The sequence below is a fragment of the Bartonella sp. TT119HLJHH genome, from assembly GCF_042193385.1.
GTDB lineage: Bacteria > Pseudomonadota > Alphaproteobacteria > Rhizobiales > Rhizobiaceae > Bartonella.
This window is the reverse complement of sequence record NZ_JBHILS010000001.1, coordinates 288,357-333,925: the sequence shown is the minus strand read 5'-3', so window position 1 is coordinate 333,925 and position 45,569 is coordinate 288,357. Positions and strand designations below refer to the sequence as shown.

Sequence of the window (45,569 nt, the reverse complement as noted above, 5' to 3'; positions counted from 1 at the left end):
GGAGCTCTCATCTTGTCCATTATATCCATCATGCTGTTACTCAAACTATCAAGCATTGCCAATTCTCTCGCAAAAGGCATTACATTCGGACATCTATGGAGACAGAGAAACTAGAGGATATAAAAAGCAATGATTCCCGTAACAGGCATCCTTAATACCCATATGACAAAATAACGAGGATATCCAATCCTAAAGTAAAAAATATTCGTACTGAAATTGAGTTATTTTCATAAATTAAAATGGAATAAAAAAGTAAAATAATTACACACAACGTACTTTACTTTATGTTCAAAATAATAATAATGACAATAAATATTAGGATGCATATAACTGTAAAAAGAGTCATATTAAAATGAAGTCGATCATTCTTGTAACTTTGATTGTAAACCTTTTATCAGCTTGTGCATTAGCACCAAAGCTAAAACAGCCAAATGATAGGAACCGGGTGCCTATTAATAAAACAATCCCTGCCGAAATTAAGCGAGGAGACAGATGAAAACAAAACAAGCAAAACCAGTGAAAGCCGAACAACTTAAAAGTTATTATGAAGAAAGCCGTGGCTTAGAACGGGATCTTATCAATGAATTTATAAGGTCGCGCAGAACGGCGTGGCGTGTAGCGAGTACTGTGGGTCTTTTTGGCTTATTCGGTATGATATGTGGAGTTGTTGGATTTTCTCAACCAGCTCCAACTCCCTTAGTATTGCGCGTTGATAATACGACGGGTGCAGTTGATGTTATCTCAATCATGCGTGAACACGAAGAAAGCTATGGTGAAGTTGTAGATAGATATTGGCTAAACCAATATGTGCTTAACCGCGAAACTTACGACTACGATACCATTCAACTGAACTATGACACAACAGCACTTTTAAGTGCAGCATCTGTTCAACAAGAATATTATAAAATCTATGATGGAGAAAATGCACGGGACAAAGTGCTTTCCAACAAAGCACGTATCACAGTTAAAGTACGATCAATCCAGCCTAATGGAATCGGTCAAGCAACTGTACGTTTTACGACTCAGCAACTTGACAGCAACGGTGCTGCTACTGGACCAAAACAGCACCAGATTGCAACAATTGGTTACACCTATGTCGGTGCACCCATGAAATCATCTGATCGATTGCTTAACCCCCTTGGTTTTCAAATAACAAGTTACCGTTCTGACCCAGAAATACTGTTGAATGATTAAGGAATTGATTGTTATGAAAAAACTTGCGTTCGTTGTTCTATTGTCTTCGTTTTCTTCTCTTTATACGGTACCTGTGCAGGCGCTCAAAAGTCCATCAAATTCACAATATGATCACCGCATTCGCTATATAACATATAACGAAGCTGATGTGGTTCAAATTGAAACAGTTCTTGGTGTGGCAACACATATTATTCTTGAAGAAGGTGAACAGTATATCACTCATGCCTTTGGCGATTCTGAAGCCTATGCCTTTGCTCATAAAGGGCGGCATATTTTTATTAAACCAAAAGCAGAACTTGCCAATACCAATCTCATCGTTGTAACTGACAAACGGAGTTATAAATTCCGACTACAATTTCGGAATGACCGTGCGGGATCAACTTATGAATTGGCTTTCCATTATCCCGATTCAAACGATGAAAAGTCAGAAGAAAACAATCGACGCCTTGCGATTGAACGTGGTTTTCACCAAAGCATCAACGGCTACAATCTCAGTTACACCATGAGCGGTCACCAAGATATTGCTCCGATAAATGCTTGGGACAATGGGCGTATTACTTACTTCAAGTTTCCCGCTAACATGGATATGCCATCGATTTATGTCGTAGATGCTGAAGGAAATGAAAGCTTAATACCACGCACCGTTATCGGCAGTTCTAATGATATTATCGCCGTTCATAAGGTCAATCCTAAATGGCTCATACGGCTTGGTAAACGCGCTTTAGCTGTTTTTAATGAAGCCTATGACCCCAATGGCGTACCAAACACAACAGGGACAGTATCTTCGGTGGTTTATCGTATCAATAAAGGAGGAAAATGATGTTTGACAATAAGGAAGGAGAGGGAAAAGGTACAAAACTGGACAACGTCGAGCAAAAACATATTGAAGGTGCCTATGGAGGGTCGGAACTAGGTTCTGAACGTCGTCCGATAATTCCAGGTACCCGTGCATTGTTAGTGGTAGGGCTTATTGTCATAGTAGCGATACCGATTGCCTTGACTTGGAAAGCTTTTAAAATGCGTAATACCGTGGAAGTTGAGGAAGAAAAACCACAACAAATAGTACAGCAAATTATACCAAACTATGTCCCTCGGACTATAGAAGAGCCAAAGATTGTAGAAGAAGCAGAAAAATCAACACAAATAGAAGATTCAAACTTGGATATTCCACCGGCCTTGAGTAAACTTCTTCAAACAGCCATTCCTCCACATATGCTCCAAGATTCTGAAGAATTAGCACGCAAACGTATGCTAAGTTCTAGTCTTAACAACGGTGGTAGCGAAGGATCTACAGATACAAGTCATAAAGCATCGAATAATGATAGAGGTAATGGCGCATTATTTGATAACCTTCAGCCCGTGCGTTTAGGTCAATCACATGCGATGCAACTTCGTAACCGTGACTTTTTGATTACACAAGGAACGCAAATAGATTGTACGTTAGAAACAAAGATCATTACATCGCAACCCGGAATGACGACGTGTCATTTAACACGCGATATTTATTCCACAAGTGGACGTGTTGTTTTGCTTGACCGTGGTTCTAAAGTCGTTGGTTTTTACCAAAGTGGCATACAACAAGGACAAACGCGCGTGTTTGTGCAATGGTTACGCATCGAAACGCCTTCTGGTGTTGTTGTCAATCTTGATTCACCAGGCACAGGTCCTCTGGGTGAAGCAGGTATTGGTGGCTGGGTTGACAGACATTTTTGGGAAAGATTTGGTAGTGCAATTATGGTAAGCATTATCGGTGATTTAGGAGAATGGGTAAGAGGAAAAGTTAATAAAAGCAACAAAGAAGATAAAGAGAATTCACAAAATAAAGGTGCTCCAAATGCTGAATCTATAGCAATCGATGTTCTTCAAAATTCCATCAATATCACACCAACACTTTACAAAAACCAAGGCGAACGAGTAAATATTTTTGTTGCTCGTGATCTGGATTTCAGCAATGTCTACAGTCTCGTCACACGTTAACCCGGTACAGAAAGATCAAGCAGTTTTTCAGCTTCTGCAACCGCTTGATTGTTTTTTAGAAGATCCCACGATCACTGAATTATCGATTTGCCGCCCCTGTGAAGTATGGACAAAAAGCTTTAAGGGTTGGCAAGTACATAGCGTACCAGAGTTAACAACCACTTTTTTGCAAACGCTTATTACAGCTATTATCGTTTATAACGGTATGGCTCCCAGAAGTATTAATTATGTACTCTTGCCTGGTGGACAACGTGGTACAATTATACAAACACCAGCTGTTGTTGATGGTGCTCTTTCCTTTGTAATTCGTAAACATTCTCTTATAGTTAAGACGTTAGAAGAACTCAAAGAAGAAGGGGCATTTGATGATTTTTCTGATGTAAGTTTTAATAAGCCTTCAGCAAAAGAAGCCAATAACTTGTTATCGAGGCAAGACTTCACACGGTTGGAACCATTTGAAGTTCAACTCTTACAAAGTAAACGTGAGGGAAAAATTCTTGAATTTTTGGAAGAATGCGTCCTTCACAAACGCAACATTATCATTGCAGGCAAGACAGGATCTGGTAAAACAACATTTGCCCGCTCTTTAATTGAAAAGGTCCCTGTAGAGGAGCGTATTATCACAATTGAAGATGTTCACGAGCTTTTTCTACCCAATCATCCCAATCATGTACATATGATTTATGGTAACAATGTAGGCCGTGTTTCAGCTGAAGAATGCCTAGATGCGTGTATGCGTCAGTCGCCCGACCGAATTTTTCTCGCTGAATTGCGAGGCAATGAAGCATGGGAATATCTCAATTCGCTCAACACAGGTCATCCCGGATCGATTACAACAACGCATGCCAACAGCGCTTTGCAGACATTTGAACGATGTGCCACCTTGATTAAAAGATCAGAAGTTGGCCGGCAACTCGAGTTAGAAATGATAAAAATTGTTCTCTATACAACAGTTGACGTAGTGTTGTTCTTTAAAGATAGAAAACTCTCTGAAGTCTTTTACGACCCGATTTTTGCTAAATCAAAAATCGCTTAAAGGGAGCTTCCTCTCTCGGTAATATGAAGCAAACAAAAATAGCCGTAACTAATTGTTACGGCTATTTATTTTACTTTTCCTATTCTCTTTGCTTCTCCAATGGATTTTCTACACTCTTCATGAAGAAAAAAAGAAAAATTTGATTCGCCTATCAATGAAAGCTTCGTAAAATAGGTAGTTTCGATCACCACAAATAATTATCGTCATCAAGACCAAAACTTATCGTTTAAAAATTCTAAGCGCTATTTTCAAATGATTAATAAAGATGTTTTTTAACCAAACAATCTCCAAATACGGAAAACCTCATACGAAATAAATTATCATTTCGATTTAGCATCCATAAACCACATTCTATTTGGTAATAACAAAGTATAGTGGCATATCGACGTCTTCTTCGGACGAAGAAAGATTCTTAACCTCCGGTTGTTCGTAAACAATCAAATTTCCCTTAAGCAAGCCTTGCTAACCATAAACGTGGTGCATATCCCCACCCTAAAGAACGATGCCCATAAAATATACAAATAAGCGCTACTCTGAATATTCCTGCTCTCTTTTCTGCACCTCAAAAAGCAAAAATTCCTAAAAGCACAGATCTACAATCAGTCTTCTTAAGCCACGTCACATTGATTTATAAAGAGTGTTCATTATTTTACATGTTGGATAAAAGATCTTAGTACCGTAGGATTCTCTCATTTCAAAGCTGTTTATTAACCAAAACCATATCTCTTGCACATTACAAGTAAATAAAGCCGTATAGATGAAACTGTACTAAAAAGCACTAACAATGCCTCTTATAAACCATCCCAAATGCCAAAAATTGTCACAACATTGGGAGCAAGCAAAGTATCTAATAGCGCCCAACTTGCTCTTTTATGAAGTGTAAAAATAGGGATACTCTATAAATTTTATATTATTCATCGGAACTTTACCATTATACCATCCACAAACACTGTTGCAAAATGAACTTAGGTACATTAAAGAAATGCTTCTTTAAAACAAGCGCATAAATTGACAAGCCAAGTTGTATTTGGTTCGGGACGTTCTGTTTTACATAAAGGTTTTGATCTCATTAAAGAACGAGAGAAACAAAAGCGTGAAGCAATGCGTAATCTCTATTATTTAAAAGACATTACTCTAGATGCTCTTGAACGTCATAAAACTGAACAAAAAATGACGGCAAAAATGAAAACTGGTTTGCATCTTTACAGCTTCATATTCTCCTCAAATTAGGAGGCTGTATACCGATTTCAAATATTACGCCAAAAGAGATACCTAATACTCTTAACTCCCATCTGATAAGTAAAAGCTGCAACAGCAAAAGCTCTTTTAGAAAAACAACGCCATAAAGTCATTAATAAACCGACAATGAATTGGAGAAATGTTCCAGATTTTTATCAAACACTCTGCAAAGCAACAATAATGATACAACTGGCTTTGCATCTGCTTATTCTTACAAAGGTTTGTACCATTCCTTGCATCAATTCGTGACAATCAGATTGAAGGGGATATATGGACAATTCTTGGCTTGAAAATATGAAAGGAAGGTGTGATTCTACAACAGAATTTCGTGTCCCTTTAGTCAATAGAGATATTAGAAATTTTGAAACACGCGCATCTCAAGCGCATCTACTGTCTCACAATGATTTCTTTTTTTCTGCAACCCGTCGTGATACGCTCGCTGCAAATTGTATGGCTCAATATATTGCAACAGGCTGGGCTTAATACCTACCCGCATGGATTTCGCTCTAATTTACTTAATTGGCTAACAGGATTTCTACCTCTCACCACCTCAAAGGACGAAGCTTCTTACCCCGCACCAATCTGTAAACAATCTGCCTCCTTGCCTAAACATGCTCCACCTTTTAACCACTTTAATCACTACTCTTCAAATAAGGGTATTTTACAGCACAATAGAACACCTCCCCAAACAATAACTGATTACACCATTAATATTTGTAAACCTCTCTTTCATGTTAAGAAATATCTCTATACTGAAAAATAAAAAAGCACTTTTACTGCCTAAACAAATTGCTTCAGCAATACATGCAAACAAAAATGAAATTCAGTAATATAAAAAAAGGAATTAAACCTAAAAATCTCTATTTTCATAGATAAGAACATATAAAATCAGCATCTACGAAGTTCATCAAAATAAAACACATTTTCTTTGATAATTGAATTCATTCAACTCAAACCAACCTATAAACAGTGCTTATTCCATATTCACAATACATTAAAATCCCTACTACCGATTTCTAAATTTCTAGAAAAACCTATAAATTTGATATTTTAAGCCTTTTATGGCTCTTAAATGAATTTAAACTGATGATGTTATAACAATTTTAAATTTTTGTATTCTTAATTGTATAATCTATCGCTATAATCCATAAAGATTTTACACTCTTCTTTAAGAATTATAAATTTTGTTTTTTATGCGATTAACAAACCAATTCTTAAAATAAAATATGATCTTTAGATATATATAATGATATTATTAAAAACTCCCAATCCCTGAATATCAACAATATTTCTGATATTGTAATATTATAATAAATGTATTGTAAAATTACGAACTGTCATAATGGTCACTACTTTGTATTTTATTTGAATACTTACATGCGTTATTAATATTTGCATCAGAATTTATTTTTTGTGCTCTATTTAAAGCAGGGTAATCATTTTTATAAAAAATGCTTAATTAAATTATGCATTAAAATTCGAATTTTGATACTAATTTAATGAAAATAAAAACACATGGCATATTGGTTTTATTATTTTTATAGAGAATGTTATTTTTCTTGAAGTCTTTATTTTATCTGAAAGACTACTGTATTTTTAAAGGCAATAACAACGATGTTGACCACCTCATGGAAGCCAATAGACTTTTAAAGATTAAACCTCAAGAGGCACAAAAAACACGCGCAATTTTCTGTTTTTCACTTTACTGTTCATCAATTGGTCAATTTTCGAAGACAACACTCAGCCATCAATTTCCTTAATCTCAGCCATTGCAAGGATTTCTTCTATAAGGGGTACTTCATTTTTTAGACTATTATAGCTACTGATCCCTCATAAGCAACCACTGTGCTTTTAGAGTTTTAATTTCTAAAAGCACGCACAATTCTCTCCCTTGCACTTTATTTTCCTCAATCAGTCAATTTTCAAAGGCGGCGTTCAACCATGAGTTTTTTAATTTCAGCAATTGCCTTGGCCGGATTTAATCCCTTTGGACAAGTTTGCGCACAATTCATAATCGTATGGCAACGATAAAGGCGGAAAGGATCTTCTAAATTATCAAGACGTTCACCACACATTTCATCACGTGAATCCGCAATCCAGCGATAAGCTTGAAGCAAAACAGCAGGACCCAAATAACGATCACCGTTCCACCAATAACTTGGACATGAAGTCTGACAACACGCACACAAAATACACTCATAAAGGCCATCGATTTTTTGGCGATCGGAGTGACTTTGTAACCATTCTTTTGCAGGTTCAGGAGAAACTGTTTGTAACCAAGGCTCAATAACTCGGTGTTGCGCATAAAAGCGATTCAAGTCAGGAACCAAATCTTTAACAACTGGCATGGACGGCAAAGGGTAGACTTTAATGGGGTGTTTTACATCATCCATACCTTTGGTACAAGCCAATGTATTGGTTCCATCAATATTCATCGCACATGAACCACAGATGCCTTCACGGCATGATCGACGAAGTGTCAAAGTTGGATCAATATGGTTTTTAATAAACAAAAGCCCATCAAGAATCATAGGACCACAAGCAGAACGATCCACATAATAAGTATCTAGATGAGGATTTTCCTCATCATCAGGCGACCAACGATACACGTGAAATTCCGTCAGCTTTGTAGCACCTTCAGGTTTAGGCCAAACCTTTCCCGGTTTTACTTGAGAATTTTTGGGAAGCTTAATTTGTACCATATTTCATTCTCCCCTTAATAAACCCGTTTTTTAGGTGCAATGCGCTTTAAATCGATCCCACCATCAGCTTCAGATGTTAATGGGTCCACATGGACAGGTCGATATGATAATGTCACCTTACCCTCTTTTGACAAATGTGAAAGCGTATGTTTACGCCAGTTTTTATCATCACGCTCTGGATAATCTTCACGAGCATGAGCGCCACGGCTTTCTAAACGGGCTTCAGCAGAATGAACAGTCATGATTGCATTCGCCATGAGATTTTCAAGCTCTAATGTTTCAACCAAATCAGAATTCCATATCAGAGAACGATCTGTGACTTTGAGGTCTGACAATTCCCCCCAGATTTTATTCATCCGCTGACATCCTTGTTTCAAAGAATCTTCTGTACGAAATACAGCCGCATCTTCTTGCATCGTGCGTTGCATTTTTTCACGCAATAGAGCTGTTGGTATCGCTCCTTGTGCAAAACGTAAACGATCAAAACGCGCTATAATTTCGTCAACAGCTTCTTCATTAAGGGGTGGAATTTCTGCATTCCGATCAATAACTTCCCCCGCGCGAATGGCAGCAGCACGACCAAACACCACAAGATCAATTAATGAATTTGACCCCAAGCGATTAGCCCCATGAACAGAAGCACATCCTGCTTCTCCTACCGCCATCAGCCCTGGTTGAATACGATCAGGCGAATCAGCCGTTGGATTGAGAACTTCCCCGTAGTAATTGGTAGGAATCCCACCCATATTATAATGAACCGTTGGCAAGATGGGGATAGGCTCTTTTGTTACATCCACACCTGCAAAAATCCGTGCTGATTCCGAAATTCCTGGTAAACGTTCGTGCAAGATTGCAGGATCAATATGGTTGAGAACCAAATGAATATGGTCCTTCTTAGGTCCAACACCACGCCCTTCACGAATTTCAAGTGTGATACAACGCGAAACCAAGTCACGTGAAGCCAAATCCTTAAAAGAAGGTGCATAGCGCTCCATAAAGCGTTCACCTTCAGAATTGATTAAATAGCCTCCTTCACCACGGGCTCCTTCTGTAATTAAGCAGCCAGAACCGTAAATCCCTGTAGGATGGAATTGCACAAACTCCATATCCTGAAGAGGCAATCCAGCACGTGCGATCATTCCACCACCATCACCCGTACAGGTATGCGCCGATGTCGCGGAAAAATAAGCGCGTCCATAACCACCGGTTGCAAGAACAACCATTTTAGCAGAAAAACGATGTATTGTACCATCATCGAGATTCCATGCCACAACCCCCGTACAAACCCCATCCGTCATGATGAGATCGAGTGCAAAATATTCAATAAAAAATTGCGCATTATGCTTTAAGCTTTGTCCATAAAGCGTATGCAAAATAGCATGTCCTGTACGATCAGCTGCTGCGCAAGTACGCTGAACAGGTGGACCTTCACCAAATTGTGTCGTATGTCCACCAAAAGGACGCTGATAAATTTTGCCTTCTTGCGTCCGCGAAAAAGGAACGCCATAATGTTCTAATTCATACACAGCAGCAGGAGCATTACGCACCAAATATTCCATTGCATCGGTATCACCCAACCAATCAGAACCTTTCACGGTATCATATAAATGCCACTGCCAATTATCAGGTCCCATATTTGAAAGCGATGCAGCAATTCCCCCTTGTGCTGCAACCGTGTGTGAGCGCGTTGGAAAAACCTTCGTAATACAAGCTGTCTTTAATCCTTGTTCCGCCATACCCAATGTTGCACGTAATCCTGCACCACCTGCCCCAACAACAACAACATCAAATTTATGATCTACAGTGCGATAAGGGGCGTTACCTGCTTTAGCGCCCAGAGATGATCCTGTACCCGCCATATTTGTTTAACCCCCTAATGCAATTTTCAAAAGAGAAAAAATAATGATACCACCTATGAGAAAACAAAATAAAATATTTAACGTCAAAAAGAATATCCGGAAACCTTCACGTGGAATATAATCTTCAATCACCACCTGCATACCAAGTTTCATATAATAAAGGACCGAAAAAGTCATCAATCCCATCAAAATAGCAACAATAGGATGTGCAAGCCGTGCACGCACAATGCTATAGTCCTTTCCCACAAGCGAAAGAATAAGAACAATAAAAAATATCAAAAGTGGTAGATTGATAAACCCTGTCAAACGTTCTAACCAAAAATGCTCTGTTCCTTCATGAGCACTGCCACGCCCCCGTACTTTTCCAAGTTCCGTTCGAAAATCTTTTTTCATATCTCTTTTCACCCCCAGCTAAACAACGGTATATCCAATAATCCAAATCGCAAAAGTAACAATAAGAGAAATAAACACTGTCGCCCAAGCAGTGACTGTTGCCTTTTCTTTTGCCAAAAGGCAAGGTTTCAGATCCCAAACAATGTGGCGAACACCACCAACCATGTGATGAACCCCTGCCAAAGTATAAAGAAACAAAATACACAATCCAAACCAAGAACTATAAATCTCGTGAACCGTTCTGAATGCCTCCTCCCCACACGCAATAGCAATTAACCAAACAGCAAGAAAAACCGTTCCAACATAAAGTGCCATACCCGTAATGCGGTGTGCAATGGACATAGCCATAGTAATTGTCCAACGATAAATACTTATATGAGGGGAACGAGGGCGCTCTTTTATCCTAGTTGTCTCTGTCATAAAATATCCTGACCTGGTTTTTACTGCAACCGCAATGAACGAGAAAGTTCGCGCAAAACGACTAAATATATTCTCTCGTTTTCACTTGTTTGGCATCTCAAGATACCGATACTACAGGTCGGTTGTCTCAAATAACGGATTAAAGGTCACGCATAAAAAAAACCGATTACTCCACGGATATGATCCGCAAAACTTGCTTTAATCTAATACAATTTTATCTTCACGTCAAAGGCCTAACATCTTTTCTCAAATATAAACAGGCATTTTTTCAGATTAAACTTATCCTTTTGAGTATCCACGATATATACAATGGTCTCTTAAATTGCACCCATGATTAAGAATAATAAAGAGGAAAAAATTGATAGATTAAACATTTTTATATCCCCTCCAAGCCTTTTAAAAGACAAAACGAATCACGAAAGACACAAATAAGCGGCATAAAAGCCGCTTTTGCATAAAGTTTAGCCGATATAATCTTTACTCAGCAACTTGCGCTTCAACATCTGTGCTCACGGCTACTGCTTCTACTTTCTCAACAACCTTTTCAGCTTTTTTCCGATAATCTCTCTTTTCAGCGATACGCGCAGCTTTACCTCTCAAACCACGAAGATAATAGAGTTTTGCACGGCGCACTTTACCACGGCGCACCAGCTCAACACCTTCAATCAAAGGAGAATAAACAGGAAACACCCGTTCCACCCCTTCACCATAAGAAATCTTGCGTACAGTAAAGGTCTCATTCAACCCACCGCCTGAACGTGCAATACAAACACCTTCATAAGCCTGAACACGCGTCCGCGTACCCTCCGTCACACGCACCATGACCCGGACTGTATCTCCTGGCTTAAAGGCTGGAAATTGGCGCTTTTCTTCAATTTTTGCACATTGTTCAGCTTCAAGTTGTGCGATAATATTCATTTCTTTTATCCTTCATGTTCTTTATCGAACAGTCAGAGCGCTCAACTCTTACCAAAAAAGCCTTTATTAAGAATAAGAAGCTCTTTAGGCTATGTCTTACACAGGAGCGAATACACCATTCCTTCATTTTAATTTTGGAACTACCAGAAAACCTTTTATAAAAAACTCTCTAAAAAGAGAGCCATGCAATACACCACCTTATCATATGAATCAAGTTTTCTGATGATTTTTATCATAACGCGCATAAAGATCAGGGCGACGTTGACGTGTTAACAATTCGGCTTGGCTTTGACGCCAATCTGCGATCGCTTTGTGATGACCTGAGAGCAATACAGGCGGAATACCCCGCCCTTCGAAAAGAGAAGGGCGTGTATATTGCGGATGTTCCAGCAAGCCATTTTCAAAACTTTCACACTTTGCAGAAGCGGCATTCCCCATCACTCCAGGCAGAAGACGTATAATAGCATCTAAGATAACCAATGCGGCTGTTTCACCCCCTGAAAGAATATAATCACCAATAGAAACTTCTTCTAATTCTCGTGCTTCTATGACTCGCTCATCAACCCCTTCAAAACGTCCACAAACCAACGTTACACCCGTATCACGAGCCAAGCTATGCGCATAAGCTTGGTCAAAAGGGCGCCCACGTGGACTCATCAACAATCTTGGCGAATCCTCTGGATAACTATCAAGTGCAGCCGCCAATACATCCGCCCGCATCACCATACCAGCCCCCCCACCAGCTGGTGTATCATCAACGCTATGGTGTTTATCCAACGCAAAATCCCTAATCTGCACTGTCTCTAGTGACCAAATTCCGCGCTCTAAAGCTTGCCCAGCTAAAGAATACCCTAAAAAACCAGGAAACATTTCAGGATAAAGAGTTAAAACGCGCGCCTGAAACTTCATTTTTATTTTTTCATCCTCATTTTCTTATTATTAAACAGACTCTTATAGTAAAAATAGCACAAAGCAGACATTATAACGCTATAGCGTTAATCTAAATCTCCTCCATCTGCTATCTTATGCCATATTCAATACTATCCCTCTCTTCAATACTCGCGCTTTAAAATAAAGATCTTTACTCTCCCCCTCTAAAAATCCAAGCAATATTTAGAATATCAAAACACCAGTATTCCATTTTGGATCACTTGCATTCTTAACATTTTCCACTTTTTATTTTTTTAGATTCAAGCTATTTCCTTTTTATCACTGTCTCCCCCATCAATTAAACCAGCTGCCATGGGATCAACAACAAGAAAACCAGAATCCATACAAATTTCTGGTACCGCCGCCTTACTAAAGGGAATGAGCGCTCTTTTGCCCGTATTCAAACGTATTTCAAGCAAATCACCAGCCCCGAAATTAAAAAAACCACACACTTCACCTAAGGTTTTTCCACCACAATCTTGAACACACAAGCCTATTAAATCGACCTGATAAAACTCATCCTCCATCAAATCGTCAATTAATTGATCACGCGTCACATAAAGGCGAATACCTTTTAAAGACTCAGCCGCATTACGATTTTCTACCCCTTTAAAACGTACAATCGCCTTATTTTTTTGTATGCGAAGAGTTACAATTTCATAAGAACGCCCCATATCATCATAAAGAGTGCTGTAAGACTTGAAACGCTGTGGCTCAGCACTTAGAATTTTAACAAAAACACCACCCTTTATACCATGAGGCATACCAATAATGGCAAGATAGACTTTATTTTTAAGCTTTTCTTTATTATACTTCATGCAAAAATATTATCTCTCAAAAATGAACCCTTCAATCTTATAGTTTTCTATTCAATCTTGTTGCCATATGAGACAATCTTCTAAAAGACCTTTCTTGGTAACAAAAACAAATTAATAAAGGAGAAAGTCTTATGGCAAATATTATGCTATTTTACAAAGATATCACACCAATCAACAAAATTTCCCATAAAAATCTAAAATTTGCCCCTCCAAGTGATATGTCTTTTGCCAAAGATACGCACTGGGTTCCTTTAGCAAGTACTGAATATTTTCAAGCAGCACTAGACTATCCTATTTTATTTATGTGCGCCGAAGATGAACAAAAAAAACGGCACTACACATCCGCAGCTCTTGTCGGTCTTTCTAATGACGAAAATGACTATATCACTTCTGATAAAAGTTGGAAAAACAATACTTATGTTCCCGCTTTTGTCCGTCGCTATCCTTTTGTTTTGGCACAAATTAGCAATGAAAAAGAACTTTCTGTTTGCTTTGATCAACAGTCAGGTATGTTTAATGAAGTTGCAGGAACAGAACTTTTTAATTCTGACGGCTCTATTTCTCCTTTTATGGAAGAACGTATTCGCTTTCTTGAAAGTTTTAAAATTGCTATGGAGAAAACCTCTGAGTTTATTGATGCTCTTGTAGAAATGGATCTTCTAAGCCAAAAATCCATCAATGTGAAAAACGATAAAGGTCTCTCAGCGCAATTGGAACATTTTTGGGTTGTTGATGAAGAAAAATTGAATAAATTATCAGCAAGCCAACTTGCCAAACTTCATAAAAATGGCTTTTTAGGATTAATTTTTGCGCATTTGATGTCAACGCACAATCTTTTAAAAATACTCTCTCTCAAAGGTGAAAAGCAACTTATCAATCGTGAAGAGCAACCCCAAAACAAGAATGATCATTCTAACGATGAAAAATCTAAAAAGAAAGAAACCCTCAACTAGATAATGCCTATCAAAAACGACAAGAGAAAAGATGAAAATATTCCTCTCATTCCAGCAGATCATGCAGTTTTAAACGCAAGGAAAAATTGGTTAGAGTGTCTTACCCAAACACGTCGTATGTCAGCACAAACAGTGCAAGCCTATGAACGTGATACGCGGCAATTTTTGTCTTTTCTCTGTCAACACTTAAGCCATACACCAACCCTTACAGATCTTTCTCATTTACGCATCAGTGACTTGCGTGCTTATCTTGCTTATCGGCGTACAAACAATGTAAGTGCGCGCTCTTTAAGCCGAGGGGTGGCAGGCATCCGTTCTTTTTTCAAATACTTATCACGTGAAGGAATCGTCAATGTTCCCGCGGCTCAACTTATCCGAAGCCCCAAACACCCCAAATTGCTCCCAAAACCTTTAGCGATAAAATCAGCACTTCACATAGTCAAACAAGAAAACCAGCTAGAAAATGAACCTTGGATTAGCGCTCGTAATGCTGCTGTCCTCATGCTTCTTTATGGCTGTGGAATGCGAATATCAGAAGCCTTAAGCCTCACACCAGAACAATTTTCTGATCCTGAAAAAACAAGTTTATTTATAACAGGAAAAGGGGGAAAAACACGCCTTGTTCCCCTCATCAAAATTGTTTACGAAGCTGTACAAAATTATCTCAATTGTTGCCCATATCCTTTAGTGGATAACCAACCCATATTTCGCGGGGCACGAGGCGGTCCCCTACAACCCGCCATTATTCAGAAAGCTGTCCGTAATTTACGTGCAAGCCTTGGTTTACCAGAAACTGCAACGCCTCATACACTGCGCCATTCTTTTGCCACCCATCTTTTATCACGGGGGGGAGATTTGCGCACGATTCAAGAACTTCTTGGGCACGCTAGTCTTTCCACCACACAAATCTATACCCATGTCGATACAGACCATTTGTTAAAAATTTATCAAAAGGCCCATCCCCGTTCCTAAAAGTGTCTCATCAAAAAATTAGAGTGTTTCAACCTCAAGTGCCAAAGCATGGACACAAGTAGCTAACTCTTCTTGTAAAACTTTATAAATCGCTCGATGTATTTCTACGCGTGTCATATTGGAAAAAGAAGAAGATAAAATTTTCACTCGAAAATGTGTTTCTCCTTTACCATCAAAAGCATGTTCATTATGAGAATGCCCCTCATGAAGATGACTTTCGTTAATCACTTCAAGCTTTTGCGGATGAAAAGCATCCTGAAGCTTTCTCTGGATTATTGTTTCTATAAACATTTTTCATTCCTCAAACAAAATGAACGTGCAAAAATACACCTTTTTCATAATAGAATAAGTGTGAAAACAAATTTTTCAAAAGTCAATTCTTGTAAAATTAATCAATTTTGCATAAACCAATAATATGACAATAACATCTAAATTATTCGATTCAATTCGCATAAGCTCAAATAAAAAACAAAAAGCTGAGCCAGAAGCACAACAGTGTCAGTGGGAAGGTTGTGAAAAAACAGGGTCCCATAAAGCACCAGCAGGTCGAAATCACGAAGGACAATATTTATATTTTTGTATTGAACACGTACGCGCCTATAATAAAAATTTTAATTACTTCTCTGGTCTTAGCAATAAAGATATCGCAAAATTTCAAAAGGATGCTCTCACAGGACATCGTCCGACATGGCCTACAGATCTGAGCAATGGTACATCGAAAAAAACAGCCGCGAATTATGCAAAGATTCGCTCTGGAACAGCTGCCTATCAAAATCGCATGCGCGATCCCTTCACGCTTTTTACTGGGCAGCATTCAAGCAATAAGTTCTCACGAAAATTAAAGCCCTTAGAAGCAAAAGCTTTTGATACACTGGGACTACAGGCAAACGCTTCAGCAGAAGACATCAAAATGAAATATAAAGAATTGGTAAAAAAGCACCATCCTGATTCCAATGGTGGTAATCGTGCTTCAGAAGAGCGCTTTCGTGATGTTTTACATGCTTACAATTTGCTAAAAAAGTCTGGTTTGTGCTGAAAACATGCGCTTATATGAGTCTATTTTCATTTAGACCATCATTATTTGCGCAAAATGTTACTTTTTTTGCAAAACATTATAGAATACGTAAAAAAATCTTTCTTCAATATCTAAGGCTCTCATTATAGAGCATTGCATAAATACTTTAACTCTTGTATCGTTTCTAATGAATAAATAGCGTCCTCTCCCTTCCAGAAACATAATGACAAATCTTACCGTTGAAAATTTGCCCGATATTACACTTTGTGCTCGCGATCTATTTCATATTGAAACAGATCTGAAAGTCCCTGCTTTTAGCACAAAAAGTCCCCATGTCCCTGATATCGATCCTGATTATCTTTTTGATCAGCAAACAACTTTAGCGATTCTCGCAGGTTTTACCTTTAACCGCCGTGTAATGGTTTCTGGCTATCACGGTACAGGGAAATCAACACATATTGAACAAGTTGCTGCACGTCTTAACTGGCCTTGTCTTCGCATTAATCTCGATAGTCATGTAAGTCGTATCGATCTTGTAGGAAAAGATGCTATCGTTTTAAAAGATGGTTTACAAATCACTGAATTTAAAGAGGGCATTTTGCCATGGGCTTATCAAAATAATATTGCTCTTGTTTTCGACGAATATGATGCGGGGCGTCCCGATGTTATGTTTGTTATCCAACGCGTTCTTGAAACCTCTGGAAAACTAAGCTTACTTGATCAAAGCCGTGTCATTTCTCCCCATCCAGCGTTTCGTCTTTTTGCAACGGCAAACACCATTGGTCTTGGTGATACAACTGGTCTCTATCATGGTACCCAACAAATTAATCAAGCTCAAATGGACCGCTGGTCTATTGTTACAATACTCAATTATTTACCCCATGATAAAGAGGTTAATATCATTTGTTCAAAGGTCAAATCCTTTCAAACGACTGAAGGAAAAAAGATAATTTCACAAATGGTTCATGTTGCTGATATGGTACGCCAATCTTTTATCAATGGAGATCTTTCAACTGTCATGAGTCCACGTACCGTCATTACTTGGGCAGAAAATACAACAATTTTTCAAGATGTCGGCTTTGCCTTCCGATTAACCTTTCTCAATAAATGTGATGAACTCGAACGTGCCACTGTTGCAGAATTTTATCAACGCGCCTTTGGACAAGAGCTTCCCGAATCACTCATTCATGGTGTTTCGCCTTAAGGAATCTGTCACTCATGGCTACCGATATTGGCGACAACAAAAATCCGGCAAAAGATTCTTCCAACAACACTCTTAATACTGAAGCTTTTAAAAAAGCACTTTCCACCTGTATGCGTGCGATTGCAGGCACAAACGACCTTGAAGTTTCCTTTAGTCATAACCGACCATCTTTAAGCGAAAGTTGCGCGCGTTTACCAGAATTACCTCAATACGCAACGAATAAAGACATCACCATTACCCGCGGATTAGGTGATTCCATGGCTCTGCGCAAAGCATGGCATGACAACCGCATTCACATGCAATTTTCTCCACTAGAATCAGAAGCACGTGCTGTCTTTGATGCCCTAGAACAAACACGTGTTGAAGCAATTGGTACTTTATCCATGGAGGGGCTTGCAAAAAATCTTGATATCATGCTCGCCGATAAATACAAAAGAGCCCATTATCATAAGATTAGCAACCAAAGTGAAGCCCCCATCCAAGAAGCGATTGCACTTTTATTGCGCGAAAAAATAACAAAGCGCACTGCTCCAAGAGAAGCGGGTCCTGTTTTAGAATTGTGGCGTCAAGAACTCGAACAAAAAGCAGCATCACAACTCAATGAACTCCCACATCATATTTACAACCAACAAGCTTTTGCACAGATTGTTCGCCAAATGCTTGTTACACTCAAAATGACAGTGCAACAAGCTGAAGCTTCTAACAGTGAAAACAATAAAAAATTAAAAAATGCGTGTGAACCTCAAGACCAAGCAGAAGAAGAGAGTAAAAACAAAAAACACGCTCAAAGTGAAGAACAAACCAGCACTGAACAAGAAAGTGATGTGCAAGATGACGGAAAAACACAAGCGACACACTCAAACAACAATGATCAAGCTGACGGCGAGCAAAAAAATGGACCTTGGCAAGAAAAGCCGAGCAAACCCAAACACCTTTTTTCTGATTCGGAACAAATGGAAAGACTTGGCAATTATAAAATCTTCACCCGTCAATTTGATGAAATTTTGGAAGCAACAGATTTTTGTTCTGAAAACGAGTTAGATCACTTACGCCGTTATCTTGATAAGCAAATCAATCATCTCCAAAACATTGTTGGACGTTTAGCAAACCGTCTCCAGCGCCGCTTGATGGCGCAACAAAATCGCAACTGGAACTTTGACCTTGAAGAAGGATATCTTGATACAGCACGGCTTCCACGTCTAATTATTGATCCAACACAACCCCTTTCTTTTAAAATGGAAAGCAACACCCAATTTCGGGACACAGTTGTTTCACTTCTCATTGATAATTCTGGCTCAATGCGCGGACGCCCCATTAGCGTTGCAGCAAGTTGCACGGACATTTTGGCACAAACTCTTGAGCGTTGTGGTGTCAAAGTTGAAATTTTAGGTTTTACCACTAAAACTTGGAAAGGGGGAAAGTCACGCGAAAAATGGCTCGCACAACATAAAACTCATCATCCTGGACGCCTCAATGATTTATGCCATATCATCTATAAAAGTGCTGATACCCCATGGCGTCGCGCACGACGCAATTTAGGCTTGATGATGCAAGAAGGATTATTAAAAGAAAATATCGACGGAGAAGCTCTGATTTGGGCTCATCAACGCCTTTTATCACGGCGTGAACAACGTCGCATTCTTATGGTCATTTCTGATGGTGCCCCTGTTGACGATTCGACACTATCGGTCAATTCCAGCAATTATCTAGAAAAACATTTACGCGCAGTGATTCAAGAAATCCAAACACATTCTCCTATCGAACTTATTGCCATTGGAATTGGTCATGACGTCACACGTTATTATCAACGTGCTGTAACAATTATGAATGCTGAAGAACTTGCCGATGCCATAACAAAACAATTAGAAATACTTTTTAGTGATAAAAGGACTTATATTCATAAGAAATAAACTTACCTTGAATCAGCAACGATTACATTTTAAAAAATTATTTCTATCATTAAACCATCGGAATTTGATGGCTAACAACCTGAGAAGATAATCCCACAAATTGAATATCGAACTTTAAGGAAGCTTCTACTTTACTGGATGCATTATGAATTCTAAAAGAAATGCTCCAACCATCTTCAAAAATTATAATGAATTTGTTTTTACTTTCCGGTTTTATTGCAACGGATAAAATTTTGCTTAGAACTTTCCATTTACAACCATATCCCAGAGTACCCTTCAAATTAAAAGACTGAATAATCACCCGTTTTTGTATCGATCTTGTGTTATTTCATTATATTTAAATATACGTATATAGAAAAATATCTCCACTAGACATAGCTCTAAAATGCTGCTCTCACAGAAAATATAATGCCTAGACTTTCACCTTCAGTAAAACAAAAAGATAAAAATCATTATTTATTACAAACAAAAGAAGAATTATCCTTTGAATGACTTTGATAAAGAGGAAGCTTTACGATGTTAAGAATTGTTCCATAAGGAATCAACATCAACAGACTCATAATAATTTTTACCGAAAAATCACCAAAAGCAAGTGAGAGCCAAACTGGCATGCCTATCCCTCCCAAAACAGTACTCTCCACCAGTGAACTATCAGCATAGCCTGTTATCTTATCAAGAACGGCAAAAAAGCTAGAAAAAGCAAGAGAAAAAAACAACACTGTATCCAAAGCCGAACCAACCAACGCTGCTGCTAAAGGTGCTTTCCACCATGTTTTACGTCGCAAAGGAGTAAAAACAACAATATCAAGGAGTTGCCCAAATAAAAATGCAAAACTAGAAGCAAGAGCAAGTCGTGGTGTCGCCAATATCCAAGAAACAAAGACACCCGCAAAAAAACCAGCATAAACCACACGCCGCGCCGCAGATGGCCCATAAAAGCGATTGGTCAAATCATTGATTAGAAAAGCAAATGGATAAGTAAAAGCCCCATAAGTCAACAGCTCATTCAAATCAAACCAATAGACAGGATATTGAACTAAAATATTAGAAGCTGTGACAGCAAAGCACATTGCAAAAATAGAAAAAACAACATACCTTTTCTTTTGCTGTTCTAATAAAGGACCGCTTGAAGACATTTTTTTAACCTGGGATATGGAACCAATAAAACAGCGCGATCAAAAAGAAAAAAGCCAAAAACAATAACGCTGAAAATTACGCTGCCTGCTCAGCCTTCTGCTCACCTTCTTGCTCAGCTTTTTTCTTAACGATTTGGCGTTTTAACAAACGCGCACGTTGTGACAACTCTTTATCGTCTGCTTTAATCAAAAAACCATCAAGACCACCGCGGTGCTCAACAGAACGCAATGCACTTGCTGAAATGCGCAAGCGATAACTTTGCTGTAACACCTCTGAAATCAATGTCACATTGCAAAGATTTGGTAAAAAACGACGCCGAGTCTTATTATTTGCATGGCTAACATTATTACCATACAAAACCGTCTTCCCTGTCAATTCACATGCACGAGACATAAACCTCACCCTTAAACTCTAAGAAACTTTCAAATCCCCATACCCAAAGGACACAATGAACGCAAAACACGCGCAATGCAACCTTGAACGGGCATCATTGGGAAGTTTCTTTCTAATAGGGGGTCGACAACAAAAGGTCAAGTCTTTTATAAAACCTTTTTCATCTCTTGTTGGCTCATTTTTCATCTTTTTCCTCAATAAGACGTGCAAATTCCGCCAAAAAGCGTACAAAATGTTTTTTTTAAATATATACCATGTTAGAATAAAAGCCTATTGTCCCGAAAGGAAGCATAAATCATGAGAAAAAAAGAGCCCCCCATGACAAAGCTTCAGGGAAATTCTTGCCGTTTTTCTTCTTTTTTATTTGGAACTTTATGTATTTGTTTTTTTCTTCTCTTCAGTGCATTAGGTATATGGCAAGTGCAACGGTTAAACTGGAAAACAAATCTTATCACCAATGCTAATCAGCGTGTTCACTTGCCCCCCATAAAAGCCCCTCCAAAAAATCAATGGTCAGATGTTACTTTTGAAAAATATGAATATCAACCTGTTGTTATCACAGGAAAATTTTTAACAGATAAAAATATTTTAGTCACTGCTGCCGCTCAAAATACTACGGGCTATTGGGTTTTGACTCCTTTACAAACTGCTGATAATACACTGATCTTTATCAACCGTGGCTTTATCCCTATGGATGAGCGTAACAATTTTCAAAACTCAGAGAAATCGCATACAAATGCCTCATCTCAGCAAAATTCTACCACGAACACAGAACAAACAACGATTATAGGTTTATTACGCATGAGTGAAAAAAATGGATTTTTCCCGCGTAAAAATAATCCTGACAAAAATTTATGGTATACGCGCGATCTCCCCGCTATGGCACAAAAACTTGGTTTGTCCACTGTTGCTCCTTATTTCATTGATGCCAGAAAAACAACCCCACAAGCAAACCTTCCCATTCCTGGTCTTACGATTATTCATTTTCGAAATAATCATCTCGTTTATGCAATCACGTGGTTTATTTTAGCTGCTGGTGTGTTAGGAGGTTTTCTTTTTCTGCTACGGCAAAAAAACTAAAAAAATACCTTTTCCATCTCAAGTAACAAAAATTTTTAGAATCTTGAAAACTGATAAAGAGAACAAAAGCTACCAACTTGCGCCTTTGTTAAATTAAAGATCGTAGGCATACAATGAGCTTTATACCATTCACAAAAGATTTACGCGACACTCTTAAAAAAATTGTCATAAACGCTTTTGAAAAACATAAAGTTAAATTTAAAAATGATAGGAAAGATAGGCACTCATTTTTGTCTTTATAATTTTATATTCTTGCTTCATTAGATTATTTCCCATTTCAGAAATTACTCCAATCGATACACGCAATACTTTCGCCTTCATCTAGTATAAAGGCTAATATAGCAGAGAACATACGGAAGCATTTTTTGTTTCACAACTGCTATAAAAATGAGATGTTGAGTTATAAGCAACAAAAAAACATTTAATGTCTCAATGAGACTTTTATACCTATCATCACACCTCAAATGAGAGTTTTTTACAGGATAATAGAAAAAGGTGAGTATTCTATATTCTAAAAAGACAGTTTATCCTTTCAGTGTATTTTGCTAAAGGCTTATGCTATAAATGTATAAGCTTGTTTTACTAGAATTTTAACTCTTTCATTTTTAAGGCTTCTATTATGGGTGTTGTTGGAAAAAATTTTCCCATACCTGATCTTCATCAGGTTCGTCGTGTTCTTCTTTCTGTGTCTGATAAAACGGGTGTGGTTGCTTTTGCACAAGCTCTTCATGCTACCTACAATGTTGAATTGATTTCAACAGGAGGAACAGCCAAAACCCTCATAGCGGCTGGTTTACCCGTAAAAGATGTTGCTGAAGTTACTGGATTTCCTGAGATAATGGATGGACGTGTAAAAACACTCCATCCTTTGATTCATGGTGCTTTGTTAGGAGTAAGAGAAGATCCTAGCCATAGGGAAGCTATGGAAAAGAACAGCATTTATGGAATTGATCTTTTGGTGGTGAATCTTTACCCTTTTGAAGAGACGATCCTATCGGGAGCTGATGGACAAACGATTCTTGAAAATATTGATATCGGTGGACCGGCGATGATTCGCGCCGCGGCAAAAAATTATGCTTATACCGGTGTTGTAACAGCAATAAAAGATTATGATTCGATTCTAGCTGAATTAAAGCAGCATAATGGATGTTTAAGCTTATCCATGCGTCATCAGCTAGCAATGCGCGCTTATGCACACACCGCTGCTTATGATACGGCAATAGCATCGTGGTTTGCACGGGATTTAAAAATTGAAATGCCATCATGGCAGAGTTTTTCCGGTCATCTTGAAAGTGTTATGCGCTATGGGGAAAATCCACATCAACAGGCAGCATTTTATCGCAATAATGAAAAACGTTTTGGTATTGCAACAGCAAAACTTTTACAAGGCAAAGCGCTTTCTTATAACAATCTGAATGATACAGATGCAGCCTTTGAGCTTGTGGCAGAATTTGATCCGCAAAAAACCGCTGCTGTCGCTCTTATTAAACATGCCAATCCTTGTGGTGTTGCGGAAGGAGAAAATTTGAAAGAAGCTTATTTGAAAGCTCTTATGTGTGATAATGTATCGGCATTTGGTGGAATTGTTGCTTTAAATCAAACCCTTGATGAAGAATGTGCAGAAGAGATTGTTAAAATTTTCACGGAAGTGATTATTGCGCCTGACGCAACAATGGCAGCACGTGAAATCATTGCCAAGAAAAAAAATCTTCGTTTGCTTATTACAGGTGGTGTCCCTGATCCACGTTGTGGAGGACTTCTTGCGAAAACACTTGCAGGAGGCATTTTAGTGCAATCGCGTGATAATGTGGTGGTTGATGATCTTAAATTGCAAGTAGTGACAAAGCGGGCACCAACTCAAGATGAAATGCGTGATCTTCAATTTGCTTTTCGTGTAGCAAAACACGTTAAATCAAATGCTATTGTTTACGCGAAAAATAGCGCAACAGTTGGAATTGGAGCTGGACAAATGAGCCGCATCGATTCAGCAAAAATTGCTGCAAGTAAAGCAGCAGAAAGTGCGCAAAGAGCAGGCTTAACAGAAACTCTCACAAAAGGGTCTGTTGTTGCATCAGATGCATTTTTTCCTTTTGCAGATGGTTTATTAGCAGCAGCTGAAGCAGGGGCAACAGCAATTATTCAACCAGGAGGCTCCATGCGTGATGAAGAAGTTATCGCCGCAGCTGATGCACAGGGATTAGCGATGGTTTTTACAGGAACACGACACTTCCGACATTAATAATTTTGCTGATTCCCTCTTCGTATGAGACAAATGTTTCAAGGAATTTTTCATAATTATCGTATAACTATTGATAACTGTTGAAATGGAAACAGTTATTCAATCCAAAGAATCTACACGTGAAAAAGTTTATCACCGCAGAAAATGCACATAATTTAGCCATTGTTTAGGGATAAGATGTTTTTATTAACATTTTAATGGTTGCTCTTTCACATGAGGAAAATGTTAAAGGGATATTACTTTTTATGTAATTGCATACCTGTTATGATATTATAACACAACTCTTTTTAGTAATATGCTCTATTCTTAAACTAGAGAGTGTAATGAAAAGTTTGAGTAGAGGATATGAATATTCTACGTTTTTATAGTAATTGGCGCCGTTATCGTCGAACCGTTAATGCGTTAAGTCGTCTTTCAACATATGAACTCAGCGATCTTGGCATTTGTCGAGGTGATATTGATTCGATTGCACGACGTTATTCGCGTAAATCTTTATGAAAATTGTTTGAGATATTTGAGAGAATGCTTTGCTATAAAAAAGCGCGCATTTTGTGGTTTGTTATTATGACTTTATTTTTAGTATAATAACAAAGAGCAGAAGAGTTATTTTTCTCGGCCATTGTTATGTATTGTTTCTCGAATTTTCAGTGCTTCTATGATGTACAACTTTTGATTTGTAATAATAATTTAGCGTTATTCATATTAAATTAGAACCCTGAATACCGTAAAATCCCCCTCGTTTCAAATCTCCCCCTCGTTTCAAATCTATGTATGTTGAATTAACCAAAACCATTCGCCTGCACGTTACAAGCGGGGAGAGCCGTATGGATAAAAAACTATTAAGAAAAAGCTAAAAATACCGCTTATGAACCCTCTCTAGTGCCAAAAGCTGTTACAAACATTGGGCACTGATCAATAGTGTGATAGTGCCGAACTGCTCTTTCATAAGCATAAAGATGGGGGGTGCTTAATGGATTTACAGTTATACCCATCACGGGCATCGTCGCAAAATAGGCTTGGAAGCGTTAAGGGATTTTTCTTTAAAATAAGTCCGTGAATATACAATACAATAGCGCTCTGTTTTTCGTGAGGAGTGTAACCCTATGTAATGCAACTCTCTCAGAGAGAAATGTTGATCCCAACATCACAACTTAAGAACTTATCGAAGATAAGCAACAGCTTAATTTTCTCTCCATATTTTTAAAGGATCAAAATCCTTAACTGGTACCCATCTGTCAACAATGATCTTTCAAAAACCTTTTTTTCTGAAGCCAATCCCTTTTAGCATCACCTCATGAGATCCTATGAGCAAACCTTGCCTAAAAACATTCAACCCATACTCCAACAAAATGCTTCATGTATAAAATTGATATAATCTTCAAATTTTGAGAATATGACCACAATAAACGATAATGTTTTGCAACACGCAAGATAAAACCCAATATACTATGGGTTGGAACAATGTTCTAATTTTTATCAAACGCTTTACGGATAAAACGCCAACGAACTTTTTCCTGAAATGCAGGACGAAAATATAAAACAATCTGTTGTGTCCGTTGTGGACCTGTTAATTCTGCAAAATCAATTGAATCTTCAAGACAAATATCTGCGTCAGGCGATATAAAATACCATACTTGTTCGCTCTTCTCGTTCTTTACGGCTAAACACACACGTTTGCCATCATAGTTAACTTCAACTTGTGGATGAAGATGAAAGCGAACAGCAACATGATCTTGTTCATTTTGCACACTCTTGTGTCTCTTTCCCCCTTTATTGGGCATAAAAAAGCGATCAAAACCTTCGATCGTATCTCCATTTGTCGCCAAAATAAGACCACGCTCATGAATAAGATTAAAGGGTCGCACATAACCATTATGACTCGCAATAAAACCCGTTTTTTCTGAATCCTCTATACGGCGCACTTGAACATCTGTTGGTCCATCAAACAAAAATGGCGCGCTATTTTTCTTTTTATGATAAAAAGCACCCACTGAACAATCATTAAGCGTAGCTGTTGAATGTGCTGCAGTAACACGCCCTAAATGTCGATAATCCTCCCGCCCATCAGGATTAACACCGGTATTGATAATAAAACGGTGCCCTTGAGAGGACATTTCAAAAGACAAACACCCCGAACAAGCCTGCTGTGCTACAGAGCGGGGTGGAAACTTTCCTGTATCTGCAAGCACTGTTGTTTGATTGGCTTTTAAGCGCTGAAATCCTGAATAACGGGCATAACTAAAAGGATGCCCTCCTGTTTCATCAAGCTCCAAAAGCGATGATAACCGTTCCGACACAAGGGGACCAACCCCATTAAAATGAGCCAACGTTTGATCCTCATGGATAAAGAATCGTAAAGCTGGCAACATACGCTCAACAGAATCAATCAAAATACGGGGTGCTGTTTCATTGCTACGCATAAAAAGATGCCGTAACGACAATAAATCCGATAACAAATTCAGCAAAATAACAGGACTACGGGAAATATGCCCACCATCAACTAGGATTTGACGGGAAAGCTCCTCTATAAGTGTGGTTTGTACCTTTTTTTTCACTGCCGCAGAAACAGGCAAAGCAAGAGATGCGAATGTCAAAGCTACTGCTGCTTGTAAACGTTGATCATTGTGCTCCATACTACAAATTGTTACGCGCAAATAACGAAATTGCAAACCAAGTGCACGCAAAAAGCGTTTTTCAAACCGCTCACTTGCCCCTTCTAACAACATTTTCGAATGACAAATCCATGAAATCAAGCGCCGCGCCACAACAGGACCACTCCAAGCAAGTCCTTTTACCTTCTTGCCAGCATGGTCAAACCAATCTTCTAAAAGAGAGCGTGCATGTGCAGAAGCTAAATCACTTCCTGCTGCCTCCATATGGCGCAACCAATGAAAATCATGTAGAGCCGCTTCCCATTCAAGCGTTGGCGGGACCAATGAAAACGGCGAAACAGCACCAGAATGAACAATGTGACCAGCAAAAGCAAAACGACCATGATAAAATTCATGCGCCATCATCGGATCAGCTACATGCAAATCCATGGGATGCGCTAAAATTTTATGAGGACGAAACCCTGAAAACCGCCAACGAAACAATGGTCCAACCCATAAACGCCGCATAACATTCTGTATCGTATCGATACAGGCTGCCACTTTTACCTGAGGAGCTTTTACCGCAACCGCCAAAATTTCATCTCCATTTATGCTGAATCAAATACAATTTCGACCATTTTTGTAAATGAAGCGTTAATTAAGCAATTTTTCGTAAGCGCGCAGCAAAAAAACCATCCATTCCTAAAAATACGGTTTTCTCAGCATCAAAATTTTTATGACAAAAATCCGCAGGCGTTGTCCGTAACATCCCCCCACAAAGCAAATGTTCCAGTGCTCCCATTTCCTCTGGATAAATAGGATCTAAAACAATGTCATTTCGTGTCGACAAAATTTTCTCAATAAGATCTTCACCTTCTTCTCTTGCCAATGAACAATTGGAAAAAACAATCCGTCCCCCCTCCTTTACCAAAGAAATTGCTGCGACAAGCAAATCATATTGCAACGCCGCTAACTTGACGATATCATCTCTCGATTTCGTCCATAAAATATCTGGATGACGACGGATTGTTCCTGTAGAAGAACAAGGAGCATCAAGAAGAACCGCATCAAAAAGCTGTGTGGGATAGAAATTTCTCACATCGCCCTGCCAAATGTGAACTGAAAAATGAAGCCGTTCCATATTTTCTTTTAAACGCTTTATGCGGTTAGCAGAAAGCTCAATTGCAGTCACCTCAGCCCCTTGCAAAGCCAATTGTGCTGTTTTTCCTCCAGGGCTCGCACAAAGATCAGCAACGCGTTTACCCTCAATACTCCCAAGTAAACAAGCAGGCAAAGCTGCTGAAAAATCTTGAACCCACCAAGACCCTTCACGATAGCCTAGTAAATCAGAAACAGAACACTCCAGACGCTTCAATCGAACAGAACCATTGGGCAATACCACACCACCAAGCCTTTCAGCCCATCCACCACTATCAGATTTCACTGTCAAATCGAGAGGAGGTTCCACACTTTGAATTGCGATAATCTGATGTGCCTTTTCTGTTCCGTAAGCTGACACTAAAAGCTGTCCAAACCACACTGGAACACCTTCAATGGTAGGAACTTGTTGGCGTAAAGGCTCTGCCTCACGTGCAACATTGCGCAAAAGAGCATTCACCACCCCTGAAAAACGGCGCATACGAGGATCAAGTTTCGCCACACGCACAGCTAAATCAATAGCCGCATGATCGGGAATATCAAGATAAAGAATTTGTGCGACACTGATATGCAAAAGATGCTGAAGTGAAAGTGCTTGTGAAGGCAAAGGACGCGCTAAAAAGCGTGAGAGAGCCACTATAATCTGCCCTCGATGACGCAATGAAGCTGTCAAAATAGCCCGACACAACAAACGATCTCGTTGTGAAAGTTTTAAATAGTGTGGATGTCCGTGTTCATTATCTGTCAAACCAGAAAGAGGCGTGTACTTATCAATTACCGCCCCTAAAAGACGCACACACACCTGTCGAACAGCTAATCCTGGAACATTTTTTTCAGACACATGCCCCGCTTTTTTGTGTTTCAAAACACCACCTTTATATCACAGTTTTCTCAAAATCTCCCTCAATAACTCTATGAACGAGATCTTTTTGAATTTTCATAACGAAGCCAAGAAGGACGTTTTGTAACACGCTGAAAAGAACTGTTTTCTTGTTCACCTAATACATGAGCCTGACCACTATGAAAATCTCCATAATTCATCCCGCTGCTTTTTTCATGTATAGCGTCTTCTTTATTCCATCCCACACTTTTGGTAAGAGCCCCTTTCATCTCTTCTGCTTGCCGATAAAGAGCAGCAATACGATTTGCAGTTGCTGGATGTGTCGAAAAGAGACTATCCGCTCCCTCACCGCTCAAAGGATTAATAATAAACAGATGCGCGGTTGCTGGATTATGCTCTGCTTCTTCATTGTATACCCCATGCGCCCCATCAGCAATTTTACGCAATGCCGAAGCCAACCATAAAGGATTACCACATATTTCAGCCCCTCTCCGATCCGCAGCATATTCACGTGTACGGCTAATCGCCATTTGCACCAGCATCGCAGCAAAAGGTGCCACGAGCAAAGCAATAAATCCTCCAATTGCCCCTGCCCCATGAGAATCTTCTGAAGAGTTGCGCTGTCCTCCCATAAAAAAAGCAAAATTACCAAGCATTGAAATTGCCCCTGCAATCGTTGCGGTTAGAGTCATTGTTAACGTATCACGATGCTCAATATGTGCGAGCTCATGCGCCATAACGCCGGCAATTTCCTCTGAACTCAACCGCTCTAACAACCCCGTACTTGCAGCAACAGCTGCATTTTGCGGATTACGTCCCGTTGCAAAAGCATTTGGTTGTGCATTTTCAATAACATAAACCTTTGGTTGAGGAAGAGAAGCTCTTTGTGCTAAATCGCTTACAATCTTATAATAAACTGGTGCTGAATGCTGATCAACTTCACGTGCCCCGTACATGCGTAAAACGATTTTATCTGAATTCCAATAAGAAAAAAAGTTTAAACCACTTGCCATCAAAAGAGCAATGACCATGCCACCACCCCCTCCAACAAGATAACCAACTCCCATAAAGAGAGCAGTTAAAAAAGCCAAAAGCATAGCTGTACGCATTATATTCATTACTCAAAAAACTCCATGATAAAAGTCAATCAATACTATATGATGGTGTTTTCTTTCTGCTTCTTCAATGGAATAGGTGTAAAATGAATAAAAAAGATGAGAAAACAAGCAAAAAAAATGCAACTGACGTTAAACAGCAATCTCTTTCTCCCGCAGCACAACGCGCTCTCCAAGAAGCTGAAGAAAGACGAAAACACGCAGCAAAAAAAGAACAACCTTTAGAAAATGGTGGACGCGGCGGCAAAGACCCTTCCCGCTATGGAGATTGGGAAATTAAAGGCCGCGCCATTGATTTTTAAAACCATTGATTTAAAAAAACCAAGCGATTTAAACAAGCAGCTTTTTAAAGAAGATCCGTTTTTGATAGACAAAAACGGATAATATTTATTTTTCTAAAGCTTTTAAAAACACGTTGATTAAACAACCATGCTTCTTATGCTGTAGCAGATTCTGCTTCAGCCGCTGCCGCTGCTTCTTCTGCCGCTTGCTTTGCTGCTGCTATACGTTCTTGTGCTTTTTTACCCGGTTCACCTTTATGTGGATTATTACGAGTTGGACGCTTTTTCAAGCCAGCTGCATCTAAAAACCGTAAAACGCGATCTGTTGGTTGAGCCCCTTGCCCAAGCCAATATTGGATACGTTCTTCATTAAGTTTCACCCTCGGTCCATCTTTAGGCAACATTGGATCCCATGCACCAACACGTTCAAGAAACCGCCCATCGCGCGGACTACGAACATCTGCAACGACGATATGATAGTAAGGACGTTTTTTTGAACCTCCACGGGACAAACGAATTTTCAATGCCATATTTTATCTCCTATTGTCAGCTCTGGCTTTCGTTTAAATTGACTTTTTTTGTTTTTTGCTCTTCAGCAATAACTTCATGATGACGCACAACTTCTTTAATAATAAATTTTAAAAATCTTTCAGCAAAATCAGGATCAAGATGACTATCTATAGCCAATTGCCGCAAACGCGCTACCTGATATTGCTCACGCATAGGATCTACTTTAGGCAAATCATAACGCGCTTTTAAGCGCCCAACAGCTTTCGTACAACGAAACCGCTCTGCTAAGATATGAATCAAGGTTGCATCAAAATTATCAATGGATGCTCGTAAATGTGCCAATTCATTTAATACTGTTTCCTGCATCATATTCCTTTCCCTCTTTACATCTTATTTTTTCTTAGGATGCTGAGGAAATTTTCCCCTATCGGCAATGCCATTGGAAAGACCAGGAAATGTAGGTCCACGCTTGGGAAGTCCGGGCAAGAGATTCCCTCCATTACCATTTTCAATTTGCTTTTGAAGCGTTGAGAATTGCTTTGGATCCAATCCCGACAAATCCGGCATAGCTGGAGAATCCCCCCCCAAGTTTCCCATACCACCAAAACCCATTTTGGAACCAAGACCTCCCAACATTTTTCCCATAAAACCACTTTTTCCTTTACCACCCATGGCTTTCATCATATCAGCCATTTGGCGATACATCTTCAAAAGTTTATTAATATCAGCTGCTGTCGTACCAGACCCCTTAGCAATTCGTTGTTTGCGGCTATGTTTTAAAAGCTCTGGATTCGCCCGCTCTTTCGGTGTCATAGATGAAATAATGGCCAATTGACGATCAAACAAACGATCATCAAACCCCGCAGCCGCAATCTGCTCTTTGACCTTCCCCATTCCTGGCAACATGCCCATAATACCGCCCATTCCACCCAGTTTTTTCATTTTCTGCAACTGTTCTGCAAGATCATTCAGATCAAATTTTCCGGCTTGCATTTTTTTTGCAAAAGCAGCAGCTTTCTCATGATCCATTGTTTCAGCAGCTTTTTCAACCAAAGAAACAATATCCCCCATTCCGAGAATACGATCAGCAATACGACTGGGATGAAATTCTTCTAAAGCATCTATTTTTTCACCAGTTCCAATTGCTTTAATTGGTTTACCTGTAACAGCTCGCATAGAAAGAGCAGCGCCACCACGCCCATCACTATCCATCCGTGTTAAAATAATCCCTGTAATCCCGACACGCTCATCAAAAGAACGAGCAAGATGAACGGCATCTTGCCCCGTCAAACTATCAGCCACCAACATAATCTCATGAGGAAGGGAACATGCTTTAATTTCAGCCAATTCGAGCATTAAAGCTTCATCAATATGATTACGTCCTGCTGTGTCAAGAAGAAGCACGTCATAACCACCCAATTTAGCAGCCTGCACGGCACGTGATGCAATATCAACGGGCAGCTGACCCGCAATAATAGGCAAGCTTGCAAGTTTCGCCTGTTCTCCCAATTGGCGCAATTGCTCCTGTGCAGCGGGACGGCGTGTATCTAATGACGCCATGAGAACTTTTTTATTGTGCTTATCAGTAAAACGTTTTGCAAGCTTTGCTGTTGTAGTTGTTTTTCCGGAACCTTGCAAACCAGTCATCATGATAACAACTGGAGCTGGTGCATTTAAATCACTCAGAACGCTTTCATTTCCAAGAATATGAACCAATTCATCATGAACAATTTTAACCACCATTTGGCCTGGTTTAATTGATTTAACGATTTCGGCCCCAACAGCTTTTTGACGAACTCTATCGGTAAAAGAGCGCACAACATCAAGAGCAACATCAGCTTCCAATAAAGCGCGACGAATTTCACGCAGCGCCTCTACAACATCCTGATCCGATAAAGCGCCACGTCCCGTCAAATGAGACAGGATAGAACCAAGTCGCTCTTGCAAGGATTCAAACATCATTTACCTCATTGTTGCATAACAAACAAACCAAAATAGCATCCGAGAACGCATCGCGCCGTCGGATGTTGACCTCTGAGATCTCTTTATACCCTTAAACTGGGGTCTCAGTCGGTGGCTCCAAGTTAATTTTGTCACTGAAAGCTTGCTCCTTCAAACAATAAAACCCCATCTTTGTCAAGTTTTATCATAAAATATCTTTTTATACGAAGAAATAAAAACAACAAATACTATACTTCAAAACTTTCAACTTCAACACGCATAAAACAACCTGTTTCCTGTTCCATGCTCCATAATTTTCCGCTAGAGATATCAAACCAAACCCCATGCAATGTCAAAAAACCTTGATCTTTGCGAAGCTTAATCCACGGAAACGTCTCTAAATTTCTCAACGAATGGCGAATAGAAAGCTGCTCTAATGCCGTCTGTTTTTCTGGCCAAGACAGCGACTTATTATTCAAAACGATTTCTGCTGCTGGTGCTAAGAGACTTATCCATTGACCGATAAAATCATTTGATAATAAAGATTTATATGTCTCATTAAGAGCAGTACGAATGCCTCCACAATGGGCATGACCAAAAACGACAATATGTCTCACCTCAAGCAATTGCACAGCATATTCAAGAGCTGCTGATGTTGCGTGATATTGGTCATCAGGAGAAAAAGGAGGAACCACATTCGCCACGTTGCGCAGGGTGAAAATTTCCCCTGGCTTAGCATCAAAAATCATTTCTGGTACTGCACGCGAATCACAACAAGCAATGACCAAAACTTCAGGTTTCTGCCCCTCAATCGCCAATTGCTGATAATCTGCTATTTTATATAAAAAATGATTGTTTATAAAGTTTTGGTAACCACTTAAAAGTCTTTCTGGTAAATGCGCCATTCTCTTTTTACTTTTACTTCTTTTTTTACTTTCATTTTGTATATTTAAAAAAACAAACTATTAACATACAAAAATACTAAAAATGCCCTTTCCTTGACGCAAAATATTTCTTTAACGTACAAACTATTACTAAAAAATAGCAAAAACAAACTCATTCTTTCCAAATAAAGAGCTATTTTCTTCAGAAAGAAGGTGTTACAGTATATAAAAAATATATATGGTCTGCTTTTAAAAAGAGAAGAAAAGACCCCTTAAGAGCAAAAAGGGAGAGTGAATGTGTTGCAACAAAAAAAAACAGAAACAAAAAACACCCAAGATAAAATAGAACAAATCCTTTTTGCCCAAACCGATAAAGAAGATATTACTTATTACGAAAATGAAGAACTTCAAAAAGCCACAGCCATCGCAGTAAAAGCTTTTAATCTCCATCAAACGGGAAAAAACACCATCTGCTTTGAGAAAAATTTAACCCGTAGTAACAGACCTATAACCGTTATCACGCTTGTCAATGATAACAAACCCTTCCTTCTCGATTCTATTTTAAATGTTTTTAATCAACACAAAAACCATATCTATTTGATTGCACACCCCATTATTGATTGTGCTTCTGGAAAACGCATCAGTCTGATGCAAATTCACATCGAGTCATTAAACAAACAGCAAATACAAAAACTTGAAAATGAACTCACCTTAGTTCTTGAACAGGTTAATGCTGCTGTACAAGACTGGAAACCTATGCTTGAAGAAGTTGAAAAGCAGATTCATGCCTACCAAATAAGTCTTCCCCCGCACTACAAACAAGAAGGCGAAAAAGCTATTGAATTTCTTCACTGGCTAATGGACGATAATTTCATTTTCCTTGGTATGCGCACTTACAACTTCATCAAAGACCAAAAACCCCTAAAATCCTTTACAGCGAGTAATATTGAACTTGGTATACTCACGGATGCTTCTATTCATATTGTTGACGATAAAAGTATGAAAGAACCTCCTCAAGAAGTTTTATCCTTCATGGAAAGCGATAATCTGTTTATCGTGACAAAAGCGAACAGCCGTTCCAAAATTCACCGTTCTGTTTGGCTCGATTATATTGGTCTTAAAATTTTTGATAAAGAAAAACAACTCTGTGGAGAATTACGCATTGTAGGGCTTTTTACCTCCTCAGCTTATACACGTTCTATTTTGCAAATTCCTTTCTTAAAAGAAAAAGCCCGAACTATTATTCAACGTCTTGGACACAATCACGCCGATTATTCAGGAAAAGCACTCATCAGTGCTTTAGAAACCTATCCAAGAGATGAAATGTTTCGCTCTGATGTTGATACATTGACAGAAAATACTAAGCTTATTCTACAATTAGATGAGCGCCCACGTTTACGGGTTCTTGCCCACACTGATTCTTTTGGGCGCTTTGTTTCTATCCTTGTCTACGTACCGCGTGACCAATATAGCAGCAGCCTGCGTGAAAAAGTTGGCGAACATTTTGTTGAGCTTTATAAAGGCAACTTTTTTGAATCTTATCCGCTCTTTTTGGAAAGCACCCTTATACGTGTCTATTATATCATCCATCGCAAAGGAAACGAAACTGTTCCCCTTTACGAGCGCTCTACACTTGAAAAACATGTACGTTCGATAGCACGAAGTTGGGAAGACAGGGTTCAAGCCATCGCTCTTACCCAGAAAATAACAGAGCAACAAACACGTCTAGCCAGTGAATTCCCCAACAGCTATCGTGATTTATTTTCAGCTGAAGACGCTATTAACGATGCCGGACATATTCTAAGTCTTCATGATGAAAAGCCCCTTTTCGTGATCTTTTATCACGCACAAAACAAAGAAAAACAGTACATTTCTCTTCGGCTTTTTCACCGCCATGAAGCTCTTGCCCTTTCCAAACGTGTACCACTCCTTGAAAATATGGGGTTTCGCGTTATTGCTGAACAAACCCTTGAATTACCAGATGGCAATGGGCGCTCTGTGTATCTTCATGATATGCAGCTAGAAAGTACTTTCCAGCGCTGTATCGATTTTGAAAAAGACGGGCAAAAACACGCCGAAACCTTTGAAGCCATTTGGGCACAAAATGCTGATAATGACGGCTTTAATGCTCTCACACAAACAGCTGAGCTTGATTGGCATGAAATTATTATTTTGCGCCATTATGGGCGCTATCTCCAACAAACTGGAATTCCTTATTCGCAAGATCGCGTTGCCCAAACTTTAAATGCTTATCCTGACATTACCCAAGATCTTTATGCTTTATTTCATTTAAAGTTTCATCAAAGCCATACAGAAAAAGAACGGGAAAAAAACCAACAAGTCATTCAAAAGCGCATTGAAGAAAAATTACGGAAAGTCTCTGGTTTAGATGATGATCTGATTTTACGCCGTTATTGTAACCTTATCGAGGCAAGTTTACGAACGAATGCCTTTACGCCTCTTCCTGATGGAAATCCACGGCGTATTTTAGCCACCAAATTAAATCCGCGCCAGATTGAAGGTTTGCCTGAACCGCGCCCTTACCGAGAAATTTTTGTTTATGGACCAGAAGTTGAAGGGGTCCATTTGCGTTTTGGACCTATCGCTCGTGGCGGAATTCGTTGGTCTGACCGTGCATTAGATTATCGCACCGAAGTGCTTAGCTTAGTGAAAGCCCAACAAGTTAAAAATGCGGTTATCGTTCCTGCAGGTGCAAAAGGTGGATTCTATCCCCATCGGCTTCCCCAAACAAATGACCGTGCTGTCATCATAGAAGCAGCACGACAAGCTTATACAGACTTTATCACAGCTTTGCTCTCCATTACAGACAATCTGATTAACGGCAAAATAAGTTCTCCCCACAATGTCATCTGTCATGATGACCCTGACCCCTATTTTGTTGTTGCGGCAGACAAAGGAACAGCAACTTTTTCTGATACAGCCAACGCCATCAGCCAAGCAAACCACTTTTGGCTCGATGATGCTTTTGCCTCTGGAGGCTCAGCAGGTTACGACCACAAAGACATTGGTATTACAGCTAAAGGTGCATGGGAAGCCGTCAAAAGACATTTTAGAGAGTCATTTAATCACGATATTCAAACAACGCCCTTCACCTGTGTCGGTGTTGGCGATATGTCTGGTGATGTCTTTGGCAATGGAATGCTGCTTTCCAAACAAACAAAATTGATTGCCGCTTTTGATCACCGCGATATCTTTATTGATCCAGATCCGAACATAGACGAAAGCTATGCAGAGCGTACGCGTCTCTTCAAACTGCCTCGCTCAAGCTGGCAGGATTACGACCAAAGCAAATTATCAAAGGGCGGTGGTATCTTCTCACGAAAAGAAAAAACCATTACTCTCTCACCTGAAGCAGCACAAGCCATTGGTTTCGAAAAACAAACAGGAACACCCTTTGAAATTATCTCTGCTCTTCTCAAAGCCCCTGTTGATCTTTTATGGTTCGGTGGCATTGGTACTTATATCCGCGCAACAACCGAAAACGATGCCCAAGTAGGTGATCGTGCAAATGATGCAATACGCATTACCGGAGAACAAGTGCGTGCAAAAATTATTGGTGAAGGAGCTAATCTTGGTGTTACACAACGTGGACGGATTGAATATGTCTTAAATGGTGGTCGATGCAATACGGATGCCATTGACAATTCTGCTGGTGTGAATTGTTCTGATATTGAGGTCAATCTCAAAATTGTTCTTGCATCAGCACTACGTGCCAAAACACTAACCCGCGAAGAACGCAATAAGCTCTTGAAAAAAATGACACCTCAAGTCGAGCAACTCGTCTTGCGTAATAATTATCTACAACCTCTTGCGCTTTCTTTGGCGGAAAACCAGAGCACTACTGATTTGCCCTATCAAATACGCTTTATGCACGACTTGGAACAAAAAAATCTTCTAGATCGCAGAGTTGAAATGCTTCCTGATGAACAAGTTTTACAGCAAAGAACAACCCAAGGCAAAGGTCTTCTCCGCCCAGAACTCGCCGTTATTTTTGCCTATGCTAAATTGACCTTAAAAGAAGAAATTGCTAATAGCCCCATTGTTGATGATCACTATTTCAATACAGCCCTGCTGAACTATTTTCCAACCCAAATTCAAGAAAATTTTAAGAAGGAAGTCATTAACCATCAATTGCGTCGTAATATTATCGCAACGCTGATTGCCAACGATATTGTAAATCGTGGAGGCCCCACTTTTGTTAATCGATTACACGATGCAACAGAACAAAAAGCTGAAAATATTATTCGCGTTTTCATTGCCATCCGCGATGGTTTTGAAATTCCTCAATTGTCTGAGCAAATTGATAAGCTTGATAATAAAATACCCGGTCTTGTCCAAAATAAATTCTACGCAACAATGACCCCAATGCTCTTTGAAACAACCAATTGGGGTTTGCACAACATAGATCTCTCACGTCCATTAGAAGAAGTTGTAAAAACAATAAAACAAGCCCGTAGCGTTATTGAAAAAGAGCTTATGCATTCTCACGGCAACGATATTAAGCAAAAGATTGAAGAAAAAGCATTACACTACAGCGAAGAGGGAGCACCAAAAGCATTAGCGAAACAATTAGCCCTTTTGGAAGCTGCTTCAACAATCTGTGATATTTCTTTAATTGCAAAAAAAAGCAACAGTGATCTTATTAAAACTGCAGAGATCTACTTTTCACTTGCGCAAATCATTCGTATAAACCGCATTAACGAAGCAAGTCGTATAATCCCTGTAGTAGATTATTATGATAGTATGGCTTTAAGCCAAGCCAAAGAAAATGTTTCTGAAAGTTTTCGGCAAATCGTTATGAAAATCCTCAAAAATTATGGAAAGAAAAAAGATCCTTTTGACACTTGGAAAAAAACAGAAGAAGATCATATTCACAACATTACAAACCGCATTAGCGCCCTTATTGAAAATGATCTCAATATTTCTCGTTTTACTTTTGCAGCAGGATTGATTTCTCAACTTCAAAATATTGGCTTTCAAACCTAAAGCAAATACAAAACGCCCCATTCAATCTCCCGTTCTATCCCACCACCACAACAAACCAACAAAAATAGAGAGCGGGAGTTTGCATTTTAAACATAACACCAAAAATAAAAATCTCGCTATTTATCACAATAGAATTGTTTGCAACAATGTCAAAAAAACAGCAGGATTGATTTCTCACCCTAAAAACATAAACTTTCAGACTTAAAAGCAGTACAAAACAGCTAAACTTTTGCCCCGTTCCATCCATCCATGACGAAGCAGCAAGGAAAGAACGGAAGCGCTATCCCGCATTTTTAGACAGAGCACTAAAAATAAACTCAAATTTTACTGTCAAATATCCTTCATCATAAAAATATAATATATTGATTTACAATTATAATTTTATCATTTTTATGATGACTGATAATTCGATATTCTAAATTTGTCTCATTTAAAATTTGTTTATATTCAATCAATTAACCCCATTTCCCCTTGCATATTGCAAATGCGAAAGCCGAATAAATAAAAACAGTAAAGAAAGGACTAAAAATGCCCCTCATAAACCGCCTCAAGTGCTAAAAACTACAGTAAGATTGGGAGTTAGCAAATATAATATGATGGTTATTCCCCCTAGCTTGTTAGTCCATAACCGAAAAGATGGTGGTGCTTAATGGCTTTATCGTTATACCATTCATAGGCGACATCGTGAAATAGCAAGCACTGAGAAATATTATTTTAATAAATGCGTAAATATGCAATACAAATATATTCTGTTTTGCGTGGAAGACATATGGCTTCATTAAAAAACATCAGAAATAAAAGGATAAGCTTAATCCATTATTTAAAAGATATAACTTAACTGCTTTTGAAATGCGTAAAATCGAATAAAAAATGACAGTAAAGATGAATGTTGATTTTTCTCTTTACAACTTCATATTTTTCTCCAGCTAGTCTGTTTACTTGTTTTAAGAGGTTACTCCCAAACAGATATATGCAATATGCTGCTCATTCCATATATAAAGACAAAGGTTCCTAACAGGCACCATACCACCTGTATAAAAAGGCAATTCAGCATGCTTTAAAATGACACTTTTCTATACAAACACTGTTACTATATGTAGTTTGATATAAGATTTTGTACTAAGTGAAAAGAGGTTGGACGAGTTAGGAGTAGGTGGTAATTTTTTATTTTTATAGCTATTTTTTTTACCATTAAATACGCATTTTGTTAAAATAGATTTTGACACTCTAAAATTGTAAAAAAGTATGAAAATCAGAAAAAATCGAAATTTGGTAGTAAAAATGAAAAAAGGCTTTGGTACAACACCTAAAGCGGAGCAAGACGACCAAGTTTTAAAAATCCCAATTTTACCCACCCGTTGTCAATGAGTAAGGAAAGAACAGGAGCGCCGTCCGCATTTTTAGGCAGGGTACCCAAAATAAAAAATAACGCTTGAAGATTATTGGTTTGCGTGGGAAATAAATGCTGCAGAGTGTTAAGAAGCTTCATGGACTGAACAAGGACAAGTTCAAATTTTGCTGTCAAATATCCTTCATCATCAACAGAAAAAGGTCCACTAATACGCACTGCACCACCTGTATGAAAAGCTAATTCACCTTGCTTTAAAAGTCCACTTTTTCCATACAATCGCTGTTGCCAATTTTTTCCTTCATTTTCAAACAGAAGAGAGGCATCATTTAAAATCCATTTCAAATTGCCATCAATTTTAGGAATATCAACAAAAGAAGATTTTAAAAAGGGAGAAGCATCAAAACCATCAAAAGTTATATGTCCCGATAAATCATTCTTTTCATGTTTAAGATCAAGTCGAAAAAATTCTGCCGTTATTTTTTGGGAAGCTTCTTTTGGCTCTAATGGCTGAATAATCACGTTATGCGTATTTTGCAAAGATACTTGATTTTCAACATTTTTTTGTGTCGTTTTGTTATCTGTCGTTTGTGCTCCTAATGCTTCTTGAAGCTTTTGATCTTCAGGGGAAGAGGAAAAAGGTGAAACCTCAAGCCCTTCAGCTATAAACTTCAATGTCTTACCCGTTTTCCAATAAGGTTCTGTTTCAATCATCAAATTGCGCCAACTGGATACTATGGAAGTTTTTCCAGAAAAAACAATTAATGCAGGAGCATGAACATTAAACTCGACCAAATGAGGTGCATAAATTGGTGCACCAGCTGTTAAACGCCCCGTCGATACAGAAACCCCATGTAAAGGCCAAGAAAATTGAAACTTGTCACAAACAACACCGACATGTAAAGGATAACCATCCTTGCGCATATTCTCGCATACCGCCACTATATTATGGGAAGATATTTTTGCGAATATATCAGAAACATAGTCTTCTATTTTACGTGAAAAAAAAACCAGAGTGCGCTATAAATAAATATCAGAGCAAGAAAAAAGCACCCCCAAATTAAATAACTCAAAGAAAAACTTTTTTGTGATGATGGTATTTGAAAGGATTTAGACAATATTCAAACTTTCTATATCTCTTAACTTTTTTCTCACCTTAAAAAGGATAAAGATTCCTCACCCACACTAATCTGTAAATAATCGAGCTCCTTATCTAGCACGCTTTATCTTCTGATCACTTCAAGAAGTCCCTATACATCGTTCTAAAGTACAGTATCTCATAAGCTCAATAAACAAGATTTTCTTAAAAAAAACCCATTACACCCTTTAACAAAAAACACCTCATGTGTAAAGTTTTACATAGATTTTCTACCTCTAGCTTAAACCATACTGTTTTACAGCACAACAAAAATGATAATGAATAGTGTTTCTTAACGATAAAGCCATTGAGCCCCCCATCTTTACGCTTATGGAGACCCCAAAGCCAGCACCATCATTATATTTGGCTAGCCCCCAAATGTTGCGACAGCCCTTGGCACTTAAGACAGTTCATAAGAAGCATTTTTAGTCTTTTCTTATACAGTTTTTGCCCACACGCCAGCCCTACTTGTGACATGCAAACAAGAGGTTTTTATTGAGTCAACATACACAGGTTTGGAATGAAAAAACCTTACTATATTCGGGGTTCTCATTCAATATACAAAACCGTGAATTACCTATATAAATCAATTCGTTGTCAACAATCACACAAGTACGGGCGGTGTACAAAAAATCTGGTGTAATGCGCTTTCAAACCATTGGCTCAAAGCTCGATCATAGATTAAACGACCTTTCAAATGTGCACAAGCAGGTTGAGCACCTTTTTCAGTCAATTTATGTGCCGAACGCACGACCAAACGCCGCATCATAGCACGTGTAAATTCAGCATGAAATTGCAAGCCCCATGCATTGCTTCCATAACGAAAAGCTTGTGTAGGATATGTATTCCCTGTTGCCAAAAGCATTGCCTCTTTCGGTAAATCATAAATACCTTCATCATGGAAATGGTAGACCATCTCTGGCCAATTCATCAATTCCTTTCCTTGTAGGGTTGCTTCTAGTGGATACCAGCCGACTTCAACAGTCCCATCACTTCTTGTACCAACGCGCGCCCCTAGATTTCGCGCTAACATTTGTGCTCCAAGACAAATACCCAAAAAAGGCTTATTTTCCTTTAGCGACAACGAAATCCAGTCAATTTCGTCACCAATATAGGCTTCGCTGTCATTCACACTCATCGGTCCCCCTAAAATAACAACACCGGCATAATGTTCTAATGTATCAGGGAGTTTTTGTCCAAAAATAGGACGATAAATATCAAGAACAAAACCATTTTGTTGTAAAAATTTTCCCAAACGACCAGTGTAGGTAGAGTGCCGATGAATAACAACAGCAATCCTTGGTTTGTTATTTTTTGGTTTTTTTCCAAGACATCTCTGATTTAAAAACATTTTTTAACCAATTACCTTTGCAATCAAGCAAAACTTCATTTTTTAAGCATAAGAGAATAATTTGATTGAACAAGATTAACGATAATTTTTTCTCCTACATTAATTATTTCTTCCGACAAAACGCTCAGACTACCCTATTAACACAATTTAAAATAAACGAAATTTCTTCCTCGATAAAGACGTTTCTTCTTCTGTTTTAACCCCTGGATCATCAACATTTAAGTGAGTTTGGCCGAATGTATTTACATCTTGTTCTTTTATATCTTGTTTCTCCACCTGCGCATTATGCAAAAAAGAATCATCTATAGGTGTTAATTTTTCAAGCTTCTTATCTTCAACATCATCACTTTTTTCCATAACATACTCTTTGTCTTGCTTTTTCGGCACAATATTGTCCGCCTCTAATGTGAGAGAAGGCATACAAGGAGGCGCCTTCCATTCAAAACAGCCCAAACGTCCACTGATTGGAGAAACCGCTGACCAAGAAGAAAAAATGGCCCCATCACACATCCATACTGGATCACGTTCAGCACGAAGTGCTAAAGAAAGCCATTGACGTACAGCAGCCTGATTGTTTCCCTGTGCCTCTTCAATATCTGCCAATAATAAATAAACACTTTCCCGTGGATGATACTGCAATGCTTTTTGTGCCTGCTCTCTTGCTAATACTGTTTCACCAGCATCCAAAGCTGCTTTAGCAATAAGGAAAGCCGACTCAAATGCATCTTTATTATAAGCAGCAAGTGTCTTAGCCCTTTTCAATCGCCCAATAGCTCCTTCTTCTCTTTCCAGATAAAGTGCTCCCAAGTCAGGATGAGGATTCTTTTGCCAAGCCGCTATAATCATTTTATCCGCTTTACGCGTTTCATTTAACTTATAAAGAATATCAGCAGCAATCACTGTTATTGGAACAAAATCAGGCGCCAATTTATGGGCTTTCAAAATGGCTTCACGTGCTTGTACAGGATGTGTATCAAACAAAGAAAGTGCCTGCCCACTTAGTAGTAAAACCTGTATATGCTGCCGCTCTGGAGTCGCGCGAACAGAACGCGGGAGAGCTTTATTTGCTCTTTCAAAAACAGTAAGTGCCTTATCCCATTTACCCTCAGCACTTAATCGATCAAGCACCGCCTGATGCGCCCATAAAAGTGCTGGCGATAAAGTCAGTGCCTCTTCGGCATATTGTTGCGCTGCCTCATAAGCTTTACTCTTCATCGCTTCACGAAACAAACCATAAAGTCCAACCAGTTTTGTCGAATCTTCCTTTCTCATCTCTTCATAAAGACCGATGGCGCGAACAGAATTATTTTGTAAAGACAAGGTTTGCGCTTGTAAAAGTTTTACCAATGGCTCTTGTTTTCCTGCAAGATATTTAGCAACCCGTGCTTCCATTTTTTGCGCAACCATACTATCACCAGCAAAAGTTGCGAGAATCCCCTTTGAAAGAGCTTCGTAACCACGCTTTTGATGGCGTTTATAAAAATAATTGGAAAGAGCACTCGGTATGGAAAAAAAGAAAGACAATAACCACCATAAAAGCACCAGCGTTACAAAAAATAAAATAAGCACACTTAACACTGTAAGCAATGAAGCAGAAAATCTGAAATGCAAAAATGTGAGAACAAAAATACCATTGTGATTAGCTACCCACGTGAAAGCTAAACCGAGGATACAAACAACAAAAATATAAATAAAAACACGTATCATCTTGGGCCTATTTACATCTTTGTTGCTTTAAAAGATCCTTGGTGCACAGACAATAACAATTGCTGCAACAACTGTTGAATAGCAATATGTCTTTCAAGCTGCTTAATAAAATCCCTTGAAACATCTTTTGCACTTTGGGGCAATGATTGCCATTCGCTCAAAGCCTTTTCGTAATCACCAGCTTGAATGGCAACTTCCATGCGTGCCGCAATAGCCCCCAGCGTTGTCCCTTCAACATTTCCAATCGGTCGCGAAACAATGAGCCCTTTTATCCACGCTAAAATTCGGTCAAAAAAACCAGCATCTGATGCAACAATATTTTGCGTACCAACAATTGCATCGGCAACATGAGCAAAATCAACTGAAAGTTGTGCTGAGCTTGGAAGACCCACTGTAGCTGTTTTTTGCAACACATCAAGTCCATTAATCGAAGGCGATAATTGTTGTAACAGCTTTAATTCATTATTATAAGATCCACCACGTTCTACAGCATTTTTTAATGAACTAATTGCAGTAAAGAGCGCGGTATTTATTTCTTTTTTTTCACTATTTTTAACAGCAATTTCTTCCTGTAGTGCTTCTAACTGTTGTTTTAACGCAGCAAGATCATTTGCATTGCTCAACCCAACAGACAAAGCCGTCTCTATATCTTTCGATTTTCTAATAAAGGTTTGTACAATTTCTTCAAGAGCTTTTACTTTTTCCTCTAAAATCGCAAAAGCTTTTTTGCTTTCTTCTTTCGATAGTTCATCATTTTTCGTTGTTTTAAACTGTTGTGATGAAAAAGAAGAAAACTCTGTTTTTAACGCATCGATTTCTTGAAAGACCCGCCTCAATTGTTCCTTTGTATCTTCACCTTGACTTTTTGCAGCTTCAGCAATCTGCAAAGCTTTTTCCCCCCCAGCAGAATTTCCCACAAAAGGAGAAGGAAAGAAACCAGCCCATTGAAGCCCCATAAAAATTCCCAAAGCAATGAATCCCCCCAAAATTCCAGAAAGGGACAAGAAAAGCCAAGTTGTACCAGAGATACTTTTATCCTGACCTTGCATATTCTGTTTTTCTCGCGCATGAGATTCTACAGAATTGTGGTTTTTTTCCTCTGAATCATGGGGAACAGCTTCATGTTCAATAACTGGTTTCTTACGACGCGTACCAGCATAATGTGGTTTAACTTTTGGTTTTGAAGAATCGACCATCTCTGTCACTTTTCGTGCACACTTTTTTTAATGATAAAATAATAAAATGAAAAAAGTTTTAAAAACGCAGCTTTTCTCAATAATATTTACAATTATCGCCTTTAATAGACAA

General features: G+C 38.8%; 37 protein-coding genes and 2 pseudogenes. 17 read left to right on the top strand and 22 right to left on the bottom strand.

All coding sequences use genetic code 11. The features are described 5' to 3' along the window. The 7 genes and pseudogenes from ACFIJL_RS01215 to ACFIJL_RS09970 form a co-directional block, all read left to right on the top strand. Positions 1–114: pseudogene (locus ACFIJL_RS01215) on the top strand (trwi protein); the annotation flags it as partial. 238 nt (positions 115–352) lie between these two features. Continuing rightward, a complete protein-coding gene (locus tag ACFIJL_RS01210; RefSeq protein WP_375622132.1) occupies positions 353–496 on the top strand; it encodes a TrwH protein in 144 nt (47 codons plus the stop codon). Beyond that, a complete protein-coding gene (locus ACFIJL_RS01205; protein WP_375622131.1) occupies positions 493–1,194 on the top strand; it encodes a virB8 family protein in 702 nt (233 codons plus the stop codon). Before ACFIJL_RS01210 ends, ACFIJL_RS01205 begins: the two co-directional genes overlap by 4 nt. Positions 1,195–1,207: 13 nt before the next feature. Next, positions 1,208–2,014: a P-type conjugative transfer protein VirB9 gene (gene virB9 / locus ACFIJL_RS01200; RefSeq protein ID WP_375622130.1), complete on the top strand. Its 807-nt coding sequence runs from the start codon at positions 1,208–1,210 to the stop codon at positions 2,012–2,014. Next, entirely contained in the window at positions 2,014–3,171 is a 1,158-nt protein-coding gene (gene virB10, locus ACFIJL_RS01195) for a type IV secretion system protein VirB10 (protein WP_375622129.1), read from the top strand. The genes virB9 and virB10 overlap by 1 nt, the downstream gene beginning before the upstream one ends. Continuing rightward, positions 3,146–4,207 carry a P-type DNA transfer ATPase VirB11 gene (gene virB11 / locus ACFIJL_RS01190; protein WP_375622128.1) on the top strand — a complete coding sequence of 354 codons (1,062 nt, stop codon included), beginning with the start codon at positions 3,146–3,148 and terminating at the stop codon, positions 4,205–4,207. Before virB10 ends, virB11 begins: the two co-directional genes overlap by 26 nt. A 1,068-nt stretch (positions 4,208–5,275) precedes the next feature. Further along, positions 5,276–5,972: pseudogene (locus ACFIJL_RS09970) on the top strand (integrase); the annotation flags it as partial. Between the two features lie 1,396 nt (positions 5,973–7,368). On the opposite strand, the gene ACFIJL_RS01175 reads toward ACFIJL_RS09970, so the two are convergent. From ACFIJL_RS01175 to rimM, 7 genes are all read right to left on the bottom strand, one after another. Next, entirely contained in the window at positions 7,369–8,148 is a 780-nt protein-coding gene (locus tag ACFIJL_RS01175) for a succinate dehydrogenase iron-sulfur subunit (RefSeq protein ID WP_273790055.1), read from the bottom strand. 14 nt (positions 8,149–8,162) lie between these two features. Then, positions 8,163–10,007: a succinate dehydrogenase flavoprotein subunit gene (gene sdhA / locus ACFIJL_RS01170; RefSeq protein ID WP_375622125.1), complete on the bottom strand. Its 1,845-nt coding sequence runs from the start codon at positions 10,005–10,007 to the stop codon at positions 8,163–8,165. Positions 10,008–10,013: 6 nt separating this feature from the next. Next, complete coding sequence (gene sdhD, locus ACFIJL_RS01165) at positions 10,014–10,400, bottom strand: succinate dehydrogenase, hydrophobic membrane anchor protein (protein WP_273790057.1); 387 nt, start codon at positions 10,398–10,400, stop codon at positions 10,014–10,016. An 18-nt stretch (positions 10,401–10,418) separates the two neighbouring features. Beyond that, on the bottom strand, positions 10,419–10,820 hold the full coding sequence (gene sdhC / locus ACFIJL_RS01160; RefSeq protein WP_254492571.1) for a succinate dehydrogenase, cytochrome b556 subunit: 402 nt from the start codon (positions 10,818–10,820) through the stop codon (positions 10,419–10,421). A gap of 477 nt (positions 10,821–11,297) precedes the next feature. Further along, positions 11,298–11,738 (bottom strand): 50S ribosomal protein L19, encoded by a 441-nt coding sequence (rplS, locus tag ACFIJL_RS01155; RefSeq protein WP_375622124.1) that lies wholly within the window; start codon positions 11,736–11,738, stop codon positions 11,298–11,300. Positions 11,739–11,948: 210 nt separating this feature from the next. Beyond that, the gene (gene trmD / locus ACFIJL_RS01150; RefSeq protein ID WP_375622123.1) at positions 11,949–12,647 is read right to left on the bottom strand and encodes a tRNA (guanosine(37)-N1)-methyltransferase TrmD; all 699 of its coding nucleotides are present in this window, start codon (positions 12,645–12,647) and stop codon (positions 11,949–11,951) included. A gap of 281 nt (positions 12,648–12,928) precedes the next feature. After that, the gene (gene rimM, locus ACFIJL_RS01145; RefSeq protein WP_375622122.1) at positions 12,929–13,486 is read right to left on the bottom strand and encodes a ribosome maturation factor RimM; all 558 of its coding nucleotides are present in this window, start codon (positions 13,484–13,486) and stop codon (positions 12,929–12,931) included. Positions 13,487–13,617: 131 nt separating this feature from the next. Between rimM and ACFIJL_RS01140 the strand changes: the two genes are divergently transcribed. Both ACFIJL_RS01140 and ACFIJL_RS01135 read left to right on the top strand, forming a co-directional pair. Continuing rightward, complete coding sequence (locus tag ACFIJL_RS01140) at positions 13,618–14,439, top strand: SapC family protein (RefSeq protein ID WP_375622121.1); 822 nt, start codon at positions 13,618–13,620, stop codon at positions 14,437–14,439. A 3-nt stretch (positions 14,440–14,442) separates the two neighbouring features. Further along, on the top strand, positions 14,443–15,411 hold the full coding sequence (locus ACFIJL_RS01135) for a tyrosine recombinase XerC (protein ID WP_375622120.1): 969 nt from the start codon (positions 14,443–14,445) through the stop codon (positions 15,409–15,411). 18 nt (positions 15,412–15,429) lie between these two features. On the opposite strand, the gene ACFIJL_RS01130 is transcribed toward ACFIJL_RS01135, so the two are convergent. Further along, positions 15,430–15,702 (bottom strand): BolA family protein, encoded by a 273-nt coding sequence (locus ACFIJL_RS01130; protein ID WP_375622119.1) that lies wholly within the window; start codon positions 15,700–15,702, stop codon positions 15,430–15,432. Between the two features lie 124 nt (positions 15,703–15,826). Here ACFIJL_RS01130 and ACFIJL_RS01125 point away from each other — a divergent pair, with 124 nt between their 5' ends. The 3 genes from ACFIJL_RS01125 (at position 15,827) to cobT (ending at position 19,540) form a co-directional block, all read left to right on the top strand. After that, positions 15,827–16,447, top strand: a complete 621-nt coding sequence (locus ACFIJL_RS01125) for a J domain-containing protein (RefSeq protein WP_375606021.1) — start codon at positions 15,827–15,829, stop codon at positions 16,445–16,447. A 202-nt stretch (positions 16,448–16,649) separates the two neighbouring features. Further along, positions 16,650–17,630, top strand: a complete 981-nt coding sequence (gene cobS / locus ACFIJL_RS01120; protein WP_375608469.1) for a cobaltochelatase subunit CobS — start codon at positions 16,650–16,652, stop codon at positions 17,628–17,630. A 14-nt stretch (positions 17,631–17,644) separates the two neighbouring features. Continuing rightward, positions 17,645–19,540, top strand: coding sequence for a cobaltochelatase subunit CobT (gene cobT / locus ACFIJL_RS01115; protein WP_375622118.1), 1,896 nt, complete (start codon positions 17,645–17,647; stop codon positions 19,538–19,540). Positions 19,541–19,589: 49 nt separating this feature from the next. Here the strand turns inward: cobT and ACFIJL_RS01110 are convergent, their stop codons facing one another. From ACFIJL_RS01110 to rpmB, 3 genes are all read right to left on the bottom strand, one after another. Then, on the bottom strand, positions 19,590–19,841 hold the full coding sequence (locus ACFIJL_RS01110) for a HaeIII family restriction endonuclease (protein WP_375622117.1): 252 nt from the start codon (positions 19,839–19,841) through the stop codon (positions 19,590–19,592). Between the two features lie 151 nt (positions 19,842–19,992). Further along, positions 19,993–20,676 carry a VUT family protein gene (locus ACFIJL_RS01105; protein WP_375622116.1) on the bottom strand — a complete coding sequence of 228 codons (684 nt, stop codon included), beginning with the start codon at positions 20,674–20,676 and terminating at the stop codon, positions 19,993–19,995. Positions 20,677–20,752: 76 nt separating this feature from the next. Then, positions 20,753–21,070, bottom strand: coding sequence for a 50S ribosomal protein L28 (gene rpmB / locus ACFIJL_RS01100; RefSeq protein ID WP_375622115.1), 318 nt, complete (start codon positions 21,068–21,070; stop codon positions 20,753–20,755). Between the two features lie 297 nt (positions 21,071–21,367). Here rpmB and ACFIJL_RS01095 point away from each other — a divergent pair, with 297 nt between their 5' ends. The 3 genes from ACFIJL_RS01095 to ACFIJL_RS01085 all read left to right on the top strand — a co-directional run bounded on the left by ACFIJL_RS01095 (position 21,368) and on the right by ACFIJL_RS01085 (position 24,887). After that, positions 21,368–22,150, top strand: a complete 783-nt coding sequence (locus ACFIJL_RS01095; RefSeq protein WP_375622114.1) for an SURF1 family protein — start codon at positions 21,368–21,370, stop codon at positions 22,148–22,150. A gap of 619 nt (positions 22,151–22,769) precedes the next feature. Then, positions 22,770–24,389: a bifunctional phosphoribosylaminoimidazolecarboxamide formyltransferase/IMP cyclohydrolase gene (gene purH, locus ACFIJL_RS01090; RefSeq protein ID WP_375622113.1), complete on the top strand. Its 1,620-nt coding sequence runs from the start codon at positions 22,770–22,772 to the stop codon at positions 24,387–24,389. 345 nt (positions 24,390–24,734) lie between these two features. Continuing rightward, positions 24,735–24,887, top strand: coding sequence for a DUF1127 domain-containing protein (locus ACFIJL_RS01085; protein WP_273790070.1), 153 nt, complete (start codon positions 24,735–24,737; stop codon positions 24,885–24,887). Between the two features lie 968 nt (positions 24,888–25,855). On the opposite strand, the gene ACFIJL_RS01080 is transcribed toward ACFIJL_RS01085, so the two are convergent. From ACFIJL_RS01080 to htpX, 3 genes are all read right to left on the bottom strand, one after another. Continuing rightward, positions 25,856–27,574, bottom strand: coding sequence for a heparinase II/III family protein (locus ACFIJL_RS01080; protein WP_375622112.1), 1,719 nt, complete (start codon positions 27,572–27,574; stop codon positions 25,856–25,858). Between the two features lie 64 nt (positions 27,575–27,638). Continuing rightward, the gene (locus ACFIJL_RS01075; protein WP_375622111.1) at positions 27,639–29,003 is read right to left on the bottom strand and encodes an RsmB/NOP family class I SAM-dependent RNA methyltransferase; all 1,365 of its coding nucleotides are present in this window, start codon (positions 29,001–29,003) and stop codon (positions 27,639–27,641) included. A gap of 47 nt (positions 29,004–29,050) precedes the next feature. Then, complete coding sequence (gene htpX, locus ACFIJL_RS01070; protein ID WP_375622110.1) at positions 29,051–30,097, bottom strand: zinc metalloprotease HtpX; 1,047 nt, start codon at positions 30,095–30,097, stop codon at positions 29,051–29,053. An 83-nt stretch (positions 30,098–30,180) separates the two neighbouring features. On the opposite strand from htpX, the gene ACFIJL_RS01065 reads away from it, so the two are divergent. Beyond that, entirely contained in the window at positions 30,181–30,396 is a 216-nt protein-coding gene (locus tag ACFIJL_RS01065) for a DUF1674 domain-containing protein (RefSeq protein ID WP_375612228.1), read from the top strand. A gap of 134 nt (positions 30,397–30,530) precedes the next feature. On the opposite strand, the gene rpsP is transcribed toward ACFIJL_RS01065, so the two are convergent. The 4 genes from rpsP to ACFIJL_RS01045 form a co-directional block, all read right to left on the bottom strand. Then, positions 30,531–30,905 (bottom strand): 30S ribosomal protein S16, encoded by a 375-nt coding sequence (gene rpsP, locus ACFIJL_RS01060; protein WP_375612227.1) that lies wholly within the window; start codon positions 30,903–30,905, stop codon positions 30,531–30,533. Positions 30,906–30,921: 16 nt separating this feature from the next. Next, a complete protein-coding gene (locus ACFIJL_RS01055; RefSeq protein ID WP_375622140.1) occupies positions 30,922–31,251 on the bottom strand; it encodes a chorismate mutase in 330 nt (109 codons plus the stop codon). A 24-nt stretch (positions 31,252–31,275) separates the two neighbouring features. Then, positions 31,276–32,844 carry a signal recognition particle protein gene (ffh, locus tag ACFIJL_RS01050; protein ID WP_375622139.1) on the bottom strand — a complete coding sequence of 523 codons (1,569 nt, stop codon included), beginning with the start codon at positions 32,842–32,844 and terminating at the stop codon, positions 31,276–31,278. 230 nt (positions 32,845–33,074) lie between these two features. After that, positions 33,075–33,731 carry a carbonic anhydrase gene (locus tag ACFIJL_RS01045; protein WP_375612226.1) on the bottom strand — a complete coding sequence of 219 codons (657 nt, stop codon included), beginning with the start codon at positions 33,729–33,731 and terminating at the stop codon, positions 33,075–33,077. Between the two features lie 276 nt (positions 33,732–34,007). On the opposite strand from ACFIJL_RS01045, the gene ACFIJL_RS01040 reads away from it, so the two are divergent. After that, complete coding sequence (locus ACFIJL_RS01040; protein ID WP_375622109.1) at positions 34,008–38,717, top strand: NAD-glutamate dehydrogenase; 4,710 nt, start codon at positions 34,008–34,010, stop codon at positions 38,715–38,717. Between the two features lie 1,306 nt (positions 38,718–40,023). On the opposite strand, the gene ACFIJL_RS01035 is transcribed toward ACFIJL_RS01040, so the two are convergent. The 4 genes from ACFIJL_RS01035 to ACFIJL_RS01020 all read right to left on the bottom strand — a co-directional run bounded on the left by ACFIJL_RS01035 (position 40,024) and on the right by ACFIJL_RS01020 (position 45,457). After that, entirely contained in the window at positions 40,024–41,079 is a 1,056-nt protein-coding gene (locus ACFIJL_RS01035) for a DUF2125 domain-containing protein (protein WP_375622138.1), read from the bottom strand. 728 nt (positions 41,080–41,807) lie between these two features. After that, complete coding sequence (locus tag ACFIJL_RS01030; protein ID WP_375622108.1) at positions 41,808–42,554, bottom strand: glutamine amidotransferase; 747 nt, start codon at positions 42,552–42,554, stop codon at positions 41,808–41,810. A gap of 147 nt (positions 42,555–42,701) precedes the next feature. Continuing rightward, positions 42,702–44,261 carry a heme biosynthesis protein HemY gene (locus ACFIJL_RS01025; RefSeq protein ID WP_375622107.1) on the bottom strand — a complete coding sequence of 520 codons (1,560 nt, stop codon included), beginning with the start codon at positions 44,259–44,261 and terminating at the stop codon, positions 42,702–42,704. Between the two features lie 11 nt (positions 44,262–44,272). Beyond that, positions 44,273–45,457 carry a COG4223 family protein gene (locus ACFIJL_RS01020; protein ID WP_375622106.1) on the bottom strand — a complete coding sequence of 395 codons (1,185 nt, stop codon included), beginning with the start codon at positions 45,455–45,457 and terminating at the stop codon, positions 44,273–44,275. Positions 45,458–45,569: the final 112 nt, after the last annotated feature.

Bases quoted from the DNA above. Each gene is read 5' to 3' on its own strand.
- ACFIJL_RS01020 (WP_375622106.1), bottom strand. From the start codon at position 45,457: ATGGTCGATTCTTCAAAACCAAAAGTTAAACCACATTATGCTGGTACG.
- sdhA (WP_375622125.1), bottom strand. From the start codon at position 10,007: ATGGCGGGTACAGGATCATCTCTGGGCGCTAAAGCAGGTAACGCCCCT.
- rimM (WP_375622122.1), bottom strand. From the start codon at position 13,486: ATGAAGTATAATAAAGAAAAGCTTAAAAATAAAGTCTATCTTGCCATT.
- ACFIJL_RS01085 (WP_273790070.1), top strand. From the start codon at position 24,735: ATGAATATTCTACGTTTTTATAGTAATTGGCGCCGTTATCGTCGAACC.
- ACFIJL_RS01205 (WP_375622131.1), top strand. From the start codon at position 493: ATGAAAACAAAACAAGCAAAACCAGTGAAAGCCGAACAACTTAAAAGT.
- virB10 (WP_375622129.1), top strand. From the start codon at position 2,014: ATGTTTGACAATAAGGAAGGAGAGGGAAAAGGTACAAAACTGGACAAC.
- ACFIJL_RS01095 (WP_375622114.1), top strand. From the start codon at position 21,368: ATGAGAAAAAAAGAGCCCCCCATGACAAAGCTTCAGGGAAATTCTTGC.
- virB11 (WP_375622128.1), top strand. From the start codon at position 3,146: ATGTCTACAGTCTCGTCACACGTTAACCCGGTACAGAAAGATCAAGCA.
- cobT (WP_375622118.1), top strand. From the start codon at position 17,645: ATGGCTACCGATATTGGCGACAACAAAAATCCGGCAAAAGATTCTTCC.
- purH (WP_375622113.1), top strand. From the start codon at position 22,770: ATGGGTGTTGTTGGAAAAAATTTTCCCATACCTGATCTTCATCAGGTT.
- rplS (WP_375622124.1), bottom strand. From the start codon at position 11,738: ATGAATATTATCGCACAACTTGAAGCTGAACAATGTGCAAAAATTGAA.
- ACFIJL_RS01030 (WP_375622108.1), bottom strand. From the start codon at position 42,554: ATGTTTTTAAATCAGAGATGTCTTGGAAAAAAACCAAAAAATAACAAA.
- cobS (WP_375608469.1), top strand. From the start codon at position 16,650: ATGACAAATCTTACCGTTGAAAATTTGCCCGATATTACACTTTGTGCT.
- ACFIJL_RS01025 (WP_375622107.1), bottom strand. From the start codon at position 44,261: ATGATACGTGTTTTTATTTATATTTTTGTTGTTTGTATCCTCGGTTTA.
- ACFIJL_RS01065 (WP_375612228.1), top strand. From the start codon at position 30,181: ATGAATAAAAAAGATGAGAAAACAAGCAAAAAAAATGCAACTGACGTT.
- sdhC (WP_254492571.1), bottom strand. From the start codon at position 10,820: ATGACAGAGACAACTAGGATAAAAGAGCGCCCTCGTTCCCCTCATATA.
- ACFIJL_RS01045 (WP_375612226.1), bottom strand. From the start codon at position 33,731: ATGGCGCATTTACCAGAAAGACTTTTAAGTGGTTACCAAAACTTTATA.
- ACFIJL_RS01135 (WP_375622120.1), top strand. From the start codon at position 14,443: ATGCCTATCAAAAACGACAAGAGAAAAGATGAAAATATTCCTCTCATT.
- ACFIJL_RS01125 (WP_375606021.1), top strand. From the start codon at position 15,827: ATGACAATAACATCTAAATTATTCGATTCAATTCGCATAAGCTCAAAT.
- ACFIJL_RS01130 (WP_375622119.1), bottom strand. From the start codon at position 15,702: ATGTTTATAGAAACAATAATCCAGAGAAAGCTTCAGGATGCTTTTCAT.
- ACFIJL_RS01175 (WP_273790055.1), bottom strand. From the start codon at position 8,148: ATGGTACAAATTAAGCTTCCCAAAAATTCTCAAGTAAAACCGGGAAAG.
- ACFIJL_RS01055 (WP_375622140.1), bottom strand. From the start codon at position 31,251: ATGCAGGAAACAGTATTAAATGAATTGGCACATTTACGAGCATCCATT.
- ACFIJL_RS01210 (WP_375622132.1), top strand. From the start codon at position 353: ATGAAGTCGATCATTCTTGTAACTTTGATTGTAAACCTTTTATCAGCT.
- virB9 (WP_375622130.1), top strand. From the start codon at position 1,208: ATGAAAAAACTTGCGTTCGTTGTTCTATTGTCTTCGTTTTCTTCTCTT.
- rpsP (WP_375612227.1), bottom strand. From the start codon at position 30,905: ATGGCATTGAAAATTCGTTTGTCCCGTGGAGGTTCAAAAAAACGTCCT.
- ACFIJL_RS01105 (WP_375622116.1), bottom strand. From the start codon at position 20,676: ATGTCTTCAAGCGGTCCTTTATTAGAACAGCAAAAGAAAAGGTATGTT.
- sdhD (WP_273790057.1), bottom strand. From the start codon at position 10,400: ATGAAAAAAGATTTTCGAACGGAACTTGGAAAAGTACGGGGGCGTGGC.
- rpmB (WP_375622115.1), bottom strand. From the start codon at position 21,070: ATGTCTCGTGCATGTGAATTGACAGGGAAGACGGTTTTGTATGGTAAT.
- ffh (WP_375622139.1), bottom strand. From the start codon at position 32,844: ATGTTTGAATCCTTGCAAGAGCGACTTGGTTCTATCCTGTCTCATTTG.
- trmD (WP_375622123.1), bottom strand. From the start codon at position 12,647: ATGAAGTTTCAGGCGCGCGTTTTAACTCTTTATCCTGAAATGTTTCCT.
- ACFIJL_RS01140 (WP_375622121.1), top strand. From the start codon at position 13,618: ATGGCAAATATTATGCTATTTTACAAAGATATCACACCAATCAACAAA.
- htpX (WP_375622110.1), bottom strand. From the start codon at position 30,097: ATGAATATAATGCGTACAGCTATGCTTTTGGCTTTTTTAACTGCTCTC.